Genomic DNA, 55,697 nt, shown 5'->3' with positions numbered 1-55,697 from the left:
GACGGATCCGAAGCTTCGGCGGTCAGCACGATGTCCGACGATGCAAGGCCGTATGCGGAAAACACGGCCGCGGTTGTTCCCAGGGGAATCAAGACTTCGCGCGAGCCGATATCCGCCGAATAGCTTGCCGCATGCACAGGGCCGGCCCCGCCAAACGAATAAATGACGAAGTCGCGGGGATCGTGCCCGCTATTGACGACGACCTTGCGCACAAGATCAGCAGTTTGGGCATTTTGTATCGTGTATATGGCCGCGGCGCCTTCCTCCACGGTAAGGCCCAAGGGCTCCGCGATCTTGGTACGGATCGCATCTTCCGCCAATTTCCTCGATAGCTTCTTGCGGCCTCCAAGAAAATTATCCGGGTTGATGATTCCAAGAACCAGATCGGCATCCGTCACCGTCGGCTCGACGCCCCCTTCTCCATAACATACAGGGCCTGGCCTGGCGCCCGCGCTGCGCGGCCCGACGCGAAGGTTCCCGCCGCCATCGATCCAGGCGATGGCGCCCCCGCCCGCCCCTATCGTCTGCACGTCCACCATCGGCGTATTGATCTGATGCTGGTTCAAGACCGTCGTAGTCGTCGTAATCGGCTTTCCGTCCTGGATCAGCCCGACCAGGAATGTCGTCCCCCCCATATCCGTCGAAATAATGTTTTCATGCCCCAGCGCTTGCGCAAGATGCAGGCACCCCACCACTCCGCCGGTCAGTACCGACCCCAGGGTGCTCACGGCGTGCTTGGGGGCATGAGCGGCTTGGACGCATCCGCCGGATCCCTGCATCACGAGAAGCGACCCTGCCAGGCCCCGTTTCCTGAGCTCGGCTTCCAATGGGTCGAGATAGGCGGCCAGCTTGGGGCCGACCTGCGTATTGACGATGGTGGTCGAGCTGCGCGTATATTCGCGTATGCGCGGGCTTATTTCATGAGATACGGCAACATACATGCCTGGCGCCATCTCGTTGACGATTTCACGGATACGGGTTTCATGGGCCGGATTGCGAAATGACCATAACAGCGAAACCGCAATGGCTTCCACACCCTGCTTCATCAACCTGTCCACAGCGCTGCGCACGCCATCTTCATCCAAAGGAACAACCACGGCGCCTTTGTAATCGACCCGCTCGTCAATCTCCTCGACCAACGACCGAGGCACCAGGGGCTCGGGCTTGTTCGTCCTGGATATGTTCTGGATTTTTTCTGGATCCAGCCCGACATACCGTCCCTCCAGATTCATCATCGCGATCGAATCAGCATGGCCGCGGGTGGTCAGGAACCCCACCTTCGCCACATCGCCCGTGACCACCGCATTCAACGTGGACGTCGTCCCGTGAATGATGTATTGGGTCCTGCCCAGCAACTCTGAAGTCTGGATCCCCAGCTCCTTCGCCAGCTCGTCGATGACGGCAAGAAATCCGCGTGAAAAATCAGGTGGCGTCGAAGGGCTCTTTGCAGCGGCGATCGTTCCATTCTCGCCCGCCACAAACCCATCCGTAAAAGTTCCGCCAGTATCGATGCCAATAACGTAACTCATGCTGTTTATCTCCTGTCCTCTATTTGAAATTCCGTCTTTCCTTCATGAAACCAAAGCATCAAGCCCAAGAATATGGTCGGCGGTCTTCTCTGCCATCATGATGATGGGAGCATTGATCGGCCCTCTGACAATTTTCGGTATCGCCGATCCGTCGACCACTCTCAACCCGTCCACGCCACGTACCCGCAATTGCTGATCCAGCACCCCCATCGGATCGCCCTCCACGGCCATCTTGCACGTCCCCGCCGGGTGATGCAGCGTAATGGCGGTTTTTCGAATGAACGCATCGATGTCCGAATCGCCGACGGCGGACGGCCCGGGCGCCAGCTCTTCCGCGATGAACGGAGCAAGCGGCGGCTGCTCGCCGATGCGGCGCATCGTGCGAACCATCTCGCGAACAGCAAGACGATCCGACTCCGTGGAAAGGAAATTCTGCTGAATCCGGGCAGGCTTCGCGGGATCCGAACCAGCAAGCCTGACCGTGCCCCGGCTTTCGGGAGCCAGGAATACGCCCTTGATGGCAAACGCATCGACGTAAGGCTCGAGAAACGGCTTAAGATAAGGCCCTGCCGTCATCGGCGCGGCCGCCAGCATCAACTGGGCATCCGGCAGCTCCAGCCCGGGACGGCTCCGCACCAGCCCCACGGACGCCGCAGGCACTTTCCCGGACAGCCCGGTGCCGAACAGCCAGGTCCGCAGAATATCGACTGCAATCCGATCCAGCCGCAACGCGCGGTACAAAGGCCCGGGCGAACTGCGGCGCCACTGGACGTCGCAAACGATATGGTCATGCAGGTTCTCGCCCACACCCGGCAAATCGACGAGAGGCTCGATGCCATGGGCGCGCAATGCATCCGCCTTGCCGATACCGGACAGCATCAATAACTGCGGCGAATTGATGACCCCGCCGCACACAATGACCTCCCGGCTGGCACGCGCCAGTTCCGTCCCGCCGCCGCTCGAGTATTCGACTCCCACGGCGCGGCCGCCCTCGAAAACCACTTTATGCGCTAGAGCTCCCGAGCATACCGTCACGTTTTTCCGGGCCACTGCCGGCCGCAAGTAGGCGGAAGCCGCACTCCAGCGGCGGCCGCGGCGGATAGTGGCCTGCATCGGCCCGAACCCATCCGCGCTGATCCCGTTGTAGTCATCGTTGTCCGGGTAGCCCGCAAGCTCGACGGCTTGCATGAATGCATCCAGCAATGGGTCTTCGTAGTTCAAGCGCGTCACGGCAAGAGGCCCCGAATCGCCGCGGAATTCATCCGCGCCGCCCTCCCACGACTCGCTGCGCTTGAAGTAAGGCAGAACTTTGCGGTATGACCAATCGTGCAGCCCAAGCTCCTGCGCCCACTGGTCGTAGTCCTCGCGCATGCCCCTCGCATAGGCCATGCCATTGATGGACGTGCAGCCGCCCAGAACACGCCCGCGCGCGCATTCGATGCGCCGGCCATCCAGCCCCGGCTCGGGCTCGGTAAAGTAGCCCCAATCGTAAAGCCGGTGCTTCAAAATCAGCCCCCAAGTCAGGGGTATCTTGATGACTGGCGAACTATCGGATCCGCCCGCCTCCAGCAATAGAATCCTCAAACCCGGATCCATGCCCAGTCGATATGCAAGCGTGCAGCCGGCCGACCCCGCACCAACGATTATGTAATCGTACTCAACCGTCCTGTTCCCATGGGCGCGCATCAATGTCATCCAAAACCTTGTGATTTCGTGGCGGCGCGGAAAGCCGACAAACTCAGCCGATCTTGCCGATACTCCTGCGTCAAGCACACTTTATGTTGACTAAAGATATACGTCCAATCGAAAATAAGTCACTAAGATATAGCCATATGGCTATATCATGATATTTTCAGGATGCTTGCAATGCGAGGCTTCGATACCCGTCTAAGTATTCAAAAACTCGAGGTTTTTTGCGCCGTGGCGGAGCTGCAGAGCATTACGCGCGCTTCGGACTATCTCTGCGTCACCCAGCCCGTCATCACCTCCCATATTCAAACCCTCGAAGACAAACTGGGAACCAAGTTGATACGCCGCGAAAGACGCGGCATCGTATTGACTCAGGCGGGGATCCGGGTCCACAAATGGGCCCGGGAAATGGTCACGCGAACACGCGAGCTCGAACGGGAATTAAGCGGTTCAGCCCCCAACGTGCCCGGCGTCGTAATCGCCTCGTCCATGAGCGTGGGCACTTACCAGCTGCCTGGCATCCTCTGCAACTTCCAGGCCAGCCATCCCGACGGCATGGTGAAACTGTCGATATCAAACCCGCAGGTCGCGCTCGAAGAAACGCGAACGGGCGCAAGCGACTTTGCCGTGGTGATTATTTCGCCCGACCAGAACCTCGACGGCCTGGTTCTGCATCCCCTATGGGACGAGCCCCTGCTTTTGGCCAGCGCAATCGACAGCCAATGGGTGGGAAATGAAGTGCAGCGAGACCAGATATCTCAATTGCCGTTCATCAGCACGAACAACAGTTCGGTAATGCAAAAACTCGAAGAAGGGCAACTGCGGGCCAACGGCGTAACCTCCCGGCGTGTCGTAATGGCGCTTGGACACCCAGAGGCTCAGAAAGAAGCCGTGCGCCGCGACGTGGGCGTCTGTTTCTTTTTCAAATCGTCAGTGATCAACAGCATTACCCGCGGCGAACTACGATCCGTGCATACCCCCGGCCTCGCAATGTCAATTCCGCTTTATCTGGTACACCGCAAAGACAAGGAATTCTCGCCATTCCAGCTCGAACTCACGCAGCATATCAAATCGGCCCGCCCCCCCGGGGTGATACCGTTCGGAGAGAGCAGGCCGCAAGCTTGAAATCGGCAGCGGGCGGGCAGATGCCCGTGTCGCGTTAAATCCCTTCCACGCCCGCGGCGTGCGCCTGTTCGTCGGCGTGGTAGGAAGATCGCACCATGGCGCCTACGGCGGCGTGGGTGAAGCCCATGGCGTAGGCTTCGCGTTCGAACATCTTGAAGGTGTCGGGGTGCGCATAGCGCAGCACCGGCAGGTGGTGTTCGGACGGCTGCAGATACTGGCCGATGGTAAGCATGTCGACATTGTGCGCGCGCAGGTCGCGCATGACTTGCAGGATTTCTTCGTCGGACTCGCCCAGGCCCAGCATAAGGCCCGACTTGGTGGGCACGTGCGGGTACAGCGCCTTGAATTCGGACAGCAGCTTTAGAGAATGGTTGTAGTCCGAACCGGGGCGCGCCTGCTTGTACAGGCGGGGCACGGTTTCCAGGTTGTGGTTCATGACGTCGGGAGGCCCGCCGTTGAGGATTTCCAGCGCGCGGTCGAGGCGGCCGCGGAAGTCGGGCACCAGCACTTCGATGCGCGTGGAGGGCGACAATTCGCGCACCTTGCGTATGCATTCGACGAAATGGCCGGCGCCGCCGTCGCGCAGGTCGTCGCGGTCGACCGAGGTAATGACCACATAGGAAAGCTTGAGCGCGGCAATGGTGCGCGCCAGGTTTTCGGGCTCGTTCACGTCCAGGGCGTCGGGGCGGCCGTGGCCCACGTCACAGAAGGGGCAGCGGCGCGTGCACTTGTCGCCCATGATCATGAACGTGGCCGTGCCCTTGCCGAAGCATTCCCCGATATTAGGACAAGAGGCTTCTTCGCACACGGTATGCAGTTTATGTTCGCGTAATATGCGCTTGATGTCGTGGAAGCGCGAGCCGGGCAAGGCCGCCTTTACACGGATCCAGTCGGGCTTTTTAAGGCGTTCGGCCTGGACCACCTTGATGGGAATGCGCGACGTCTTCGCCTCGGACTTTTGTTTTTGGGTGGGGTCATACCCCGGCTGGGCGGGAACGACGCGAGGACGAGGGGAAGGCTGGTCAACCGGAGTAGTCATATACATTCCTGCATGTAGGCTTTTGGCCCCATGCGTAAAAAGATAGGCGGCCACATGGGCCGTGGCATGAACACATGCCCGCACGGTAGCGCGAACCAAGCTATTTTAACGCGCCGGCAAAATCCCCGCAGGAAAACCCTTATACCGGAAGGATATTCCGCCACACTTTCTACGAGCGGCTTATCGCCGCGCTCAGCCGGCGCGCCAGCTCTTCGCCCACCCCTTCCACCGTGGCATCCACCCCGCAAACCGCCAGATCCACGGTGCGCAGGCCCTCGTAGCCGCAGGGGTTGATGCCCAGGTAAGGCGCAAGATCCATGGCCACGTTCAAGGCAATGCCGTGGTAGGCGCAGCCATTGCGCACCTTGATGCCCAGGGCGGCAATCTTGGCCAGTTCGCCACCCTGGTCGGCCATGGGCACGTACACCCCCGGCGCGCCCGGCTTGCGGCAGGCGCCGGCAAGGCCCAGGTCGGCCAGCAACCGTATGGTTACGTCTTCCAGCAGCGCCACGTATTCCTTCACGAACAGGCCGGCGCGGCGCAGGTCGACCAGGCAATACGCCACCACCTGGCCCGGGCCATGGTAGGTAACCTGCCCGCCGCGATTGCTGCGCACCACGGGAATCGCGCCGCTATTGAGAATGTGCTCGGGCTTGCCCGCCTGGCCCAGCGTGTACACGGGCTCGTGCTCGACCAGCCAGATGGCGTCGGGCGACTGGGCGTCGCGCCCCTCGGTGTAGTCCCGCATGGCCTGCCAGACTTCCAGATATGGCGCGGGACGCGGCCACCATTTATGCGCAATCATGACTCTTTGCCAAACAGGATGTACAGGCTTGAACCGTGCGAATCGAAGCAAGGAACGCGGGCTTGCGGCATGGCGCCATCACAGAACAATGGACACCATGGGATGGCCGTGCAGGGCACGGTACAGATTGTCCAGCTGCTCGCGCGACGTGGCCTTGACCGTAAAGGTCAGCCCCAGGTAGGTGCCGTTCTTGCTGGGCCGCATTTCAACCGTTGCGGCATCGAATTCGGGGTCGTACTGCAAAACGACTTCGACCAGAGTTTGCGCAAAGTCGGGATGCGCCTTGCCCATGACCTTGATGGGGAAAAAGCTGGGGTACTCGATAAGGGATTGATCGGGCGGAATTTCGGGCGGCATGGTCGGCATGAAACTACTCCACGGCTCGGTCGTAACCGGCACGCAACTTGGCATAAACGGCGCCGGGACGGCCTGCGCCCACGGGTTTGCCGTTATACCGGACTATCGGCAACACCTCTTTCGAGGCGGAAGTAAGCATCAGCTCGTCGGCTTCGTCGACTTCGCGCTCGGAAATCGGCCGGGCCTCGAACGGCACACCGGCCTCAAAGGCGAGCTGCTCCAGGAAAGCATAGCGCACACCTTCCAGGATAAGGTTGTCGCGCGGCGGGGCAAGCAGCGTGCCGTTCTTCACGACCCATATATTGCACGACGAACCTTCGGAAAGACAGCCATCGCGAAACTGCACGACTTCATCCACCCCGGCGTCCACGGCGGCCTGCTTGGCCAGCACATTGCCCAGCAGCGACGTGGTTTTGATTTCGCAGCGCAGCCAGCGGATGTCGGGCAGCGAGATCGCCGTCAGCCCCTGCTCGCGCTGCGCCGGCGTGGGACGCTTGAACGGCGACACCATGGCAAAAATGGTGGGCGCAACGCCCTTGGGAAAAGCATGGTCGCGCCTGGCCACGCCGCGCGTCACCTGTATGTACACCAGGCAATCGCCGTTTTTCGGCGCGTATCGGGCAATAAGATCGAACACCAGGACTTCCCATTGGGCAAGCGTCCAGCCGGCATCGATGCGCACGGACTCCAGGCTGCGCTGCAGCCGCGCCAAATGCCCGTCCATGCGAAACGGCTTGCCGCCATATACCGGCACGACATCGTAAATGCTGTCGCCAAAGATGAAGCCGCGATCCAGCACCGAGACTTTGGCATCGCCCAGGCGAACGAAATCGCCATTCAAATACACCATGCTGTCGTTGTCGACATCCGGAATCATTGCACCAACGCCTGTTCAAGCCGAAAGTAATAAGTTTAATCCCCGCGGGAAAAACTGTTTAATCCACCAGCCGTTCACGTTACGCCGAAAGCCCGAAGGCGCCCGCGCGCTGCCGGCATTACCCTTGTTCTGGGAACAGCCAGCACCTTGGCCGGCCTTATGGGGAGAAGCAGGCAGGCGATGAAACCATGCGAGACGGGTATGCCCTGCACCGGCATACCCTGGTGTGTGCTGGCTGCGTCCCGCCAGCGCAAACCAGGGCGGCGAGCGACGGGCGCTGACGACCAGCCGTTATTGGAACATCAGGCGAACCTTGTCGACCAGGCGCCCGAAAATGCCGGCCTGGGCAACGTCGTTGAGCACCAGCAAAGGCTCTTGCCTGAGCTGCTTGCCGTCCAGCGTGAACACCACCGTGCCCACCTTGGCGCCCTTGGTGAGGGGAGCGATAAGAGGCTGGGTATAACGCGCCTCGGGCTTGACGTCGGGACCCTTGCCGCGCGGCACTGTGAGCCACACCGTGGAAGGCTGGCCCAGCCCGACGGTATCGGCCTGGCCCTGCCACACGCGGGCCTGCACCAGCGGCTTGGCGCCATCGAGCACCTTGATGGTGTCGAAGTTCTGGAAGCTCCAGTTCAGCAGCTTGAGGCTGTTTTCGGCGCGAGCGGAATCGCTGGCCGCGCCGACCAGAACCGTGACCACCCGGCGGCCGTCGCGCAAAGCGGTGGCGACCAGGCAATAGCCCGCCTCGGACGTATGGCCGGTTTTCATGCCATCGACGGTGGGATCCGTCCACAACAAGCGGTTGCGGTTGTGCTGCTTGATTTTGTTGTAGGTGAATTCTTTCTGGCTGTAGTAATGGAAGTACTGCGGAAAGTCTTTGGCCAGGCGCATGGCCATGATGCCCAGGTCGTACACCGTGGTGTAGTGCTCGGGGTCGGGCAAACCCGTGGCATTGGCAAAATGCGTATGGGTAAGCCCCATCTTGGCCGCTTCCTGATTCATCAGCGCCGCAAACGCCGATTCGCTGCCGGCCACGGCTTCGGCCAGCGCCACCGTGGCGTCGTTGCCCGACTGCACGATCACGCCCTGAAGCAGGTCGTCGACCGACACTTGCGTGTTCACCTTGGCGAACATGCGCGAACCCTCGGTTTTCCAGGCCTTCTCGGAAATGTTCACCTTCTGGTCGAGCGACAGGCGCTTGTTCTCGATGGCCTGGAAAATGACGTAGGCCGACATGATCTTGGTAAGCGAGGCCGGCTCGATTTTTTCGTTGCCGTTTTGCGCCGTAATGACCTGCCCGCTGTTCGCGTCGATGCTGAGCCAGGCCTTGGCGGCCAGTTCAGGCGCGGGAATCGACGAAAGCTGACCGACCGTGGACAAGGTATCCACCGCAGCCGCGGCTGCCGGCGCGGATGCGGCGGCGCCGGCGGGAGCCGACGCCGCAACCGGAGCGGCGGCCTTTTGCTGGGCAAGCACCAGCGCCGGCGAGAAGGCCAGCACCAGGCTGATTGCCAGGCAACGCGACTGTTTCTTGAGGGGGAACGAGTGTGCGGTGTGTGTCGGCAGCATAGAAATCAATGGATCATCCAAAAAAGTGGGAAGTGGGAAAACCCCGACCATTATAGGCAGTGCGACGCGCACATTAAACCGCGCGCCCTGGGGTTTTGAGAGCCAATACGCAATTATTTGCTACGAAAATCCATAAATGATTACCAAATGGCCACATCGAGCCGACTATCTGACGATCGCCTGAAAGGCGCGCGACAAAAGGCGCTACGCGAGCCGGCCGCGCACGCAATTCAAATCCGCTTCAAGCGCCCAGGCGCCCGGCCACGGGCGGAACGGGATTGATCAATGAACACCCGCCCACAGCGCCGCCAGCCGTTCTTGCACCAGCCGCCTCAGCATGATGAGCTTGCCATGGAAGAAGTGCGACCCTTCGGGCACCACCACCACCGGCAGGCCGCGCGCGCGCGCGAAGTCCATGGCCTCGGCCAGTGGCACGACCTCGTCCGCCTCGCCATGAACGAGCAGCGTATCGTCGGGCACCACAACCTCGCGGAACCGGAACCGCTCTACCGCCGAGCCGACCAGAATCAGCAAATCGGGCAACGCCGCTTCCCCGGGAACAGCCCGCTCGTCCTGGCCTTGGCCCGGCGAAGCCGCAACCGTCGTGGCCGCCGCCGGGTCACCGCCCCGCAGCGCCCCCTTCTCCTCGGCCAAGATGGAGTACAGTTGCGCCGCCACCGAGGTGCCAAAGGAAAACCCCGCCAGCACCCATTTGCCGGCGGCGGCTTCGGGATGGCTTTGCACGAATTGGCGCACCAGCTCGCGCATGTCCGCCGTTTCGCCCACCGCCTTGTCGAACTCGCCGGCCGATTCCCCCACCCCGCGAAAGTTCGGCCGCACAGCCACCAGGCCGTCCTGCAAACAAGCCCGCGCTATCGTGGTCACGATCTTGTTGTCGCGCGCACCGCCATGCAAAGGATGGGGGTGCAGAACCAGCGCCCAGCCCCGGGGCTCGGACTCGGGCCATTCGACCACGCAATCAATGGCGCCGGCCAGGCCCGTGAATGAGGTTTTTCCCATGTTTACAACCATAATCCGATTAAAAAAAGCATAATATCCCTGTATGGAAAACAGGCAAGCAAAAATGCTTTTGCCGGCGCCTCCACGACACAACCATAAAAATAACATCCATGACCGCCACGCCCGACACCGCCGCCGCGCTACCCACACCGCAATCGCTTGTACAGCAACTGCAGGACGACCTGCCGCAATTCAAGCAAATCGAATGGTCCGAGCGCACGTCGTCCACCAACGCCAACCTGCTCGCAAAGGCGCGCACCAACGAATACCAGCTGGCCCGGCCGTGGCTGGTGGGCGCGCACCTGCAGGAAGAAGGCCGCGGCCGCGCCGGCCGCACCTGGCAAAACCGCGCCGGGGCCAACCTCATGTTCTCGTGCGCGTTCGATATCTTCGTGCCGCAGCTCCTGCTGCCCGCGCTGTCCCCCATGGCCGGCATTGCCGCCTGCGAGGCGCTGCGCGGCTTTCTCGACGCCGAGCAGCTCAACCACCTCACCATGAAATGGCCCAACGACATCTTGTGGAAGTCGGCCAAGCTGGCGGGCATTCTGGTGGAAACGACCCGCGCCGGCACCTCGCGCCTGAGCGCCGATCATCACGTCGCGATCATGGGCATCGGCATAAACCTCGACGATGCCCGCGCGCTAAGCCGGTCGCTGAACCGGCAGGTCGCCGACTGGAGCGAAATCGCCGCCTGCTGTCCCGACGCCGCCGGCACGCCTATCCATGCCCTGGTCAGCGCCGTGGCGCAAGCCTGGTACGACGCCATCAACACGCTCATGCGCCACGGCTTCGAGTCCTTCCCCGTCCGCCATGCCCATCTCGACGCCCTGGCAGGCCAACACGTCAACGTACTGGACAACGGCCGCATCATCAACGCCGGCATCGCCTGCGGCATCAACATGCATGGGCAGCTCATGGTGCGCACGCCCGACGGCGCCGTTCCCATCACCGTGGGCGAGGTTTCGGTGCGGACATGATCATTCTTATAGACGCCGGCAATACGCGTATCAAATTCGGCTGGGTCCAGCCGGACACCAGCCATCGCGAATCCAAGGCGCTGGCCCTGCCGCACGCGGAGCTCGAGCAGGTCGACGCCTGGCTGCGCCAGCTTCCCGCGGCCCCCTCCGGCGCCATCGGCGTCAACGTGGCCGGGGCCGCCATGGCCGGCCGCCTGCAGGCGCATATGGCCAAATACATTCCGGCCATCGACTGGGTCGGCAGCCAGGCCAGCGCGCTCGACGTGCACAACCACTACCGCCAGCCGGGGCAGCTCGGCCCCGATCGCTGGGTGGCCTTGCTGGGCCTGGCCCAGCGCATGCGAACCACGCATCCATCCGCGCCCGCCATGCTGGCCAGCTTCGGCACCGCCACCACCATCGACACCCTGGTTCCCCAGGATAGCCCGCTTTCCGGAAACACATACGCCGACACCGGCAACGCCTCGCCACGCCAAAACGACACGGCAGGCCCTGGCCAGCGCTACGCCTTTCGCGGCGGGCTGATCCTGCCCGGCCCGGCCCTGATGAATGCCTCCCTGGCTCAGGCCACGGCCCACTTGCCCGAAGCCCAGGGCCCCACCGCCGAGTTCCCCACCGACACGCACCAGGCCATCGTCACCGGCATCGCCGCCGCGCAGGCCGGCGCCGTCTTGCGCCAATGGCTGGCAACGCTGGAGTCATGCAGCGCCGCGCCCCGCCTTTATGCCTCGGGGGGCGGATGGCCCCTCGTCAAAGATGAAACCCAGCGACTGCTGAACGCCGCGCAAGCGCGGCTGGGCGTATCCGGCGATCCCATAGAATGGCTGGCCAACCCTGTTTTGGACGGGCTTGCCGGCCTGGCCCGATTTGCGCCAAACTGCGGCGATCAGCCGCAAAAAGAATAGCCCATGAAATTCCTGTTCATTCTTGTCGTCATCGCCAACCTGGCCGTCTTCGGACTGGGCATGGGTTTCTTCGGCAAAGCGCCCTACAGCCAGGGCCTGCAACCCAACCCTCCGCAGGAAATCAACCCGCAGGCCATACGGCTGGGCGCGCCGGGCAGCGCTACGCAGCCCGGCTAGAGTACGGCCGCCTCAGGCCGCGTGCCGGCGGCTGGGAACGCGCGGCAGTTCGATGGACATTCTGGGCATCCCGTTGTATTCGGTGTCGAACACCGCATGCCCGCCCATGGCGCCGCCCAGTTCGGCGACGTCGTTGCCGCTTTTCAGCACGTGGAGGCTGGCCAGGGACATGGCTGTATCCTCGTCCTTGCTCAAGATGGCGTCCAGCAACTCGTCGTGTTCGCCCCAGGCCTCGAGAAGATGCTTGGCATAGTCGGCCCTGCGCGTGCGATAGGGGTTGATGCGCTTGCGGACATGCAGGATCTGCTCGACCAGGAAACTGTTGCCGCACACGTAGTACAAAGCTTCGTGGAACGCCTTGTTGTATTCGATGAAAGCTTCCACGTCGCCGCATTGCGCCGCGGCCTTGCCGCCGGCATGCACCTTGCGCAGCATATTGATCTGCTCTTCGTTGATGCGGTGGATCACCAACTTGGCGGCCAGGCTTTCCATTTGCGCCAGCACCTCGAACAGCGATGCCAGTTCACGCGCCGACAGCGGCACCACAAAAATGCCGGAGCGCGGAATGATCCGGACGAACCCCAAAGTGGCCAGTTGCAGCAATGCTTCGCGCACGGGTGTGCGCGATACGGAAAAAAGCTCGCTCAATTGCGATTCGTCCAGCGACGCCCCTGGAGGCATCGTGCCATTCACAATGCGAGACTCGATTTCCGAGCGCACGCGGTCAGTAGCAGAAATAAACATTATGCTTAAGGTTAAAGACAATTCCACAATTTTAGACAATATTTATAAAAACAAACGACGAGTATTGACCAAAATTAACCGTTAATTACACGACTGACTCGGCAAACATCAAATGCGGGAAGCCTGGCTACTTCCTCTACAATAAGCGCATCGAACGACTCTGCCGCCAACGCGACGCACTGCATCCCAACTCATGAAACCCATACGTAAAGCTGTTTTCCCCGTTGCCGGCATGGGCACGCGTTTCCTGCCCGCCACCAAGGCCATGCCCAAAGAAATGCTGCCCATCGTCGACAAGCCGCTGATTCAATACGCGGTCGAAGAGGCCATTGCCGCAGGCATCACCGACCTTATTTTCGTGACGGGCCGGAACAAGCGCGCCATCGAAGACCATTTCGACAGCGCCCCCGAACTGGAAGCAGAGCTGGCCGCAAAAAACAAGACCCAGCTGCTGGAGATCGTGCGCAACGTCATCCCCTCGTACGTAAACTGCATCTACACACGCCAGCCCGCCCCGCTGGGGCTGGGCCATGCCGTGCTGTGCGCCGCTCCCATCGTGGGCAACGAACCCTTTGCCGTCCTGCTGGCCGACGACCTTATCGACGCCCCCACCGCCGCCACGCAACAGCTTGTCGAAACCGCCCACCAGCAAAACGGCAGCGTGCTGGCCATACAGAACGTGCAGCGCGAACACACTTCCAAATACGGCATAGTCTCGGGCGACAAGGTCAACGGCAAGACCACGCTGGTAAAGGGCATAGTCGAAAAACCCAGCCCCGACCAGGCACCCTCCACCCTGGCGGTCGTAGGCCGGTACGTGCTGGAACCCGAGATCTTCGAGCATTTGCGGCGCACCCAGGCGGGCGTGGGCGGCGAAATCCAGCTGACCGACGGCATCGCCAGCCTGCTGCAGGAGCGCAGTGTGTTCGGCCACCAGTACGAAGGCACCCGCTACGACTGCGGCAGCAAGGAAGGCTTTTTCCAGGCCACCATAGAACTGGGCCGCAAATACCACGGGCTGCAGTAGCCAAGCGGGGGCCGCCGCCGGGGCGACGGTCTGTGTAACGCCCGTTTCAGTGGATTTCGCGGCATTGGCAACCATTGCCAGGGTTCGCGCGCGGCACGATAATACTTAATGCCGCATGCCGCTGCAGCCCAAACCATTCGCTGACGTACACCTTTCGTTCTTCCCAGGGTAAAACGCCATGGAACAGTTATCGAACGCCACGCTGGGCCAGGTGCCCCAGAACATCGTCAAGCCGTCCTACGACCGCAGCGCCGTACCCACACGCATCGTCCATTTGGGCTCGGGCACCTACCACCGCAGCCATTCAGCCATCTACACCGACCAGGCCATGCAGGCCGGCGACGCCAACTGGGGCATCTTTGCCGCCAGCCTGCAAAACCGCGCCGCCAGCGACGCCCTGACGCCGCAAGACGGCCTTTACACCGTACTGGTCGACGACAACGAAACCCGCAGGGCGCGGGTCATCGGCAGCCTGAACCGGGTCGTCTGCATGGCCAACGCCCGGCAAGAGGTCGTCGACGCCCTCTGCTCGCCGCAAACCCAGGTCGTTACACTGACCCTTGCCGAAAAGGCCTACGCCTACGACGCCGGCCACGATTGCCTGGATGCTTCTCTGCCCCATATCCAGCTCGATCTCAACGCGCCGCAAAGCGCGCGCTCGCCGCTGGGCGTGCTGGCCTGGTCCATCTACCAGCGCAAGCTGCGCGGCCTGCCTCCCTTTACCCTGCTCAGCTGCGACCACCTGCCCGCCAACGGCAAAGTCCTGCAGCGCGTGCTTGAAAACTACATCGACCGCGTGCAGGACGACCTCAACGACCCAGATCTCCTTCAGCACTTCCTGGACCAATACGCCTGCCCATGCTCGCTGGTCGACCGCATGGCCCATGCCGCCACGGCCGCCGATATCGCCTCGGCCGAAACCCTGCTTGGCCTGCACGACGGCGCCCCCGTCGTCACCGAACCCTTCTCGCAATGGGTCATTCAAGACTGGTTCTCGGCCGACCGGCCCAAATGGGAAAGCGCCGGCGCCATCCTGGCGCCTCACGTCGCGCCGTTCGAACATGCCCAGTCCGTCATGCGCGACGCCGGGCAGTTCGCCCTGGCCCACCTGGGCGCCGTGGCCGGCTTCAAAACGCTGGCACAGGCCATGCGCGAACCCGAAATCGCCCGCTATATCGAGGGCCTGCTCGACGACGCCATCTTCGTCCTGCCCAAGCACACGGGCGACTGGGGCGCCTACAAGCAGGGCCTGCTCAAGCGCTTCGCCAACTCCGCCCTGGACATCTCCACGACCCAGACCGCCATCGACAGCTCTCCCGTCCTGGTGTCGGGCATACTCGAACCCATCAAGACACGCATGGCGCACGGCCAGAACATCGAACGCCACGCCACCGCCATCGCCGCCTGGATGCGTTATTTAACGGGCCGCAACGAGCGCGCCGAAGACCTGCACATCAGCGATCCGCAAGCCTCCGCGCTGTCGCAGGCCGTGCGCCTGGCGGGCGGACGCAGCGCCGGCGCCTTCGACCTGGCCGAAGCCCTGCTGGGCGTTCGCGCCATTTTCGGTGCCGAATTGCCCAACGATCTGGAGTTCACCCGGCGCGTCACCGCCGCGCTGCAAGACCTGCTTTCCGAGCGCACGGTGGGCGCCCTGAAGCTGTTGAACAACCCCGAACACCGGGCCATGTCGTCCTGACCGGCGTCGCATCGCCTGGTGCGCGGTTTCGCCCCACAGCACACCAGTTCGCAGCCAGGGCTTTGCACAAGGCGCCCGGCCGGAATCGCCGCGCATCGCGCACAATCCCCGTCCCGCTCCCGATTCTCTTTATAATCGCCGCATGACGACAAAGATACTTATAGTGCGCACCTCGTCCCTGGGCGACCTGGTACACATGCTGCCGGCCATTTCCGACATTGCCGCGCATGTGCCGCAAGCGCAGATCGACTGGATCGTCGAAGAGGCCTTCGCTGAAATTCCGGCGTGGCATCCGGCTGTGCACGAAGTCATTCCCGTGGCCCACCGGCGCTGGCGCAAGCAATGGTGGTCGGCCCGCAGCCGCGCCGAGCGCGCCGAGCTGCGCGCCAATCTCAAGGCGCGCCAGTACGACGTCGTGCTGGACATGCAGGCTTTGATGAAATCCATCTGGCTGGTGCGCCAGACCAAAGGGCTGCGCCATGGCCTGGACATCCGGTCGGCGCGCGAACCCCTGGCCTCGTTCTTCTACAACGTGAAGCACCGGGTCAAGTTCTGGCAACCCGCGGTGACCCGCCAGCGCGAACTGGCCGCCGCCGCCTTCGGCTACACCTACCAGGGCGAGCCCGATTTCGGCCTGCAGAGCTTTACCCGGAACACGGCCATCGAACCCTATGCCGTCATCATGCCCTCTGCCAGCCGCGACGACAAACTCTGGCCCGCCAGCGACTGGCAGGCTGTGTTCGACAGTCTGGAAAAGCACGGCCTGACGCTCAAGCTGCTATCGGGCAACGCCAACGAAACCATGCGGGCCCAGGCGCTGGCCTCCGGCCGCCCCCTTGCCGAAGTGCTGCCGCGCATGAGCCTGACCGACACCGCCCGCGTACTGGCCAGCGCCAGCATCATGGTGGGCCTGGACAGCGGGCTGACCCATTTGTCGGCGGGCCTGGGCCGCCCGACCATCGGCATCTACAAAGCCTCGACCCCCGTGCGCACCCCCTTGCAAGGGCCCGGCTACACGGCCAGCCTGGGCGAGCGCGACCGCGCCCCGTCGGCCCAAACGGTACTAAGCGCCATCGAACAGGCACTGCCCCGCAAAAACCGAGAGTCCGTTTTTTGAACCGCTTTCTCTACAACCTCTCCATTCGCGCCTTGTCGCCGGGCCTGATCGTCTGGATGAGCCTGCGCGCGCGCCGCGCCGGCGGCCACTGGGAGGTCTTGTCGGGGCCGCGCTTCGGCTATTATCCGCAGCCTTCCCGGCTACGCAACCCCATATGGGTGCACGCGGTCAGCCTGGGCGAAACCCGCGCCGCCCAGCCGCTGGTGCAGGCCTTGCTCGACCAGGGTGACCAGGTGCTGCTTACCCACATGACAGCCACCGGCCGCGCCGAGGGCGCGCGCATATTCTCCGACGCCATTGCCCGGGGCCAACTGGCCCAGCAATGGATGCCCTACGACTTCACCGGCAGCGTGCGGCGTTTCCTGGAACACTACCAGCCCAGCATCGCCGTGCTCATCGAACGCGAGATCTGGCCCAACATCATTGCCGCGGCGCGCCGCATGAATATCCCCATCATGCTGGCCAGCGCGCGGTTTTCCGACAACTCGCTGCGCCAAAGCCTGCGCGCCGGCCGCGTCATGCGCGAGGCCTACGAAAGCCTGCAGGCGGTGTACGCGCAATCGTGGCTGGATGCCCAAAGGCTGGAACAGGCCGGCGCCCCCGCCGTGCGCGTGTCGGGCAATTTCAAGTTCGACGTATCCATTCCCATGGACCAGGTCGAACGCGGCCGCGCCTTCGCCGCCGCCCTGCACCGCAAGGTCGTTGCCATCGCCAGCACGCGCGAAGGCGAGGACGAGCTCTTCATCCAGGCGATTTCCAAGCACCTGAAACGCGCCAGCGCGCAAAGCAACGAGCTCGACCCGGAAATCCTGTTCCTGCTGATCCCCCGCCATCCGCAGCGTTTCGACGAAGTGGCCGGCCTGCTGGCCAAATCGGGCCTGCCTTTCGCGCGCCGCTCGGAACTGGCCGCCGACCACTGCGGCACAACATCGTCCAGCGTGCGCGTGTGCAACCATGTTGCCGTGCTGCTGGGCGACAGCCTGGGCGAAATGCCCCGCTACTACGCCACCAGCCAGGTCGCCATCGTAGCCGGCAGCTTCCTGCCGCTGGGCGGGCAAAACCTTATAGAAGCCTGCGCCATCGGCACACCGGTAGTGGTGGGCCCGCACACCAAGAACTTCGAGCAGGCCGTGGCCGACGCCATCGATGAAGGCGCCGCCCTGCGCTCGCCCACCCCCGACGCCGCCCTGCAACTGGCGCTGCAACTGCTGAACGACCCGCCGCGCCTGAATAAAATGAGCCAGGCCGGCACGCACTGGGTGCAAAAACACACAGGCGCCGTCGCCCGCGTAGTAGCCGGCCTGAACGAACTGAAAAGCCTCAAGCGCTAGGCGCAATCAATCTTCTAGAACACCCACTGCGCGTTCACGCGCACGCCGTGGTCGCGCGAGCCGACGGCGAACTGGCCCGCGTAGCCCAGCGACAGACTGGCGCGCCTGGAAATCCGGCCTGTCACAGCCAGATCCAGCGACCAGGCCTTGCGTGCAATGGGCAGGCCATGCGAAGTAAATTCGCGGCCCGCGCCGTGGCTGAAACGTTGGTCAGCCGCCACCCGCCCGGCGCCGCTGGCGTAGTGCCACGCCAATTGCGCTTGCAGACGCCACTGGCCCTTGCCTGTATTCACGGACTGCTCCAGGCGCAGCCCCAGGGTGGAAAACAATACCGAATGCCGAGCCGGAGACACCGACAAGGCAGCCGCACCGCCGCTCTCGTCGAACCCCTGCGCGCGCGTGCGCAAGTAAGCCAAGCGCACGAACGGCTCCAGTATCAACGGATCAGGGTGATCGCGCGGACCCGAAGCGGCCGCGCTTACTCGAGGCTCCGGCACCAACGAATCGGGGCGACCACCCAGGTCGCCCCGATCGAGTATCGCCATGTTTTCCTCACGCGCGGAAGGCGGGTGCTGCACCTTGGACAACCACATGGGCCAGCCCGCTTCGGCAAAGACCTGCACGCTACCCGCCCGGTACCGGCTACTCAACGAGTCGCTGAAATTTCCAAACGCCACCTGACGCCGGCTTTTAACGGCATGCCAAGTATGCGCCACACCCACCGCCAACCGCAGCGGCTTCCACCCCCCCGACGCCGCAAATCCCAAATGCGTGCTTTGCACCGTGGCCGAAGCGCGCCCGCCGTCCAACGGCATATCTCCGAAAAACGCGGCGCCGCGTTCAACGCCGCCGCTTCCGGCGCGATCCAGCCGCGCGTGCTGGACACCCAAGTAGCCGCCCAGGCGCCACCCAGAACCCATATCCCGGTTGCCCCCCAGCACTACGCCGTGCAGCGAACGACTGTCGCCCGGCACGCCCTCTACGCCATCGCGCGTTGCCGAAGAATAAAACCCGCGGCTCCAGAGCCCGGTTTCGTACGCATTGCCAAGGGCTGCTTCTCGTACAAAACGGCTGTCGTCCATCAGCCCGGACAGCACCGAGGCCGACCAGCTTCCCGACAACTGCCGCAAAGCATCGCGCGCCGCCGGCCTGTCCAGCACCAGCAGTTCGTCGTACAAGACCGGTTCCGGCCCGCCCTCCGAACCCGGCTCCTCGCCTTCGATGACCTCGGCCACCTCGGTTTCGTCCGGCGTTTCGGCCACGTCGTCCAAAGGCGTTTCGTTGCGCAGCAAGGTCAGCGTAACGGCATCTTCCGCGTAGGAAAGCTGCGGAGTCAAAAAGGCAAAATCCACCGGCGCCAAAACGGCATCGAAGCGCGTGCCGTCCAGCCCGCCTTCGGCCTTGAGCAAGGTATAGCTGGTGCTGGCCCGCCATAGGCCGGCTTGCGCCAACGCCATCACGTCGCCAGCCAGCATCGCCTTGCCGCTCGCCCATACCGCATCGCCCGCGCCGTCCGGCGCCACCTCCACTTCAAAGCGCGAACCCGGCTCGAAGCGCAAATCACCGCCCACCCTCAACGTGCCGATGCTGTTGCCCGGCGCCAGCGTGCCGCCCGCCATGATTTCGGCGCCGCTTACCATGCCGCCCCCTTCCAGCCGCGCACCCGCGCCCACCGACACCGCGCCGCCAAACATATCATTGACAGCCAACGTGCCCTGCTCTACCAGGGCCCCGCCCGTATACCCCAAGGCGTCGCCCGTGATGTTCAGGCGCCCCGCCCCCTGCTTCACAAACGGCGCATCCCCCTGCAGCAGGCCTGCATGAACCGCCTGACCATCCGCCACCGACCAGCGTAGTTTGTCGGCGTGTTCCGGCGCCGCCACCGGCCCATACGAACCCGGCGACGCCCAATCCTCCACCCGCAGCGCCGCAATGTGCAGCGGCGACGCCATCACCACCCCCGGCGCATACTCCAGCTTGCTGCCCGTAGCCGCCTGCAGCGAAGCCCATCCCCAGGCGCTGTCACTGCGCGCCTGCAAAGTCCCCTGCAACAAAAACGTCGCTCCCGAATACGTGTTCGCGCCCGACAGTGCCAGGGTTCCCGCACCCAGCTTCATCAAGCCCTGCGTCGAACCCGGCATATTGCTGATAACGCCGCCAAAATACGCCTTTGCCTCTTCATGCGTGTTGACCACAGCGGCACTGCCGCCGATGGAGTAATCGGCATGCGACTCGAATTGCGCATCGGCAATATGCATGACCCCAGAAAACACAAAAGGCGCTTCGGGTTCCCCCGATAGCGCCTTGCCAACAACCATGCCGTTCACATTGTCGGGCGGCGGCTCCGCCAGCCCCTCGAACAACGACCCATGCCGCCGTAAATCGATCAAGTATGGCAGCGCCTGCGCCTCCGCCATCGCGACAAACCCACAATTCAACACGCAGGCAGCCGCAAACGCCCGAACCGCCTGCCGTATTCCTTCCCAGACTGGATCTGCGGGAATTTCCTCCCACGCTGCCCCACCTTCCCCGGTCGCAGCCCCTCCACGGGCAGGCCTCAAGGCCCAGGCCGACAAAACAGCCCAATCCCGAAGACTCCGGTACCGCCCCCGGCCACTATTTCCCACCCACGACAACTTCTCCAGCCACGGCGACATCGACAATTGATCAATCATTGTTGTTTCCTCCGATGGATAAATAAGTCACGTTTGTGACAGTCGGATTATGAAACAAAATGAATAATTTTGATATATATTCAATAACTAACGCAATGCGGGCTTGTGCATACACACGCACAACACTAAACAAACGTCGCGCTGGAAACACCAAAGCGCTTGCTTAACGCACGAACCTGACGAATATTGAGTTCACGCTTCCCGGCAAGAATTTCAGAAACAACTCCTTGGCTGCCGACTTCAGGAAGATCGGTTTGCCTCAAGCCGTGTTGCCGCATCAGAAACTTCAAAGCTTGAATACCATTAGTCTCGGGCAACGCGTGGTGCTCGGCCTCGTAGTTTTCGATCAAATCGCCAACAATATCGACCAAGCCCATGGCCGGATGGCTTTCGTCGCCCTGTGTTTCCTCCAGCAAGGCCTCAAGAACCCCCACCAAATGCGCATAGTGCGCCTCATCTCTGATGGGCGTTATATCGGTAGCTTTACGGAAATGCTCCCAGGCAGGAAGCAAGCGCTTCATGTCAACATGCGCATTCATGTTTTCCAGGCCCCTTTCTCATAATCCCGGTGGGTAAGAACTGCCTTGACGTAAACAATCTGCTTTTCAAAGCGGATGTAAGCGATCAGACGATACTTATTACCGCCTATATTGAATACCACCAGCTCACCCACTTTATCCACGGTATTAAAAGCCGCCGTCAGAGCTGCCCAATTAGCGAATGAGTTCTTTTCGATTATCCGGCGCCAGCCCTGCAGAACAGTCGCCGCGCCGGGCTGTTTTGCGCTGAAGGCCCTTAAGGCACGATTGCTGATCACTCTCATTTCAAATTTTATCTCAAAATGAGATTGAGTGTGCAACGGCATTGCCGCATTCCTATTGGCTCAGCCAACAGGACGAGCCCGGCGCAGCAAATATCGCATCGATTCGCACTCATTTCGAGATCCAAAGCCAAAGGGATACCAATATAGACAATGGAGCAGCGACTTAACCGCTGAATGAGTGCAAAAAGTCTTGCGGAAAAATACCCAGGTTATTTCAGATCAAACAACCCCGGCTGCGCCGGCGGGTAGGTGATGCACAACCCATCCACACGCGCGAACGGGGTCAGGGTATGCGGTTTGGGCTCTTGCGGCCCGATAATGTCGCGCACGGCGACGCCCCGCAACAGCAGCGCATCGCCGATCAACGAACGATGGCAGCGCCAGGGAACAGCTTCGGCGCACATCAACGCGCAGCACTCTTTGGCCGCAAGCGCCGCAACCTGATCCACGTTCCCGGAAAACTCGGCCGACTGCATGTAGTCGGCATAGCCCCGGAACGAAAGATTATGCCAACCTCCATTCGGCGAGTCCGGCAAAGCATGCCGCAAACCGCCCAGCCCGGGAAAATGCGTATAGGCAATTCCCGCCTCGGCCAGCGTGTCTGGGAGCGTCTCCTTGTTGAACTGAGGATTATGACGCGAACGCGGCACCGTGCGCACGTCCAGCACGCGCCCAACGCCATTGCGCCGAAGAAGATCGATAAACACATCCGCCGGCCGGTTCGAATGCCCTATCGTGAAAATAAAGGGAGCCAAGCGGCACAGCCTATTCCTGAAACACCTCTTCCAGCGTTTCAGCATCCAGAATATTCAGCGACCAGGTTTCCAGCTGCGCAGACGTGGCGGCTTTCAGACGCTGCTCAGCCTCGTCAGGCAGAGGGCCGAACTTGCGGGCAAGCAGCCGCTTCAGCAGGACAAGCTCGCCTTCTTGTCGACCTTCTCTTAGACCTTCTTTTAAACCTTCGCGCCGTCCTTCCTGGCGCCCTTCCTGCAGTCCCTCCTGTACCCCTTCCATTTTCCACTGATGTGTCCACGATCGTGATTGGTCTGCCAACATATCGGTAATCTCCAGTAAATCGTCCACGGGCGGCACCTGCACCTGCGGCAACGCGCGAGGCAGCAACACGTGGCGCGTCCAGCTTACGAACGCACGGCGCAATTCGCGGTATTGCGATCCTTCAGTACAGTTATACACGGTTTGAATGAGTTTTTGTACATCCTCCAGGCCCCGGTTGTGCTCCAGGCGGAACAGCAGCGCCGCCAAGTTATCGCCGGGCAAGCCGCCTTGTTCCACCAGTTGCCCTTCATCCACCAATAAATACCGCAACGTAGGCTGGTAGGCCTGCAACCCCGGCGGCGCTGGCTCAATGAGATCGGCCACATCGATGGCGGCGCTCCAGCGCGGCACACCGCTGTACAGCACCAGCGGCAGCACCGCCGGCAAGGCCGTGGGCAACAGGCCCGGCTCGCGCCGCAACAGCGTTTCGTACAGCAGGCCTCGGTAGGTCAGCATGCGCAGCGCCATGGCATGGTCGTTGTTCGACTGGTGTTCCAGCATCAACAGCAAAAACAACGCCTGCCCGTCCCGGCGCGGAATGCGCCAGACGCAATCGCCCTGGCGCTGGCGCAGCTTGTCGGAAATGTAATCGGTAGGCAGCGCTTGAAGGCCGTCCCAATCCAGGGCCTCCAGCCAAGGGCCGCTCACAATGCCCTGGAACAAGCCTCGTACCAGGTGCGGGTTGTGGAACAACAGGCGGTAGCTGGCGTCGTGCTTGTTCATGCCGGATCCTACGCGTAATGAATGCAAGCACTATAAGAAAGAACCGACCAGGCTACCCCACCCAGTGAATGCAAATATCACTGCGCAAAACTACGGCATCGGCGACAAAGAAAGTGGGCTGACCCGTGAAACAGCTACGCATGCTCAGGCTCCAGCAGAAAATCGACATGGACGGCATCGTAGGGAAACTCGATTTGGCCGGTTGGCGTTTTATTCAGCACGCCTCCATTCAGCAAAATATGGACGTCGCCGTGCACGGCCTTTACGTCCCGGTCAACCCGCCGCGCGATCTCGCGGATGGACATTGGCCCTGCTCCAGTCATGGCACGCACAATCTCCCAGCGGCGCTGGTTCAGGGTTTCCCACATCGAATCGACAGAAGCAAAGGTAATAAAAGCGCCTTGCGGCTTGCCACGCACGGCCTCTTTAAGCCGCGCCTTGACGGAGTCAACCGATTCGACGCCAATCGTCACAGTATTCACAACTTGCGGCTCCAGTTTTCCACATCGCACCAAAAATCATCAAGCAACTTATCCATATCAATAAAATGATACGGTACTTCGCTATTGCCGATATGCTTATGATCACCTTTACCGGCCTCATTGTCGTAGCGCAAAACACATACGCCTTCCACAACGAATGCCAAGCGATACTTTAATGAGTGGTTGCTACCCGGCAAACTTGCAGGAACCTCCCATATAACAATATCGACCAGCCCAGTCGCCGATAAATTATGGCGCTGCCTAAGAAGCTGCTTAGCCTTTGTCAAGGATTATGTGTCCGTTGAAAATTGTTGTCAATATGACAACAACTATAGGACATCCCGTAGCTCCGCTACCCTTCCCAGTGAATGCAAATATCACTGCGCAAAACTACGGCATCATTGAGGAACCAAGTGACCTGCCAGCGATTAACGATTAACGATTAACGATTAACGATTAACGATTTTCGCCCATTGGTCGACGATTTCCTGGCGCTTCGCCGCGAAATACTCCCAATCCAGCGATTGCAGCTCCTGCGCGGGCGGCACGATCGCGGCCACTTCGGCAGGAACGGCGGCCTTGGTGTTCACCGGGCGGCCGCCGCCGAACTTGGCGAATGCCTCCTGGGCCTTTACGCCGAACATATGATTCAGAAAAGCCTCGGGGGCATCGCCTCCGGTCGAGTTCACGACACGCGTCACACTCATGGGCAACGAGTAGGCCCCTTCCTTCGGCAGGCAAAAGCGCAAATCCTTGAGGTCGGGATCACGCTGCATGGCCAGCACGTTGCCGCTGAAATACGGCGTGGCCCAGATCGCTCCGGTTTTAAGCCAACCCACGGCAATACTTTCCTGATCCCAAAGCCCAGGGCCGCTGCTTCGAATTTGATGCATCAGCTCCATTCCGCCGGCCGGGTCACGTAAACTGCCCCCCTTGAGCTTGGCCATCGCGTCCAGGGTATACACCGAGGAGTTATAGGTAATATTCGGCGCCGACACATGGCCTTTCAAATCGCTACGCAGCAAATCACCCCAGCCGGTAAGCGGCTCTTTGATGTACTTGCTGTTGTAGGCAATTCCCCAGGAACCGTAGGTCACTGGCGCAGCCAGATCGCCGACAGGGCGCGGCACGTGGGGATCGAAAGAGGCCAGATTGGGAATTCTGGTAACGTCGAGCTTGGTCACCAGGCCGGAACGCGCAATCAGCGGAAGCAGCACGTCGGTGAATACGCCCACGTGCAGATTGGGCCGATTGCGATTGGCCTGCATCTGCGTGAACCTGGCGTTATCGAACGACTCGATAATCTTGACAGAGCTGGCGTACTGGTAGGTATCCAGGTAGCCGTGCCGGAAGTTCGACCCAAGCAACCCCGGGTACCACCCCACGGCGATGCGCTCCATTTCAGCGGCACGGGCGGAAAGCAGAGGCAGCCCGGCGGTGGCCAGCAAGCTACCAGCGGCCAATATTCTGCGGCGATTCAAGTCGATGGTCATGTTGTGCTCCATTATGGTTATAAGACGAGCGGCCAGCGCAAGAACAAAAAGTTCAAGCGCCCGCGCTGCCCAGGTGCTTGAGCCAGCCCAAGCGGTCGATAATGACGGCGATCAGCAACCCGAATACCACCAATATTGTGGATACAGCGGCCACGACAGGGTCGTTGACATCGTAGAGATACTTGTAGATGGCGACCGGCAGCACGATCTGCTCGGACTGCGTCACAAACAGGCTGACCGTGAATTGATCCATCGAGATGATGAACGCAAAAATGGCTCCCGATACAATTCCCGGCACCAGTGAAGGCAAGATCACGTGACGCAAGGTGTAATGCGGCTGCGCCCCCAGCATTTCGGAAGCATCCAGCAACGATTGCGGCAAACCCAGCACACTGGTCAGCAGCGCCCGAAACATGAACGGGTACACCAGCAGCACATGCGAGATCAGCAAGCCGGTAAAGGTATCCATCAGGTAAATGCGGTTGAAGGCGTACAACAGCGCAATCCCGATGATGAGCGCGGGCACGATAAGCGGCGACAACAGCGCAAACTCCAGCACGTCGCGCAACAAACCACGGCGCAGCCGACGAAACGCCATGGCCGAGGGAATCGCGAATGCCGTGGCAATCGCCGTGGCCAGCACGGCCAGCACGACACTGCGCAGGGCCGGCACACCGAACTGCCCCGATGCCCATGCCGCTTTGTACCACTGCAACGAAAAGCCGTGAGGAGGAAAACTGAAATACGATTTATCGCTGAAGCTGAACAGGACGACGATAACCAGCGGCAGCAACAAAAACAGGTACACCAGCACAGCACTGGCATTGGTCATGAAACGAGAAGCGGAGCGGGTACTCATGGCGGATTACCTGCCTGACAGACGTTTTTGAATAAAGTACACGACCAGCACCGTCACCATCAGGATCAGCGATAGAGCCGTCGCCCGGGGCAGGTTGAACAGCACCAAGGCATCTGTATATACACTGACGGAAATGTATTTGATGGCCGTGCCGCCCAGAATCAGGGGCGTGACGAACGCCCCCAACATCAGGCTGAACACCAGCACGCTGCCAGCAATCAGGCCAGGCATGGCCAACGGCAGGGTAATCGTGAAAAACTTGCGCAGCTCCGTCGCGCCAAGAATATCCCCCGCCTCCAGCAAACGCCGGTCGATCCCCATTAGCGACGTTGCCAACGACAAAATCATGAAAGGCAGGAATACTTGCGTGCCGCCGATGATCATGCCCAGGTAATTCCCAGTCAGCGCCAGCGGTTCGTCAATGAACCCCGACGCCATCAGGATATCGTTGATCAGGCCCTTGCGCCCAAGAATCAGCAGCCACCCGTATGTGCGAACCACCGTATTCACCAGCAGCGGCGCCGCCACAAGAAAATACAGCACGCCGCGCCATCTGGGCGAAGCGTTCGTGATCACAACCGCCACGGGGAACCCCAGCACCGCGCACAGAACCGTAACCGCCGCCGCGCTCATGAACGTATTGGCGAACAAGGTCAGATTGGCCGGCTCGGTAAACAGCCCGATGTAATTGGCCAAGGTAAAGCCCGGCAAAATCTGGCCGAAGCTGGAATGCCGAAAACTGATCACCACCATGTCCACCAGCGGCAGGACCATTACCCCCACCACTAGCAGAATTCCGGGCAGGACAAGAACCAGCCAAAGAGGCAAAGCCCGGTTTCCCTTCATGCTGCCGACGGTTGCTGCGGCCATAAGCGCTACCCCTTCGCCACCAGAGCGCAACGATCCACCCGTACGCGCACGGGCTGGCCAAGCATCGTTGCCGCGTGAACAACCCCGAGCGAACGAACTTTAATCTCCTGCCCGCCCGACAGGGCAATACGATACAAAGTGGTGCCGGTTTGCTGGGCGACTTCGGCGATGACGCCCGGCAGCGTCGACGCATCGGCGTCTGTCGTCAGGCTGGCGCCCTCAGGGCGCACGGCCACCCGCGCGGCTCCCCCGGCATGGTCGAGTTCACACTTGATCATGCCGTCACCCAACATCAAGCAACACACGGCCGGATCGTACTCACCCTCAATAAACGACACATCGCCGACAAAATCCGCCACGAACTCGCTGGCCGGCTCCAAGTAGATTTGCTCCGGCGTATCGAGCTGCTCGATTTTGCCCGCCCTCATGACCGCGATACGATCCGACATATAAAGCGCTTCTTCCTGGTCATGGGTCACGAACAGGAAGGTCGAGCCTGTTGAACGATGGATATGCTTCAATTCGGTCTGCAACTGTCGGCGCAGCTTCAGATCGAGCGCGCCAAGCGGCTCGTCGAGCATCAGCACCGAAGGGCGCGTGGCCAGCGCACGCGCCAGAGCCACACGCTGCTGCTGGCCACCCGACAACTGGCCAGGCTTGTGCCGTCGCACGTGGGGAAGCTGAATCAATTCCAGCATCTCCTGCACGCGCGCGTTGATCGTGGCGCGGTCCACCTTTTGCGCGCGCAGCCCATAGCCGACGTTCTCCTCGATGGTCATGTGGGGAAAAAGAGAATACTGCTGGAACACCATGCCCAGCCGACGCTGACGCGGAGGAAGATGCGTAACATCCTTGCCGTCGATGACAATGGAGCCCGAATCCGCTGTTTCCAAGCCCGCGATCATGCGCATCAGCGTCGTTTTACCGCAGCCGCTGGCCCCCAGCAAAGTCAGAAACTCGCCCTCGCGAATATCCAGGTCGATATGATCGGCCGCCAGGGTCGCCCCATAGCGCTTGTACAACTGGCGGACGGAAACTTTGGCTTTGCTCATAGCGCCCTCACTGGCTTCCACCGGTGGGCTCCACCAAAGTTTCATCCGTATGGTAGGACGGCTTCTCGTAATAGTGCCGGCCATCATACATTTCGATAAGCAGGCAACGGGTGTGGGCAAGGGTAGGCCCATGCGGACTATCCTTCGGGTTCATATAAAAGTCACCCGGGCGCAGCAGCAGGCCCGTTGTTGAATACTCATACTCGCCCTCGATACAGTACATGAACTGGTTGGAGGCATGGGTATGCCGCACGGGGATGCCGCCCCCTTTCTCAAACTCGAGCAAAGCAATGCTGGCGCCGGTCTCGGGATGCACCCAGTACAGGTACTGGCGCAGCCCTATGTCGGGAAAGTCTAGCCAGCGCTCGGGATCCAGGTCTTTGGTAGTGACAAGCACCTCGCCAACCGGCGAGTTGATATGAATACGGTGGTCTTTAGTCATGGCGCGAACAAGAATTCATCAAGGCTCCGAGTGCACAGATGAATGGCTATTTGAAAACGTGGATAGATGGTCAGTCATGGCGCGAATCGCGGCCTCGGCATCGCGCGCGGCGATGGCGTCGAGAATGCTTTGATGCTGAGTAATGACCTGGCCATACTCTTGGTGGCCGGATAACGGCAAGTACCACAACAGCATCGAACGATGATGGATGTTCTCCACCAGCTCGCCCAAAACCGGATTGCGGGCAAAACGCGCAAGCGACTGGTGAAACAAATGATCGAGCATCACCAGCCCCTCGCGATCGGAGGCTTTCAATAATGCGGGCCCTTGCGCCATTCGCTCATTGAGTTCCGCAATCTCGGCATCGCTGGCGCGCGCGCTGGCCAGGCGAACCACCGTCGTCTCCAGCGGGATGCGCGCTTCGATCAAATGCTCGATATCCTCGGGCGACCAGACCCGCACCAACGCCCCCTTGCGCGGGCGGATCTCCACTAGGCCATCGGACTGTAAGCGATGCAAAGCCTGATGGATAGGCGCACGGCTGAATCCAATGCTTTTGACCAGCCCCAACTCGTTGAGCCAGGTGCCCGGCGGCAGCTCCATGCTCAGGATTTTCCATTTCAGGACGCGATAAGCATCGTCGGTCAGCAAGCCTGCATCCTTCCCGGGGTGAGACGCCTGATGTGTCAAGGAATCGGACGAGCGTGAAATCGAAGACATGGCGAACAAGCCGGAATAGCGACATGAAAAATATAGGGCAAATAATGTAATAGATCAAGTGATAGATCACAATAGAGTGAAAACCACCCTACTGGTCATCCAATGCAAAGATGGCAAACCTCCGTTACCGAGAATCCCGCGCCAACTGCCTGACGCCGTCTATCAGAGACTGTCCCAGCGGATCGATTGGCCTGTCCTTCAGCGCTACCACACCTATGGGCGCCCTGACCGCCGGCAGCGCCAGATCCAACTGCGCCAGCATGGGTCTCAACGGATTGAACGACCAGACCGACCAAGTAGAAAAACCCACATAATTGCCTGCGCCGATCAAACCATGCATGACTGCGGCGGACAGTGTTTCCATCGTCGGCCGCGGCATCGGAATGCTTCCTTGACCCAGCGCACGCTGAATATGGTCGTGAAAAAAGGAGCCAGCCGGCGGAAGCACCCAGGCCTCATCCTTCAAGTCGGAAAATTTCAGCTGTGCGCGACCAGCAAGGGAATGATTCCGGTTGGCGATAATGCATAACGTATCTTCGTACAGTGTCTCGAAAGTAAATGCGGAATCTTGTGTGTCGCGAGGTATTCGTGACATAAAAAGATCGATCCGCCTGGCTTTCAGGGCGGTTGCCAATACCTGCTCCGACGCCTCAAGAACAGAAACCTCGATCCCTGGGTACTGATCATGCAACTGCTTCAAGGCGACTGGCAATATCCCGCTGGCCGGCAAGGGCACCGTCCCCACGTGAAGCACTTTTTGCGCACCGGTGGACACCGCCGTTATCTCATCAACGGCAAGCTTGATTTCGCCGAAAATGGCTCTTGACCGAAGAATGAAATTGATGCCGTGCGGAGTCGGCTGCACCCCCTGTGGAGTACGGTCGAACAACCTGACGGCCAGGGCCTCTTCCAGGCTGGCGATTGCGTTGGTAATTGCGGGTTGGGACACATGTATTGCGCGCGCCGCGCCATGAAAGCTGCCACAGTCCGCCACAGCCAACAGTATCCTCAACTCGCGCAATTTAAGCCGCCTGGGCAACTGATCGTACAAATCATCGGTCATGGAAGACGCCTCAAGCAGGTAATAACCGCCTGATTATCGCATGACGGAAAATCTTAGTACCCATCGAGACGACCGCTCACCTAGAATGCTCGAAAGAGAGCTCCCCACCCGCGCAGCAAACATGGTCGAGAGCGCAAACAACCATCTCGATAATAATCAGTCAATAAATAACGACTAACATCAGGAGACAAACCATGATGAACGGCACAACAGCCAAAGCCCGTACCCCTGAAAGACTCCCGGGTCAAACAGGGGCGAAACACGCTCGCTCCATACTGCAACGCACTGTCGGCAAATTCGCGGGAATGGCTGTCTTGGCATGCGCAGCATCGTTTGCCTGCGCCACGGCGGCCCAGGCTCAGGCCCAAGACGCTCTGGAAAAAACGGAGATCAATATCGGCGTTGGCCCAGGATGGGGCGCTGGCGGCCACGCCATCATTGCCGCACACAACGGGTATTTCAAGGAAGAAGGTTTTACAAAGGTAAACCTGAAAACTTTCCCTGCCGGGATGATGCAGCTTGAAGCCATGGTTTCAGGCGCCGTGGACGTCAGCAACCCCACCCAGGCCCCGGTGTTGACCCTGCGCAGCAACGGCCTGCCTGTGGTGGTACTGGCCAGCCTGGCTATCGTGGATCGCACCATGGGCGTCGTGGTGCGGAGCTCGGCAGGCATTACCACTCCCAAACAACTAGAGGGAAAGAAGATCGGGCTGCTCAAAGGCTCGGGCGCCGAACAAATGCTGCAACTGCTTTGCACTCGATACAACGTGGATTGCGCCAAGATACAGATCACCAACCTTCCTCCTCCAGCTCAAATGGCCAGTCTGTCGAACGGAGCCATCGACGGCATGGTCACGTGGCAGCCCTGGATCCACCAAGCCCAGCAAAAGGAAAAGGTCGACCTTATACACACAGGCACAACCAGCAACTTCAGCGGCAACAGGGGCGAAGCGCAACGAATCGACTATACCCGTACCGTCCTGGCCTCGACCGCAGACTTCGTGAAGTCCAATCCAAATACTGTCAAGGCCTTGCTGCGCGCCTATATCAAGGCGCAGGCATTCATCTCCGACCCCAAGAACTACGATCAAGTCGTCGATATCTATTCGAAATTCTTTCAAGAAGACCCCAAGGTCGATCATGCCATCCTGAAAGACAATACCAACAGCCTGGCGCTCGACAAAGGGTATCTGGACGACATGGATGCGGTACTGGGCTTTCTCTCCCGCACGGGCAGGCTGCGGCGCCCTGTGGACGTCATGAAGCTGACGGATGGCGCACCGCTCGCCCAAATCGACAAAAACCTGGTCGATCTAGGCGCCAAATAAATACCTGCGCCGGAATCAGCAATAACAACAGCGGCGCCGGCACCACGCCAACAACCACCGTTCCGCGCAAGAGGATGAAAGCAATGAGCAACGGGATCCAGATCAAGCAGGTTTCCAAAACCTATCGATCCACCGACGGCCGCAACGTACCGGCCCTGCAAGACGTCGATCTAGCCATCAAGCCCAATGAGTTCGTTTGCCTGCTGGGCAGAAGCGGCTGCGGCAAGACCACTCTTTTGAACATGATCGCCGGCTTTCTCACCCCCTCGTCCGGCGAGATCTGGGTGGGTGATGAAAAAGTAACGAGTCCCGGCAAAGGCAAAGGGGTGGTCTTCCAGCAATTCGGCCTTTTCCCCTGGTTGACGGCACGCAAGAACATTCTGTTCGCCTGCAAGCAGCGCGGGCTATCTCCCAGCGAGTCATCCAGGCAGGCTGACGAACTCATCGAGCTCGTACGCCTGAAGGGATTCGAAGACAAATACCCCTACGAACTTTCGGGCGGCATGCAGCAGCGGGTTGCCATTGCACGCACCCTTGCCTTGAATCCCAAGATACTCCTCATGGACGAGCCGTTCGGCGCGCTGGACGAGCTGACCCGCCTGGATATGCAGCGGGAAATCCTGCAGATATGGGAAGCACAGAAAAAGACCGTTGTGTTCGTGACGCATAGCGTGACCGAGGCGCTGATGCTTGCCGACCGCGTCATCGTGCTCAAGCCCAATCCCGGGCGGCTTGGATCGGAATACATCATAGACCTCCCCCGTCCTCGGGAGCGCACCAACCTGCAATGCCTTGCTCTAGAAAACGAGATCCAGAATGCGCTTTCCTGATATTGCTTCAAGCAATCGCCTGCTTGGCATGGGTACCATGGCTGCCGCTCTCGCCGCCTGGCAAATTCTTTCCAAGGCCGGGCTGATTTCGCCATTTTTGTTTCCTCCTCCCAGCGATCTGCTATTGGCCCTGTACGACATTGCCACCAATGGCTTCCCCGACGGCATCGTAATCTCCATCCATATCGCCGTGACCCTGAAGCGGATAGCCCTTGGGTTTCTCGGGGCGGTATTGGTGGGCGTTCCACTAGGACTGGCAACGGGCTACTACCGCAGCATGGACAGGCTTGCCTACCCCATTGTCACGTTTGGACGGTCGATCGCCGCCATCAGCGTACTACCTTTGTTCATTGCCTGGTTCGGCATTGGCGAGTTGTCGAAAATAATGCTCATTGGCTTCGGCGCCTTCTGGATCATCGTCACCTACACCATCAGCAGCGTCAAGCTTATCGACCCCCTGCTCATCCGGGCGGCCATGTCCATGGATATGGAAACCCGGGACATTTTCCGGCAAGTGATTCTTCCCGCCGCGCTCCCGCGCATTTTCACGGGCCTGCGGGTAGCGCTTATCGCCTGTTTCACAATCATCGTAGCAGCGGAAATGATAGCCACCGTTCACGGGCTGGGTTCGCTGATCATGGAGGCACGCAACTCCTTCCGCACGGACATCACCATGGTCGGCATGCTTGTCATCGGTTTCCTCGGCCTGGCGGCCTCCAAGGCGCTGGACCTGCTGGAACAAAAGCTGCTGCCATGGAATCACCGGAGCGAATCATGACGAAAAGCCATTCGAGATTCGACCCTCGCCCCCTCGCCTACCTGCTGGCCACCATCGTCCTCATCTTCGCCGCATGGAAACTGGCACTAATCAGCAAGCTGGTATCAGAAACCGTTCTGCCCGCGCCGGCCATCGTCTTTCAATTGGCATGGCAAGAACTAAGCACCGGCAAGCTGCTTGAATACATTCAGATCAGCGGACAACGTCTTGTAGCGGGATTCTTCTTCGGCTCGCTCCTGGGCGTACTGATAGGCGCCCTCCTGGGAAGTTACCGCATCCTGCGCCTTATGTTCCTGCCTTTATGCGAAACACTGCGGCCCATTCCACCGCTTGCCTGGATTCCCCTGGCCTTGATCTGGTTCGGCATCGGTGAGGAGTCGAAAATCTTCCTCATTGCCCTGACTTCGTTCTTTCCGGTGTTCATAACCACGTTGAAGGGCGTTCAACAAATCGACTTCAACCTGCTGCGTGCCGCACGCTCGCTCGACATGAATCACCGCCAAATGTTCTTCCTGGTGACCCTGCCTGCAGCGCTACCCGACATCGTTACCGGCCTGCGCCTGGGTTGGTCGATAGGCCTGGTCGCCCTGGTCGGCGCCGAAATGATAGCCAGCACCTCGGGGCTCGGATTCCTGATCATGAATGGCATGAACAACGGTCGCTTCGATGAAGTCATCCTGGGAATACTGGTCATCGGCGCCATCAGCATCGTCACGGATCTGGCATTCATTCAGTTCAGCAAGACAAAGCTGCTGCGCTGGCATAACGGATTGGAAAAAAACGGAAATTAAATCACCATGAAGCAAAGTACTGCAACAGAAAATCGGGGTAATCACCGCCCACCCAATGTCATCCTGATCATGACGGACCAGATGCGCGCCGACCATCTCGGCTGCTATGGCCAAACGCGCATCAACACGCCGCACATCGACGCCCTGGCCCAACACGGCACCCGCTTCGACCGATGCTACGTTGCCAGCCCGGTATGCATGCCCAACAGAGCATCCATATTCACAGGGCGCCGCCCTTCCGTTCACCGTGTACGCATGAATGGCATTCCGTTGTCGCTGCAGGAAAACACCTTCGTCGAACTACTGCGGCTCAGGGGCTATAGAACGGCCCTGATAGGAAAAAGCCATTTGCAGAACATGTATGAAATGCCGCCCATGGTCAATCCACCCAAAGCGGCAGCGGGTTTGTGGATGCCCCCCGCCTCCGCCTCGGAAGCCGTACGCTACCGTCCTGGAGACGACTATGGCCAGGAACTGGCCAGCCGTTGGAACATGGATCATCCGTTACAAGTGCAGACCCCTTTCTATGGATTCGAGCACGTTCAGTTCTGCACGGAACACGGCGATCTCGTAGGCGGCCACTACCGCCATTGGCTGCAAGGCCAAGGCTACGATCCCGCCACACTCTCGGGCCCTCAAAACAGCTTGGCTCACACGTATTCCTGTCCCCAGGCCTGGCGCACCCGCATGCCGGAAGAGCTTTACCCGACCCGCTACATCGAAAACGAATCCATCCATTACCTGAAAGAGCATGCCGCCCGGCACCCCAACCAACCTTTTTTCCTGACTATCTCGTTTCCCGATCCCCATCATCCATTTACACCACCCGGACGATATTGGGACATGTACAAACCGGACGACCAAGTCGTCCCCGAATCATTTCATTGCCCCGACGACGTGCTGCCGCAGGTGCAATGGGCGCGCAACGAAAGAAGAAAACGACGCCCCTCGGATCAAAGCTTCGGCGCCTTCAATGTGCTCGAGCACGAAGCCAAGGAAGCCATCGCCCTGACCTTCGGCATGATCACCATGATCGATGATGCCATCGGCAATGTGCTGGCCACACTGCGCGAAACGGGGCAGGTCGACGACACGGTCATTATCTTTACCAGCGATCACGGAGACTTCCTGGGCGATCATTCCCTGCTGTTGAAGGGCCCGCTGCACCTGCAGGGATTACTGCGAGTGCCCTTGATCTGGCGCGACCCCCAGGCTCGGAAGAACCAGCTTCAAAGCCCGCACCTCTGCTCCAGCATCGATATCTCGGCCACCATACTCGAACGCTGCGGCATTCATCCGTACAACGGCCTGCAAGGGCGTAGCCTGATTCCCGACATCGACGCCGATCAAACGCCCAATCCGCCAAGCTCGGTGTTGGTCGAAGACGACGCGCAGGCCCCGCACCTGGGATTCTCCGTCGCACCCCGCATCCGAACCCTGATCACGGCGCGATATCGTCTAAGCATATACGGACGCACCGGACACAGCGAACTCTTCGACCTGCTGGAAGACCCTCACGAACTGGCGAACCAATGGAACAACCCCAGCTTTGCGGACATCAAAAGTCAACTGATCGAAGAGCTGGCCATGGCTGAAATGGACGCCGCGGATTTAAGCCCGTGGCCTAGATATGCGGCATGAACACGCTGGCAACGTAATGTTTCTCCGCTTGAAACCCGGCTCCGCCGGAATTATGGTGGGAGCTTGCGCACGCAATATGCCTCGTCGTCGTTGTATGCGCTTTCACTCCCACAACACCTAAAGGAGACTGCAATGCCATATCAGATTCAATCTCTCGATCCCAGAAAGACGGCCATGATCGTCGTGGATATGCAGAACGATTTCGTTGCCGCCGGCGCTCCCATGGACACGCCCGCCGCCCGCGCCATGGTGCCGAACCTGGCACGCGCACTGGATTTCTGCCGCAAGGAAGGGATCCGCATTGTCTACACGACCCATGCGCACCGACGCGACGGATCCGACGCCGGACTGTTCGACGACCTATGGCCGCCCATCGCCAGCAAGCAGGGCCTGGTCGACGAAACCGCTGGTATTGAAATCTACCCCGACCTGGCCCCGGCCCCCGGCGAGCACATCATCAAAAAGCACCGATACAGCGCGTTCTTCGGCACCGACCTGGACATCATCTTGCGCGAATGGGGCATAGAATCGGTCATCGTTACCGGCACGACCACCGAAAACTGCTGCCACGCCACAGCGCGTGACGCCATGTTCCGCAACTACCGCGTCGCGTTTCTTTCCGATGCCACCGGCACCTTCGACTACCCCGATGTCGGCTACGGCGCGATGTCGGCAGCCGAGGTTCACAAGGCAACATTGGCCATTCTTTCCGTCTCCACGGCGCATGTCATGACCGTGGACGAAATGATGGAAAAAGTGAAGATGGCGGAGCCCGTGACGGCATGAATGGCAGGGGCTGCAACGCCGCAAAGCAGCCCAGGACTGCTTTAAGGGGGATCTAGCCGCTCTTTCCGGGCGCATGGGCAACCCGCCCTTGCGCCGCCTCATCGCCGCCAATCAATAAGTCAGAGTCAGGCCGGCTGCACGATCAATCTTTCGTCCACGAATTTCCCGTCCTCGAGTACCACCTTTCCGTCGAGTTCCACGGTGCACTCGACCATCGGCATATCGATATGTCCCGCCGTATCGCGCTTGCCGCCCATGTCGGAATTCGGGCCGGTGGAGAACAGGAAATTTCCGGCAAACACGCGGCCGGAGGCGTTGATCCGGTTCTGCTGGTTTCCGTGCAGCAGTATCTGGTCCCAGTGCGCGCCGGGATGCAGTCCGAATCCTAGATGTGACACCGCATAAGGATCGATATCGTCCGCCGAGCGCTTGTTGCGGTCGAGCCAGTACTTGAAGGCCTTGGCGTCCATCCCGCCGCTGACTTCCCGGATGAAGCCGTCGCGCACGACCAGGCGTATTTCGCTTTCAACGACGCGAACGTAGGGCAGCACCCACAGGTCGCCGGGCTGAATGACCACCACGCCGTTCGCCGTTCCTTCATCCGGAAAATTGGTGATGTGGCCGGCGCCCCAGTGGTCGAAGCGGCCCGGCTCTTCGGCAAAACCGTACTGCACCTTGACCGGGAACTCTCCGCGCTTCCATTGAAGATCGGTGCCGGCCCGGTTGGTCAGCCGGATGGTGCGCGCCGCCCCCCACAATTCGGCGGCCGTCAGTACCGCGTTCTTCAGTCCCGGCGGCGACTGCAGGCGGCGCAGCTCGTCTGGATGATCAACAATGGAAAGCACCCGGGTCCCGGCCGCCCTGACCTCACGCACCCATTTGGAGAAATTGGGAAAATGAAGCGCGCACAGCAGGTCGCAAGCCTTGAGCGCGTCGAGCAGCCCGTTGGCTGACCCTATCGCATCGACGCCTATCCGGGTTCTATCGGGATTCTTGCTGATTCCGATTTCGTAGGCGTTCGCCCCCAGGTCGTTGGCCGCGGCGAACCCCGCGGCCACGTACTCCCTGGGAGAACTGGCGTCGGTCAGCAGAATGACGGTTTCGCCTTGCCTGAGGTTGCAAAGCTCAAATTCTTTACGGAATAGACTAAATAATTGAATCGTATTCGAGATTTCCATGATTCTTCCGCTTTACGTGAGGGCGCTGGGCCCGGTTATTCATGTCCGGCGGTCAAGAACGACAACACCGCGCTGTTGAATTCCGAAGGATTGGTCTGGGAACAGGCGTGGCCGCCATACCCAATAAACACCAGCTTGGCGCCCGGAATCAGGGCGGCCAGCTCGCGCGAATAATAGGGCGGGGTCAGGAAGTCGTCCTGGGCGCAAATCACCAGCGACTCAGAGGCAATGCGGTGCACCCGGCCAAGCTGATCGTGATTCAGAACCGCTTCGATGCGCGACGCCATGATCTCGGCATTGAAGTCGGACTCGACCAGCGCCCTGTCGGCCGCCTCGAGAAGCGATGCGTTGTTCCTGATCCAGTCGCTGGGGTAGAGAAAAATCGGCGTACTGCGCCGATACGCCGCCACCCCGTCGCTGCGCAGCAACGCCAGCCGCATCCCCATCGCCAGCTTGGTGAAGTGGTCGGCATTGCCCCGCGTGCCGTAGAAAACCGCGCGCCGGAACCGCTTCGGATGATCCACCAGCGCGGCCTGCATGAGCATGCCTCCCGTCGAGTGACCCACGGCATCGGCTTCGGCGATGCCCAGGCTATCCATGAGATCGATGAGATCCTGGGCCAAAAGCTCAACGGAATACTTCATGACGGATTTCGTGCTGCGCCCTGTGCCGCGATGGTCGTAGACGATCACGCGGTAGTGCTTGGCAAACTCCGCGATCTGAGGAGCCCAATAGGCGCCCACGCCCCCCATGCCCGTACTGAATATCAAGGGGAAGCCCTCTCCGTGGCTCTCGTAGTACAGTTGCCCGCCGGCGATATCAGCGAACGGCATCATGCCTCCCCGCCCCGTCCGCCGAGGCATCGCCCTTCGCGGACACAAGGTAAGCCGTGCTGGCTATTTCGATCAGGAATTCAGGCTTCACCAGCTCGGTAATGATGCAGTAGCGCGCCGGAGGCGCCTCGCCGAAGTACTCCGCGTATACCTCGTTCATGGCGGCGTAGTCGGCCCGGTTCTTCAGAAATATCTGGTTGTAGGCGACGTCCTCCAGATCCGCTCCCTCCGCGTTGAGCACCTTGCGTATGGCATCGAGCACGCAGCGCGTCTGCGCGCGAACATCGCCCGGGCCTACGGTCTGCCCGGTGGAATCCAGCGCCAAAGTGCCGGATACGTAAATCGCATCGCCCGCCCTGGTGCCTGGCACATACGGCGCCAGCGGCTTTGCCGATCCAGGTGGAATAATCGGTGTCCAAATCATTTTTCCCTCTTCGTCTGGTTGATAGAAAGACCGAAGCGAATCCTATACGCCCACAAACCGCTCGAGTCCGATTGTTTTCTCGCATACGACGGCTATCAGCAATGCGATGCCGACCAGCATGGCCGACAACGCAGCCAGCGTCGGATCGACGTTCCACTCAAAATACTGGTACATCGCAATGGGCAGAGTCACGGTATGGGCGTCGATCAGGAAGATCGCCACCCCGAAGTCGTCGAACGACACCACGAAGCTGAAAAGTGTGCTGGCGAACAGCGCGGGACGCAGCAAGGGCAGCGTGACGCGCCAGAACACCCTGACAGGATCCGCGCCCAGGCTTTGCGCCGCTTCGTCAAGCCGAAGGTCATATCTGGCAAGCCCATTCAGAACGAAACGCGCCGTAAAGGGAAACGCCAGAATCACGTGCGCAATGACGATATTCCAGAACCCGACGTTCATCCCGGCCTTGCTGAAAGTATTCAAAAGCGCCAAGCCGGTAACAACCAGGGGAACCAGAATGGGCAACGAGAGCAGGGTTTCCGCGACTCTTGGCGGAATGAACCGGAAGCGCCATTGCGCATAGCCCGCGCAGGTTCCGATAAGCAGCGACGCAGGCGTGACGATCAAGGCGATCTTCAGGCTCGCGCGCAGTCCGTCCATGAGCTCGGTCACGGAAAATACGTTGGCGAACCAGTGAAACGTGATCCCGTTGGTCAGCGAAGGACTGATGCCGCTCGGATTGATCGACACCAGCACAATGACCAGAAGCGGCAGCAGAAACAAGGTCAACGCGAAAATGCGCGCCATCCATATCGCGGCCCTGGCCAATGCAAACGCCAATCTGTCCCAAGCGAAAACCATGCTAGCCTCCCGACCGGAATTCGAAGCGGCGCGCCCAGTAAAGAATGAGGGCGGTGACGGCCAGCGACAGAACCGCCAACGTGGCGGCGGTGCCCCGATCCAGAACTTGGACGGCCTCGCTGTAGATGGCGTTGGCCACCATGTTCACGCTGCCGCCGCCCAATATCAGCGGGCTGGAAAAGGCCACGCTGGCCAGCACGAAGCCCAATGACATGGCGCTGACGATGCCCGGCGTCAGCAACGGCAGCGTGACGCGAAAGAAAACCTTGAATTCATTGGCTCCGAGGCTGGCGGCCGCCTCTTCGAGCGTGCCGTCCATGCGCCGGAAACTGCCTATCAACATGAAGATCATGAAAGGCAGGACAAACGCCGTCGTGCCGATGATGACTCCAGGCTCATGGCGCAAAAGCGGCAGGAATCCATCTTGCGGCACCCACCCGATCCAGCGCAGAAACTGATTGACCAGGCCGGTGTTGGCCAGAATGATGGTCAACGCGTAAAGGCGAACGATCATACTGGTCAGGAACGGCACCGTCACGCACATGATCAGAGCCGCCCGCACCCAGTTGCGCTTGGTCCTGACCACCCAGAAGGCAATGGGCAAGGCCAGCAGCAATCCGATCAATACCGTAATGAAACCAATCCGCAACGTCGCGACAAGCTGATCCAGGTAGAGCGGCTCCGTCAGAACCCGCACGTAATGCGCCAGCGTATACCCATGGCCTCCGCCAGCCGCCTGGAAGCTCGCAGCCAGCAGCCCCGCAAGGGAAATGCAGAAGAACGCCGTCAGAATCAGCGCGGGCCATATCAACAGGCTGCGCTGAATGGATTTACTCGCTTGCTGAGGCCAGGAAGAAATCATGCCGGCCTCACTGGAACCACCGCGTCGGCCGGCCACTGCAGCCAGACTCTTTGCCCGGCCATGGCTTGCGCACCGCCTTCGTTGGCCGGCTGAGCGACAATGAACGAATAGCCCGGCACGGCCACCTTCACCATCTGGTGATTGCCAAGGTAACTCACATGGCTGATACGGCCTTCCACCGAATTGGTTTTTTCCGAGCCGCCATCCGCCTGGATGCGAATCCGTTCGGGACGGATCATGGCGAAGATTTCGGCCGGCAATCCGTTGGCGGCCAGCTCCACGTCCCCGCCCCACTCCGCCCGCGCCACGCACCGCTCTCCAGTGCATGCGCCGATGCTGGCCCGGAAGATATTCGACTGCCCGACGAAACTCGCCACGAAGGTGTCGCGCGGTTGGCTGTAGATTTCAGAAGGCGCGCCGATTTGCCGGATCTCGCCGCTGGACATGACGACGATGCGGTCGGACATCGACAACGCCTCTTCTTGATTGTGCGTAACGTAGATGGCGGTCACGCCCGCATCGCGCAGCAAGGCTCGCAGCTCTCCCTGCATGGAAGTGCGCAGTTGCGCGTCGAGATTCGACATGGGCTCGTCCAGCAGCAGAAGATCCGGCCGAATCGCCAAAGCCCTGGCGATTGCGATGCGCTGCTGCTGCCCTCCGGAAAGCTCGTGAATACGGCGCTTCCCCAGGTTTTCGAGCTGCACGTAGCGCAATACGTCGGCGATGCGGCTGCGCATCTCCGTTTCGGGAAGCTTGCGCATCTCCAGCCCGAAGGCAATGTTCTGCTCGACGTTGAGATGCGGAAAGAGCGCATAGTTCTGGAAGACCAGGCCGATGTTGCGCTTGTGAGGAGGCACGCCCGACAGCGAAACGCCTCGAAGGCTGATCGTACCGCCGGACGGCTGCAAAAAGCCCGCAATGGCTCGCAGCAGCGACGTCTTTCCGCTGCCGCTTGGCCCCAGCAGCGTCACGAACTCGCCCTCACGCACATCGAAGGACGACGGCCGCAACGCCACCACATTGCCGTAGGCGATCTCCACCGACCGTAGCGACAGCAGCGTATCTGGACTGGACATAATCATGCCTGACAAACGGTTCACAGGGTCAGCGCTTGGTCATGGGCAGGATTTCCTTGTCCCATTCCTCGATCCATTCGGCGCGATTCTTCGTCTGCGCCTTTTCGTCGAAGAACACCAGCCGCTTGAGGTCTTCGCGCGTTCCTCCGACGATGCTGACCACTTTGGCGTCGATGGGCACATCGGGGTTGGTGGGCATGACATAAAGCGCATTCACAATACGCTCAAGCCGCTGCGGCGCAAGCACATAGCGCAGGAACTTTTTCGCGTCCTCGGAGTTGGGCGCGTTCTTCACAAGCCCAAGCACGTCCAGGATGCCCACCGCCCCCTCTTTGGGCACAACGTACCGCGCCTTCAGCCCCTTCTCGATAGGCCCCGACACCGCGCCGCTTACCACGGTCTGCGCCCATACCTCGCCCTGCGTAATAAGCTGGATCTGCTGCGCATCGCCATCCGCCACGAGCAAAAGGTTCTTGCCCAGCGTCTTGACTTTCGCCAAGCCCGGCGCCACATTGCTTTCCGTGCCGCCCGCCAGCTTGTTCATCATAAGAAGGAAGGCGCCGCCGGCATGCCTGGGGGAAGAAACCCCGACCTTGTTCTTGAGACGAGGGTCCCATAGATCGTTCCACGAAGTGATTTCGAAAGGAACCAGATCCGTGCGGTAAAGAATGCCGTAGCTCAGCAGGAAAAAGGGCAGAAACGGCAACTGCTTGCCTTCCACGTAACGGACGCCACGGTCCTTCTCCAGATTGACCTCGGGAAACTCCTTGGGATCCAAGGCTTGAAACAGCCCATCCTGGTACCCTTGGGTTGCCACGTCCGAGCCCAACGTAACGATGTCGATCTGAGGCTTCTGCTTCTGCGCAACCAGCTTCTGATAGTTGGACAGCGAATTGCCATAGATCAAATTTACCTTGATGCCGGTTTCCTTCTCGAACGGCTCGGCCAGAACCTTTTTAAACGTCTCGCCGTAGATTCCGCCCCAGGTGGCCATGGTGATTTCGGCCGCAAGAACCGAGCCCATGCCCATGACGCTTAGCGAAACCACGCCAACTATGCGACTCAACGATGTGTTCCATTTCATGATGTATCCTCTCTTAAGATTAAGAATCCGGGTATACAACTGTGGTACTACGCTGCAATCGTCGCGGCCAACGCCATTGAAAAGACCGAAAGCGGCCTCAATGCCGGCCTCGTCCGCAATTTATCGAATGAAACCCTCGGGGCGGATCATGCCGCGCCGCCCCCTTTTCCGCTATCTGGCGCCCGATAGCCAAGCTGCCCGGAAATCCGCCGCGTCACATCGGTCAACGCCGTCGCCTGCCGGCCAGCGCCATCCAGCTCGAAAGCGGGATCCTGGCTGATGATGGCCAAAGCCGCCACCATCTTTCCGTCCGCCCCGAACACGGGCGCGGCCAGAACCTTTATTTGAAGCGGCCCGAGCCCTTCCCGCGTTGCCAGCAGATCGCGGCGGGTGGCCAGGCCGGAACGGCGTATTTTTTCCAGCTCCATCTTCAGTTCGGCATCGCCAGGCACAACGGCGCCGCGCTCCTGGCGTTCCTTGGCGACAAGATCTTCCCACCGGTCGAACGGAAGATGCGCCAGAAAACAGCGGCCCGCCGCCGTGGCCGTTACGCTTACCAGCGAACCGATCTTCACCTCGTACGGAAAGTTCCGATACCGCTCGACACTGTGTATGGCTATCGGCCCACGGTCGCCCCAGGTCAGAAGCGTGACCGGCTCATTCAAGCCTTCGCCAAGCTCTTCCATCAAAGGCTGGGCCACTTTCATCAAATCGAAGCGGCGCAAAGCCGCCATGCCAAGGGGCACCAAAGCCGGCCCGAGGTCGTAAAGCCCCGTCGCGACGTTTTGATTCACCATGCCCAGGTCGCGCAGATTGACAAGATAGGACCGGAGCACATTCGCCGGCATGCCCAGGTGGCGGGAAAGCACCGACAAGCGGCACGGCGCGCCGATGGCAGCCAAAGCGTTCAAGATTTCAAACACTTTGCCGACCGCCTTGATGCGCCCTTTGGTGTTTTCTTCGGACAATGACTCAGCCAGTTTCATGATCGATGGACCTCGATTCCTATTTTTATTCAGCATTGATGAATACATTCAGAATATAAGAAAAGTCTATGCGGCAAGCCGCAAAGCGTCAATACGGGGTTTTCCATGACGATCAGCACCGACGGCTTCTTTCGAACCCAAGAATCTCCAGATCCAAAACAAAAGCCCCGGCTTCGAACCGGGGCAGATGAAAGCGGCTTATCCCGCCTTCCATGGAGACATGAAATGGCTTTCCTCTACCGCCACAACTGATACAAATCACGGGCGAAGGCTATTCGGTGCTGGACATGGTGCGCGCCTTCGAAGCCGCCAGCGGCCGGCCCGTGGCATATGGAAATCGTGCAACACACCGCGGAATCATTCGACTAGTTCGAACGATTTAGCCGAGGAAGACCTCTTCCAAAGTTTCAGCATCCAGAATATTCAGCGACCAGGTTTCCAATTGCGCCGTGGTTGCACCCCGTACGCGCTTCTCAATAGGCTCGGGAAGTACGCCAAACTTGCGCGTCAACAAGCGCAGCAACACAGCCACCTCGCCCTCCTGTATCCCTTCCATTTTCCACTGATGTGTCCACGATCGTGATTGATCTGCCAACATATCGGTAATCTCCAGTAAATCGTCCACGGGCGGCACCTGCACCTGCGGCAAGGCCCGCGGCAGCAGCACGTGGCGCGTCCAGCTTACGAATGCGCGGCGCAGTTCGCGGTATTGCGGCCCTTCGGTACAGTTATACACGGTTTGAATGAGGTTTTGTACATCCTCCAGGCCCCGGTTGTGCTCCAGGCGAAACAGCAGCGCCGCCAAGTTATCGCCGGGCAAGCCGCCTTGTTCCACCAGTTGCCCTTCATCCAGCAATAAATACCGCAACGTAGGCTGATACGCCTGCAACCCCGGCGGCGCGGGTTCAATGAGATCGCCCACGTCCAACGCAGCGCTCCAGCGCGGCACGCCGCTGTACAGCACCAGCGGCAGCACGGCCGGCAAGGCCGTGGGCGACAAGCCCGGCTCGCGCCGCAACAGCGTTTCGTACAGCAAGCCCCGGTAGGTCAGCATGCGCAGCGCCATGGCATGGTCGTTGTTCGACTGATGCTCCAGCATCAACAGCAAAAACAACGCCTGCCCGTCCCGGCGCGGAATGCGCCAGACGCAATCGCCCTGGCGCTGGCGCAGCTTGTCGGAGATGTAATCGGTGGGCAGCGCCTGCAGGCCTTCCCAATCCAGAGTGCTAAGCCACGGGCCGCGCACAATGCCCTGGAACAAGCCCCGTACCAGATGCGGGTTGTGAAACAACAGGCGGTAGCTGGCGTCGTGCTTGTTCATGCCGGATCCTACGCGTAATGAATGCAAGCACTATAAGAAGAAAGAACCAGCCCCGCCACCCCACCCAGTGAATGCAAATATCACTGCGCAAAACTACGGCATCGGCGACAAAGAAAGTGGGCTGACCCGCAAAACAGCTTTCCTCTACCGCCACAACTGGTACAAATATTTGCGGCGAAACTTTTCCCAGGCATGCAGGAACCCTTGAATGGCGGAAGGCCAGCGGCCTTCCAGGGTAGAATCGAACAGGCCACGCTTGGTGCCCTGCTCGACCACGGTGGGCTCCAGCCACAGCATTTGGATGCCCAGCTCCGTGTCCATGATGTCGAACGCGTTGTCGATGGCGTTGCGCATTTTGTTGCGGGCGATCCAGTCCAGGCGCTGTTGCGCCGCTTCGGCGTTGATGATGTATGAATCGGTAAAGCGCCCTTTGCGCGCGGGGTATAGGTGCTGCCCTTTTTTGCGCTGGCTGCGCGGCGTGTACCAGTTGCCGCCGCAGCCAATGAACGCCACGGCGGGGGTGTTGGCGTAATCGCGTTTCAGCTCGCGCAGCGCGTTCTCGACGCCCTGCTTGAAGTCGCGGTGCAAAATGGCGTCGTCTTCCAGCACCAGGCAATACCGCCAGCCCCGTGCCACGACTCTTTGCATAATGGCAACGTGCTTCAGTCCACAGGACTTATGGCCATTGGTAAGCTGGGGGTTGGGCAGGTAATACCGGTCATCGAGCTCGGGCGTGATTTCGTTGGCGTCGTGTTCCAGCACCAGCTCGCCCACCAACCCAAAACGCCGCAGCTCACCTTCGATATGCGCGCGCCTTTCGGTAAACGTCTTGACGTTTACAATGCAAATGCCATCCAAACCCCAGGCCCCGGTTTGAATGGGGACTTCCTTATAATTCATCACAACGTTCCGCGTAATTGTTATGTTCGGCCTAAGCGATTCGGCACATAAATATTAAGCAAGAATCACCCAGCATACCAAGCGTCGACATTGTAACTTGATGAAATCCACTCTCCCATTCATGAATACCTCCATCCTGGTTACCGGCGGCGCCGGCTTTATCGGCAGCCATGCCACAGTAGTGCTGCAGCAAGCCGGCTACCAGGTCGTCATTCTGGACAACCTGTGCAACAGCGCGCGCTCGGTACTCGACCGCATCGAGCGCATTACCGGTACACCACCCACGTTTATCCAGGGCGATATCCGCGACGCCCAAACGCTGGACGGCGTATTCGCCAGCCATAGCATAAGCGCCGTCATGCACTTTGCGGGGCTGAAGGCGGTGGGCGAATCCACCCAAGTCCCCCTAAGCTATTACGACAACAACATCAACGGCAGCGTGCAACTGCTAAGCGCCATGCAGCGCGCCGACGTGCGCACATTCATATTTTCATCTTCCGCCACGGTCTACGGCGAGCCTTCCATCCTGCCCATACCGGAACACCATTCGCGCAGCGCCACCAACCCCTATGGCCACACCAAGCTGGTGGTCGAAGACATTCTGGAAAACCTGTACAACAGCGAGCCAGGCTGGCGCATTGCGCGCCTGCGCTATTTCAACCCGGTGGGCGCGCACCCCAGCGGCCTGATCGGCGAAGCCCCGCAAGGCGTGCCCAATAATCTTATGCCCTATGTGGCGCAGGTGGCCACCGGCCAGCGCGAAAAACTGCACGTATTCGGCAACGACTACGACACCCCCGACGGCACGGGCGTGCGCGACTACATTCACGTTATGGACCTGGCCGAAGGCCACCTGGCCGCGCTACGCTACTGCGAAGCCGCCCAGCAAGACATGCTGACGGTAAACCTGGGCACCGGCGAAGGCTATTCGGTGCTGGACATGGTGCGCGCTTTCGAAGCCGCCAGCGGCCGGCCCGTGGCCTACGAAATAACCGGCCGCCGCGCCGGCGACATTGCCTCGTGCTGGGCCGACACCACGTTTGCGGAACAAAAGCTGGGCTGGAAAGCCGGCAAGGGCATAAAGGAAATGTGCGAAGACGCCTGGCGCTGGGAAATGCGGCAATCAGTCAAAGACTAGCCCGCCAATGGCCATGCGCCAAACGGCACCTGGACATGCCAGCCAGCCGATCCCATCCCCGTGCCGTGGTATATGGAAATCGTGCAGCACACCGTGGAATCGTTCAACTAGCTCAAAACAAGCATTATTCAAACGGGTTAAAAACCTCTACACCAAAGTGCATGAAGTCGCCCACGTTGCGGGTGACTACGGTAAGCATGTGCTGCTTCGCGGTTGCAGCGATCATGGCATCTTCGTACAAGGTGTCGGAACGGCCATGCATAAGCCGTGCCCAAAGCCGGAAAGTTTCAGCTTCCATAGGCAACACGTTATACGTACCCGCAACCAAATCGGCCCACCGCGTGATCTCGTCCGCTTTGGCGGGATCCTGGTCACGGGTCAACTCGATGCCCGCTTGAATCTCTCCCAAGGTCACGGCCGACAAATATAAATCGTTTTCATCCACCGTCTGCAGCCAGGCAACCACGGCACCATGTGGCCGGGGCCGACGCAGCTCCGAGATAACGTTGGTATCCAGCAGATACATGACACTACCTAACGAATCGGCTCAACACGCCGCCGCCGGATCGCTCTACGCGGTGGCGCCAGGTATTCGGTGCGCGCTTCATCCGAGAGCAGCAACTGTTTAAGCGATGGTCGAGCCGCCGCCTGCAGCCGCCGCCATTCAGCAACCGGCACCAATACCGCCTCTTCATTGCCACGGCGCGTAACCATTTGCGGCCCATCGGCAAGGCAAGCATCAAGAAACTCACTGAAACGCGCTTTCGCGTCTTGTACAGGCCAGGTTTTCATTTTTACCCCAATAACCAGTCATCTGACTAGTTTAATATCAATCAAGACGAATAGCCAAGCTGACATTAGAAATCCGTACGTGACATCGCTCTCAGGCAGCAGCAGTATCGCAATGGGTATTGTGCCTCGTGCCGTTACGGCATACAATGATCATGCTACTACGATCAACCCAATGAAATAACCCAACAAGCAACGTTCACAGGCTTGCGCACCGCACTACAGAAACGCCAACCCCATATAAACCCGCCTTAAATATGCTGACATGATTATTGGTTTTTGCCATAAAGGGCTGAAATTGTTCTATGAAACGGGGTCAAAAAGCGGTATTCAGGCTGCACACGCAAAAAAACTCACCATGATCCTCGCGCTATTGGACGCAGCCCAAACACCGGTCGAGCTGAATCTGCCTAAATTGCAATTGCATCAACTGCAAGGCAATTTGAACGGCCATTGGTCTGTATCGGTAAACGGTAATTGGCGCGTGACATTTCGTTTTGCCGGGGCGAATGTCGAACTCGTGGATTACCAAGACTACCATTGAAGGAACACCTCATGATTCATCATCACCCCCATCCAGGCGAAATGCTGCGCGAAATGGTTTTTGAGCCCTTGGAGCTGTCTGTTAGCGATGCTGCGGAAAGGCTAAGCATGTCCCGGCCCGCGCTCTCACGGGTATTAAACGGCCATGCTGGAATTAGCCCCGACCTGGCAATCAGGCTGGAAGCCGCCGGCGTAAGCACCGCGCGCTTCTGGATGAATCTGCAAACGAACTACGACCTATGGCGTGCCATGCAGCACAAGCAGCCCCCAGTACGCATGATTCAAGAAGCGGCTTAACGTGCCCCCCTACCCCCAATGCTTCCCATTCATACTGAACCCGCGCCTTAGCCTCATAGGCAACCGCTGGTAGTTCTTGCCCAGCTTGTACCCAACAATCTTCAGAAAATCATGCACCCAGGCTCTGGGCAGCCACAGCGGCGCTTTCGTCAATAAATAACGCGCCTCGGAGACCAGGAACCGCTTGCCCTCTCCCCCGGCGCCGCCGAACTCCCGGCCTATCCAGGCCTCGTCGCGCTGGAAAACGCCTATGTCGAAGTAGCGTTTGAACTCTTCCAACGGCGTGTAGTTGTGGGAATGGCGCACCGTGGCCTCGGCCACGTAGGCCACTTTGTAGCCGGCGGACACCGCCTTCGCGGCAAAGTACATGTCTTCGCTGAGTATGGTTTTTTCCGGGAATCCGCCCAGCTCCGCAAACACCGACAAACGGTAGGCGGCAAACGCATTCGAGGTGAACACCGCCTTCAGCCCCATGGCAGCTTTATCGTCCAACCCGCTTATATAGCTTCGAACACCATAATTAAACAAGCGCGCATGCGTGGCAATGGGGTTGGCGTTTTCATGCGGCAACTGCCTGCCATAGGCCACGGCCACACTGGGGTCGGCAAAGGCTTCCACCAGGCGGGCCAGCGAATCCGGCCCCTGCATAATGGCGTCTTGCGTCAAGAACACCACCACATCGCAGCCGGTGCAATGTTCCAACGCCGCCATATTGCGGGTGCCGCCGTGGTCGAAGCTGCGCGAGTCGATTACCATCACCTGGAACCCGGCGTCCCGCGCCACTTGCGCGGATGAATCGCGCGAAGAGGAATCCACCACCAAAACGCCAATCTCCAGCCCGCTGGCCTCTACGGCGCCGGCCAACGCCTGCGCCGCAACCCGCCACACGCCGCCGCCGTTATACGTGGGAACCACAACCTCGATGCGCAAATTTTCCATCCCCGGCATTCAACGATACCCCCCGCCTTACGGCTGGGAATTGAAGAAACCCTTAAACACGGTTTGCAGAACAATCTTCAGGTCCAGCCCCAAAGACCAGTTATTGATGTACCAAAGGTCGTACTCCACCCGCTTTTCCATTTTTTCCAGCGTGTCGGTTTCGCCGCGATAGCCGTTCACCTGCGCCCAGCCGGTAATACCCGGCTTGACCTTGTGGCGCTGCATGTACGATTCGACCACCTCTTTGTAGTATTCATTGTGCGCCAGGGCATGCGGGCGCGGCCCCACCAGCGACATCCGGCCTTGAAGCACATTGAAGAACTGCGGCAGTTCGTCCAGGCTGGTGCGGCGCAAGAACGCCCCCAGGCGCGTGACGCGCGGGTCGCCGTGGCTGGCCTGGGTAACCTGGCCCGAGGCCTCTTCGTGCACCTCCATGGACCGGAACTTATACACCTTGAACTGCCGGCCATTGATGCCCGTGCGATACTGCTTGAAAATCACCGGCCCGCGCGACGTGCATTTAATGGCCACCGCCACCACCAGGCAAACCGGCAGCACCAGCACCGAAAGCAAGCCCCCCACTACCAGGTCCTCGGCCCGCTTCACCAGCCGCGCCGGCCCCTCCATGGGGCTGCGGCTAAGGTCCAGCGTATACAAGCCCGCCACTTCGCCCACCCGGTGGTTCAGCAGGGGCAAATCGCCCAGATCCGGGAAGTAGCGAATATCCACCGTCTGCAGCCGCAGCGCATGCAAGATGGACTTGATGAACCGCCCCTCTTCCAGCGGCAGGCACAGCCACAACTCGTGCGCCCCGCTTTGCGCCACGGCCTGCCCAACCTGCGCCAGCCATTCCTCGCTGCGCCCAAAAGGAAGGGTCTGCACCACCTTGTAGCCATGCTCGGGCAGCAGCGCACGCCTGGCCCGCAAATTGGCCGCCGAATCGCCCGACTCGACAACCAGCACCCGCTTCAGGTTGCGCCCGCGCACCCGCGTGTAGCGCAGGAACAAGAAAATACACAGCCGAAACACCGACCCCAGTAACAACGCCAGCACCACCGTTAGCACCAGCCAGATGCGCGAATAGCTTTCGGCCACCTGCAGCAGCACCGCCAACACGGCAATAACCGCCACGGCCAGCAGCCAGCCCAGGTAGATACGCCCCAACTGCCTGAAGAAATGCCGCCCACGCCACGACAAATAGCTGCCCACCAGCACCTGGCAGCCCACCGCCACCAGGGCGACAACCATGCTGGCCACCAAGTAGTAGTCCAACATATACCAGTCGTTGAAACGCAGGTAATACGCAAGATAGCTGCCGGCCACAACCAGCAGGAAATCCACCACGCCCGCGCCAAAGGCTATGGGATAGCGTTCGGCCAGCGTGGGGTAGGGGGCTACAGGCTTCATGCAAACGTCATCGCAGAATGTGTTGCGTGAATTGTATCCTTTCGGGTAGGTGCTATCATCGCCCCAACCCCACTTTACCCCAGCGCCTTGAACAGCCCGGCCCCTACCATCACCGCCAAAACCGCCCCCCTGGTTGCCATATTGCTGGCCACCTACCAGGGCGAACGCTACCTGCCGGAACAACTGGATTCCTTTGCGCGCCAAACCTATGGCAACTGGCGGGCCTGGGCCTCGGACGATGGATCCACCGACCAGACCCTGCCCATTCTGCACCACTACCAGGCCCAATGGGCGCCGGGCCAGTTGACCATACTGCAAGGCCCCGCGCAGGGCTCGAGCCGCAACTTTGTTTCACTGACCCATAATCCCGACATCCAGGCCGATTACTACGCCTATTCCGACCAGGACGATATCTGGGAAGACGACAAACTGGAACGCGCCCTGGCCTGGCTGAAAACCCAGAGCGCCGACAAACCCGCGCTGTATTGCACCCGCACCCGCCTGGTGGACGCCAACAACCAGGAAATAGGGCTCTCGCCCAACTTTACGCGTCCGCCCGGCTTTGCCAACGCCTTGATGCAAAACATTACCGGCGGCAACACCATGGTGTTCAACCACGCCGCCCGCCGCCTGCTATGCCTGGCCGGCCAGGACACCGAGATCGTGATTCACGACTGGTGGGCCTACCTGGTTGTAACCGCCTGCGGCGGCGCCGTGCATTTCGACCCAAAACCCGGCCTGCGCTACCGCCAGCACGATGGCAACCTAATCGGCATGACCGCCGGCGGCCCTTCCCTGGCCAGCCGCATTGCCAAACTGTTCGGCACCACCCTTAAGCGCAACAACGACATCCACCTGCATGCCCTGCAAAAGCTGACCCCGCACATGCCCCCGGAAAACCGCCGGACCATGGCGCAGTTCGCCGCGGCGCGGCAACAATGGCTACTACCGCGCATCATTGGGTTCAGAAAAGCCGGGCTGTACCGGATGACCCCCAGTGGCAACCTGGGCATGTTCCTGGCGTTGCTGTTGAACCGCCTGTAGTTTTAAACCACTACTACGCCCTAATCTATATTTATAACAAGTAGTTATTCGACACACCTATGCACGGGCCAACGTTGTAACATGGCTACAATAAATAGCTGCTTATTGCTGCATTGCACCAAAATGGGGCGTCGGCGTATGCGTCAAAGGGGTATTCCCTCTACAATGGCATCGCCTACAGCAATAGCAACAAAAGGCCCCTCCGCAGGCTTCCTTTCTTAACCCGCTTAACCCAACCTTATGGCTATATTCGTGACCGGCAGCGCCGGCCTCATCGTCTTGGACTTCGCCCCGAAGAGGCTTGCCAGTGCGCAAACCGCCCCCCGCCGAACCTGGGTTGAGCCACACCATACGCAACGCCCGGCATGAAAATACTGCTATTAGGAAAAGACGGCCAACTAGGGTGGGAACTGCAGCGCAGCCTGGCCCCACTGGGTGAGCTAATAGCCCTGGGCCCCGACACGCCGGGCGGCGACTATACCCGCCTGGACGACGTAGAGCGCGCCGTGCGCAGCATTGCGCCAAACATAATCGTAAACGCCGGCGCCCACACCGCCGTGGACAAAGCCGAAAGCGAGCCCGACCTGGCCCGCCTGCTAAATACCCAAGCCCCGGCCATGCTGGCGGCAGAGGCCAAGCGCCTGGGCGCCTGGCTGGTGCACTATTCCACCGACTACGTATTCGACGGCAGCGGCAGCACCCCCTGGGTGGAAACCGATGCCACCAGCCCATTGAACGTGTATGGCCAAACCAAAGCCGAAAGCGAAGCCGCCATACAAGAATCCGGCTGCCAACACCTGACCTTTCGCACCAGTTGGGTGTACGCCGCGCGCGGCGGCAACTTTGCCAAGACCATGCTGCGCCTGGGGCAAGAACGAGACACACTTACTGTAATAGACGACCAAATCGGCGCCCCCACTGGGGCCGACCTGCTGGCCGACGTTACCGCCCACGCCCTGCGCGTAGCGCAATACCGGCCAGAAGTAGCCGGCCTGTACCACTTGGTGGCCGGCGGCGAAACATCGTGGCATGGCTATGCCCGCTTCGTGCTGGACCTGGCCCGCGAACACGGCATGCCACTAAAGGTGGCGGCAGATGCCATAAAACCCGTGCCCACTAGCGCCTTCCCCACCCCGGCCGAACGGCCCAGAAACTCGCGGCTTAACACCCGTAAATTACAATCCACATTCGGCCTTACCCTGCCCCCTTGGCAAACAGGCGTGGCCCGCATGCTGGCGGAAATACTAGAGAAATAAACCATGACACAACGCAAAGGCATAATCCTGGCCGGGGGATCCGGCACACGCCTGCACCCCGCCACACTGGCCGTTAGCAAGCAACTGCTGCCGGTATACGACAAGCCCATGGTGTACTACCCGCTGTCCACGCTAATGCTGGCCGGCATACGCGACATTCTTGTTATTTCCACCCCGCAAGACACGCCACGCTTTGAACAGTTATTGGGCGACGGCAGCCAATGGGGCCTTAACCTGCAATACGCCGTGCAGCCCAGCCCAGACGGCCTGGCGCAAGCCTTTATTATTGGCGCAGACTTCGTCGGCAACAACCCTTCGGCCCTGGTACTAGGCGACAATATTTTCTACGGCCACGACTTCCACAAGCTGCTGGGCAATGCCATGCTGCGCCAGAATGGCGCCAGCGTATTCGCCTACCACGTGCACGACCCAGAACGCTACGGAGTGGCCGAATTCAATGAAGAAGGCAAAGTGCTTTCGCTGGAAGAAAAACCCGCCAAGCCCAAATCCAACTATGCGGTAACCGGCCTGTATTTCTACGACAACCAGGTCATAGACCTGGCAAAAGACCTGAAACCCTCGCCCCGTGGCGAGCTGGAAATTACCGACTTGAATCGCCTGTACCTGGAACAGGGCAAATTGAATGTAGAGATCATGGGCCGCGGCTACGCCTGGCTGGATACCGGCACGCACGAATCTTTGCTAGAGGCCGGCCAATTCATTGCCACCCTGGAAAACCGCCAGGGCCTTAAAGTGGCCTGTCCGGAAGAGATTGCTTTCCGCCAGAAGTGGATCGATGCGGAGCAGGTAAAAAAACTGGCCAAACCCTTGAGCAAGAACGGCTACGGCAAGTACCTAATGCAAATCGTCAAAGAGCCCAAATAAATGAAAGCCACTCGGTTAGCCATTCCAGACGTGATTCTTTTTGAACCCAAAGTCTTCGGGGACGATCGCGGCTTTTTCTTTGAAAGCTTCAACCACGCCCAATTTGAAGAAGCCATTGGCCGAAAAGTAAGCTTTGCGCAAGACAACCATTCCAAGTCAGCCAAAAATGTGCTGCGTGGATTGCATTACCAGATTCAGCAGCCGCAAGGAAAGCTGGTACGAGTAGTTGCCGGCGAAGTATTCGATGTAGCGGTGGATATTCGCAAAAACTCCCCCACCTTCGGCAAATGGGTTGGCGAAATACTGACTGCCGAAAACAAAAAGCAACTTTGGGTGCCGGAGGGCTTCGCCCACGGCTTTGTTGTGCTGTCGGACACGGCCGAATTCCTGTACAAAACCACTGACTATTACGCCCCACAGCACGAACGCTGCATTATTTGGAATGACACATCATTGAACATCCAGTGGCCAATCCAGGGCGAACCCGTGCTTTCGGCAAAGGACGCCCAGGGCACTTCGTTGACACGCGCCGAGGTTTTCTAATTCATGCAGCAGTTTTCGATTTCCCCAAAAGCACTGATTGCCAGCCTGGTGCACAACCGCGGCCTGATCCTCGCCATGACCAAGCGAGAAGTAATAGGGCGCTATCGCGGCTCGGTAATGGGCATACTGTGGTCATTCTTCAACCCACTATTCATGCTGGCGGTATATACCTTTGTTTTCAGCATAATATTCCGAGCACGTTGGAATACCGGCAGCGACTCCAAAACCGAGTTTGCGCTAATCCTGTTTGCGGGCCTAATCGTATTCAACGTGTTCGCCGAGTGCGCAAACAGGGCCCCCACCACAATTCTTGCCAACGTAAACTATGTAAAAAAGGTGGTGTTCCCGTTGGAAATATTGCCTTGGATTACGCTTGGCTCGGTACTGTTTCACGCGGCGATCAGCACCTTGGTGTGGTTGATTGGATACCTAGCTTTTTTTGGCGTACCGCATAGCACAGTACTGCTTCTTCCTATTGCCATTATCCCATTACTGCTATTTACCATGGGTATCAGCTGGGCACTGGCATCGCTTGGGGTTTACCTGCGCGACGTATCCCAAGTCGTTGTTATCGTTACCACCGTGCTCATGTTCTTATCGCCGATTTTCTACCCAATTACAGCCATTCCGGAGCGGATTCGCCCCATACTAATGTTGAACCCCTTGGCCCCTTCCATAGAACAAGCCAGAGATTTGCTGTTCTTTGGAAAGATGCCAAACCTACTGCTTTGGTCCGTTAGTCTAATCGTCGCCAGCATTGTTGCCTGGCTAGGGTTTGCCTGGTTTCAGAAAACACGCAAGGGGTTTGCCGATGTCCTCTGATATCGGAAACTTTGAGCGATGTGCGCCGTCAGGGGCTCGAGAAGCGCTAAGAACATCAGGCAGTGGGGCGCCGCCAGCATGTTGCAATGATGCAAGGCAGACTATCGCTGAACGAC

The 55,697-nt window shown here is 59.8% G+C and carries 59 protein-coding genes (1 of these 59 running past the window's edge); 22 read left to right on the top strand and 37 right to left on the bottom strand.

Features of this window, described 5'->3' with window-relative positions:
* Together VNT00_RS08630 and VNT00_RS08625 are read right to left on the bottom strand one after the other, a co-directional pair.
* Positions 1-1,529 carry the 5' portion of a hydantoinase/oxoprolinase family protein gene (locus tag VNT00_RS08630; protein WP_325586473.1) on the bottom strand. It extends 571 nt beyond the left edge of the window, so 1,529 of the gene's 2,100 nt are visible here — the first part of the coding sequence; the start codon lies at positions 1,527-1,529; the stop codon falls past the left edge of the window.
* Between the two features lie 42 nt (positions 1,530-1,571).
* On the bottom strand, positions 1,572-3,215 hold the full coding sequence (locus VNT00_RS08625; protein WP_325586471.1) for a GMC family oxidoreductase: 1,644 nt from the start codon (positions 3,213-3,215) through the stop codon (positions 1,572-1,574).
* Positions 3,216-3,395: 180 nt separating this feature from the next.
* Here VNT00_RS08625 and VNT00_RS08620 point away from each other — a divergent pair, with 180 nt between their 5' ends.
* Positions 3,396-4,343: a LysR family transcriptional regulator gene (locus VNT00_RS08620; protein ID WP_325586469.1), complete on the top strand. Its 948-nt coding sequence runs from the start codon at positions 3,396-3,398 to the stop codon at positions 4,341-4,343.
* Between the two features lie 34 nt (positions 4,344-4,377).
* On the opposite strand, the gene lipA is transcribed toward VNT00_RS08620, so the two are convergent.
* The 6 genes from lipA to VNT00_RS08590 form a co-directional block, all read right to left on the bottom strand.
* Positions 4,378-5,382, bottom strand: a complete 1,005-nt coding sequence (gene lipA / locus VNT00_RS08615; protein WP_325586467.1) for a lipoyl synthase — start codon at positions 5,380-5,382, stop codon at positions 4,378-4,380.
* 169 nt (positions 5,383-5,551) lie between these two features.
* Positions 5,552-6,187 (bottom strand): lipoyl(octanoyl) transferase LipB, encoded by a 636-nt coding sequence (lipB, locus tag VNT00_RS08610; protein WP_325586465.1) that lies wholly within the window; start codon positions 6,185-6,187, stop codon positions 5,552-5,554.
* Between the two features lie 78 nt (positions 6,188-6,265).
* The gene (locus tag VNT00_RS08605) at positions 6,266-6,553 is read right to left on the bottom strand and encodes a DUF493 family protein (protein ID WP_325586463.1); all 288 of its coding nucleotides are present in this window, start codon (positions 6,551-6,553) and stop codon (positions 6,266-6,268) included.
* A 4-nt stretch (positions 6,554-6,557) separates the two neighbouring features.
* Positions 6,558-7,421 carry a D-amino acid aminotransferase gene (locus VNT00_RS08600; RefSeq protein WP_325586461.1) on the bottom strand — a complete coding sequence of 288 codons (864 nt, stop codon included), beginning with the start codon at positions 7,419-7,421 and terminating at the stop codon, positions 6,558-6,560.
* 291 nt (positions 7,422-7,712) lie between these two features.
* Positions 7,713-8,990, bottom strand: coding sequence for a D-alanyl-D-alanine carboxypeptidase family protein (locus VNT00_RS08595; protein WP_325586459.1), 1,278 nt, complete (start codon positions 8,988-8,990; stop codon positions 7,713-7,715).
* 282 nt (positions 8,991-9,272) lie between these two features.
* Entirely contained in the window at positions 9,273-10,022 is a 750-nt protein-coding gene (locus tag VNT00_RS08590; RefSeq protein ID WP_414650910.1) for an alpha/beta hydrolase, read from the bottom strand.
* A gap of 98 nt (positions 10,023-10,120) precedes the next feature.
* Here VNT00_RS08590 and VNT00_RS08585 point away from each other — a divergent pair, with 98 nt between their 5' ends.
* From VNT00_RS08585 to VNT00_RS08575, 3 genes are read left to right on the top strand one after another with little or no spacing between them, the layout of a single operon-like run.
* Positions 10,121-10,987, top strand: coding sequence for a biotin--[acetyl-CoA-carboxylase] ligase (locus VNT00_RS08585; RefSeq protein ID WP_325586455.1), 867 nt, complete (start codon positions 10,121-10,123; stop codon positions 10,985-10,987).
* Positions 10,984-11,892: a type III pantothenate kinase gene (locus VNT00_RS08580; RefSeq protein WP_325586453.1), complete on the top strand. Its 909-nt coding sequence runs from the start codon at positions 10,984-10,986 to the stop codon at positions 11,890-11,892. Before VNT00_RS08585 ends, VNT00_RS08580 begins: the two co-directional genes overlap by 4 nt.
* Before the next feature lie 3 nt (positions 11,893-11,895).
* On the top strand, positions 11,896-12,069 hold the full coding sequence (locus VNT00_RS08575; RefSeq protein ID WP_325586451.1) for a hypothetical protein: 174 nt from the start codon (positions 11,896-11,898) through the stop codon (positions 12,067-12,069).
* Positions 12,070-12,081: 12 nt separating this feature from the next.
* Here the strand turns inward: VNT00_RS08575 and VNT00_RS08570 are convergent, their stop codons facing one another.
* The gene (locus VNT00_RS08570; protein WP_325586449.1) at positions 12,082-12,813 is read right to left on the bottom strand and encodes a GntR family transcriptional regulator; all 732 of its coding nucleotides are present in this window, start codon (positions 12,811-12,813) and stop codon (positions 12,082-12,084) included.
* 193 nt (positions 12,814-13,006) lie between these two features.
* On the opposite strand from VNT00_RS08570, the gene galU reads away from it, so the two are divergent.
* The 4 genes from galU (at position 13,007) to VNT00_RS08550 (ending at position 17,984) form a co-directional block, all read left to right on the top strand.
* On the top strand, positions 13,007-13,840 hold the full coding sequence (gene galU / locus VNT00_RS08565; RefSeq protein WP_325586447.1) for a UTP--glucose-1-phosphate uridylyltransferase GalU: 834 nt from the start codon (positions 13,007-13,009) through the stop codon (positions 13,838-13,840).
* 178 nt (positions 13,841-14,018) lie between these two features.
* Positions 14,019-15,536, top strand: a complete 1,518-nt coding sequence (locus tag VNT00_RS08560; protein ID WP_325586445.1) for a mannitol dehydrogenase family protein — start codon at positions 14,019-14,021, stop codon at positions 15,534-15,536.
* Between the two features lie 142 nt (positions 15,537-15,678).
* A complete protein-coding gene (gene waaC / locus VNT00_RS08555; protein ID WP_325586444.1) occupies positions 15,679-16,653 on the top strand; it encodes a lipopolysaccharide heptosyltransferase I in 975 nt (324 codons plus the stop codon).
* Complete coding sequence (locus VNT00_RS08550; protein WP_325586443.1) at positions 16,650-17,984, top strand: 3-deoxy-D-manno-octulosonic acid transferase; 1,335 nt, start codon at positions 16,650-16,652, stop codon at positions 17,982-17,984. The genes waaC and VNT00_RS08550 overlap by 4 nt, the downstream gene beginning before the upstream one ends.
* 14 nt (positions 17,985-17,998) lie before the next feature.
* Here VNT00_RS08550 and VNT00_RS08545 read toward each other — a convergent pair whose 3' ends face one another.
* From VNT00_RS08545 to VNT00_RS08480, 14 genes are all read right to left on the bottom strand, one after another.
* Complete coding sequence (locus VNT00_RS08545; RefSeq protein WP_325586442.1) at positions 17,999-20,374, bottom strand: autotransporter outer membrane beta-barrel domain-containing protein; 2,376 nt, start codon at positions 20,372-20,374, stop codon at positions 17,999-18,001.
* Between the two features lie 410 nt (positions 20,375-20,784).
* Positions 20,785-21,198, bottom strand: coding sequence for a helix-turn-helix domain-containing protein (locus VNT00_RS08540; protein ID WP_325586440.1), 414 nt, complete (start codon positions 21,196-21,198; stop codon positions 20,785-20,787).
* Positions 21,195-21,524 (bottom strand): type II toxin-antitoxin system HigB family toxin, encoded by a 330-nt coding sequence (locus tag VNT00_RS08535; RefSeq protein ID WP_325586438.1) that lies wholly within the window; start codon positions 21,522-21,524, stop codon positions 21,195-21,197. The genes VNT00_RS08540 and VNT00_RS08535 overlap by 4 nt, the downstream gene beginning before the upstream one ends.
* Positions 21,525-21,691: 167 nt before the next feature.
* Positions 21,692-22,237 (bottom strand): DUF488 domain-containing protein, encoded by a 546-nt coding sequence (locus VNT00_RS08530; RefSeq protein ID WP_325586436.1) that lies wholly within the window; start codon positions 22,235-22,237, stop codon positions 21,692-21,694.
* 10 nt (positions 22,238-22,247) lie between these two features.
* A complete protein-coding gene (locus VNT00_RS08525; RefSeq protein ID WP_325586434.1) occupies positions 22,248-23,261 on the bottom strand; it encodes an Rpn family recombination-promoting nuclease/putative transposase in 1,014 nt (337 codons plus the stop codon).
* Between the two features lie 134 nt (positions 23,262-23,395).
* Positions 23,396-23,743 carry an HVO_A0114 family putative DNA-binding protein gene (locus VNT00_RS08520; RefSeq protein ID WP_325586432.1) on the bottom strand — a complete coding sequence of 116 codons (348 nt, stop codon included), beginning with the start codon at positions 23,741-23,743 and terminating at the stop codon, positions 23,396-23,398.
* The gene (locus tag VNT00_RS08515) at positions 23,740-24,030 is read right to left on the bottom strand and encodes a toxin-antitoxin system TumE family protein (protein ID WP_325586430.1); all 291 of its coding nucleotides are present in this window, start codon (positions 24,028-24,030) and stop codon (positions 23,740-23,742) included. The genes VNT00_RS08520 and VNT00_RS08515 overlap by 4 nt, the downstream gene beginning before the upstream one ends.
* A gap of 162 nt (positions 24,031-24,192) precedes the next feature.
* Positions 24,193-25,236: an ABC transporter substrate-binding protein gene (locus VNT00_RS08510; RefSeq protein ID WP_325586428.1), complete on the bottom strand. Its 1,044-nt coding sequence runs from the start codon at positions 25,234-25,236 to the stop codon at positions 24,193-24,195.
* 52 nt (positions 25,237-25,288) lie between these two features.
* Positions 25,289-26,095 carry an ABC transporter permease gene (locus tag VNT00_RS08505; RefSeq protein ID WP_325586426.1) on the bottom strand — a complete coding sequence of 269 codons (807 nt, stop codon included), beginning with the start codon at positions 26,093-26,095 and terminating at the stop codon, positions 25,289-25,291.
* Between the two features lie 6 nt (positions 26,096-26,101).
* Positions 26,102-26,965, bottom strand: a complete 864-nt coding sequence (locus VNT00_RS08500; protein ID WP_325586424.1) for an ABC transporter permease — start codon at positions 26,963-26,965, stop codon at positions 26,102-26,104.
* A 5-nt stretch (positions 26,966-26,970) separates the two neighbouring features.
* A complete protein-coding gene (locus tag VNT00_RS08495; RefSeq protein WP_325586422.1) occupies positions 26,971-28,017 on the bottom strand; it encodes an ABC transporter ATP-binding protein in 1,047 nt (348 codons plus the stop codon).
* A 7-nt stretch (positions 28,018-28,024) separates the two neighbouring features.
* A complete protein-coding gene (locus VNT00_RS08490; RefSeq protein WP_325586420.1) occupies positions 28,025-28,459 on the bottom strand; it encodes a cupin domain-containing protein in 435 nt (144 codons plus the stop codon).
* Between the two features lie 18 nt (positions 28,460-28,477).
* Positions 28,478-29,110, bottom strand: a complete 633-nt coding sequence (locus VNT00_RS08485) for a GntR family transcriptional regulator (RefSeq protein WP_325586418.1) — start codon at positions 29,108-29,110, stop codon at positions 28,478-28,480.
* 193 nt (positions 29,111-29,303) lie between these two features.
* Positions 29,304-30,242: a LysR family transcriptional regulator gene (locus VNT00_RS08480; RefSeq protein WP_325586416.1), complete on the bottom strand. Its 939-nt coding sequence runs from the start codon at positions 30,240-30,242 to the stop codon at positions 29,304-29,306.
* A 194-nt stretch (positions 30,243-30,436) separates the two neighbouring features.
* On the opposite strand from VNT00_RS08480, the gene VNT00_RS08475 reads away from it, so the two are divergent.
* From VNT00_RS08475 to VNT00_RS08450, 6 genes are all read left to right on the top strand, one after another.
* Positions 30,437-31,570 (top strand): ABC transporter substrate-binding protein, encoded by a 1,134-nt coding sequence (locus VNT00_RS08475; RefSeq protein ID WP_325586414.1) that lies wholly within the window; start codon positions 30,437-30,439, stop codon positions 31,568-31,570.
* 83 nt (positions 31,571-31,653) lie between these two features.
* Entirely contained in the window at positions 31,654-32,400 is a 747-nt protein-coding gene (locus tag VNT00_RS08470; protein ID WP_325586412.1) for an ABC transporter ATP-binding protein, read from the top strand.
* A 37-nt stretch (positions 32,401-32,437) separates the two neighbouring features.
* Complete coding sequence (locus VNT00_RS08465) at positions 32,438-33,178, top strand: ABC transporter permease (RefSeq protein ID WP_325586410.1); 741 nt, start codon at positions 32,438-32,440, stop codon at positions 33,176-33,178.
* The gene (locus tag VNT00_RS08460) at positions 33,175-33,969 is read left to right on the top strand and encodes an ABC transporter permease (RefSeq protein ID WP_325586408.1); all 795 of its coding nucleotides are present in this window, start codon (positions 33,175-33,177) and stop codon (positions 33,967-33,969) included. The genes VNT00_RS08465 and VNT00_RS08460 overlap by 4 nt, the downstream gene beginning before the upstream one ends.
* Before the next feature lie 6 nt (positions 33,970-33,975).
* Positions 33,976-35,610 carry a sulfatase family protein gene (locus VNT00_RS08455; RefSeq protein WP_325586406.1) on the top strand — a complete coding sequence of 545 codons (1,635 nt, stop codon included), beginning with the start codon at positions 33,976-33,978 and terminating at the stop codon, positions 35,608-35,610.
* Between the two features lie 132 nt (positions 35,611-35,742).
* Positions 35,743-36,396: an isochorismatase family cysteine hydrolase gene (locus VNT00_RS08450; RefSeq protein ID WP_325586404.1), complete on the top strand. Its 654-nt coding sequence runs from the start codon at positions 35,743-35,745 to the stop codon at positions 36,394-36,396.
* Between the two features lie 125 nt (positions 36,397-36,521).
* Here the strand turns inward: VNT00_RS08450 and VNT00_RS08445 are convergent, their stop codons facing one another.
* The 10 genes from VNT00_RS08445 to VNT00_RS08400 all read right to left on the bottom strand — a co-directional run bounded on the left by VNT00_RS08445 (position 36,522) and on the right by VNT00_RS08400 (position 45,918).
* Positions 36,522-37,574 (bottom strand): 2,5-dihydroxypyridine 5,6-dioxygenase NicX family protein, encoded by a 1,053-nt coding sequence (locus VNT00_RS08445; RefSeq protein WP_325586402.1) that lies wholly within the window; start codon positions 37,572-37,574, stop codon positions 36,522-36,524.
* Between the two features lie 35 nt (positions 37,575-37,609).
* The gene (locus VNT00_RS08440) at positions 37,610-38,410 is read right to left on the bottom strand and encodes an alpha/beta fold hydrolase (protein WP_325586400.1); all 801 of its coding nucleotides are present in this window, start codon (positions 38,408-38,410) and stop codon (positions 37,610-37,612) included.
* Entirely contained in the window at positions 38,394-38,831 is a 438-nt protein-coding gene (locus VNT00_RS08435; RefSeq protein ID WP_325586398.1) for a Rid family hydrolase, read from the bottom strand. Before VNT00_RS08435 ends, VNT00_RS08440 begins: the two co-directional genes overlap by 17 nt.
* 42 nt (positions 38,832-38,873) lie before the next feature.
* Entirely contained in the window at positions 38,874-39,689 is an 816-nt protein-coding gene (locus VNT00_RS08430) for an ABC transporter permease (protein ID WP_325586396.1), read from the bottom strand.
* Between the two features lies 1 nt (position 39,690).
* Entirely contained in the window at positions 39,691-40,551 is an 861-nt protein-coding gene (locus tag VNT00_RS08425; RefSeq protein ID WP_325586394.1) for an ABC transporter permease, read from the bottom strand.
* A complete protein-coding gene (locus VNT00_RS08420; protein ID WP_325586392.1) occupies positions 40,548-41,627 on the bottom strand; it encodes an ABC transporter ATP-binding protein in 1,080 nt (359 codons plus the stop codon). Before VNT00_RS08420 ends, VNT00_RS08425 begins: the two co-directional genes overlap by 4 nt.
* 28 nt (positions 41,628-41,655) lie before the next feature.
* A complete protein-coding gene (locus VNT00_RS08415) occupies positions 41,656-42,711 on the bottom strand; it encodes an ABC transporter substrate-binding protein (RefSeq protein WP_325586390.1) in 1,056 nt (351 codons plus the stop codon).
* Positions 42,712-42,857: 146 nt separating this feature from the next.
* Complete coding sequence (locus VNT00_RS08410) at positions 42,858-43,697, bottom strand: IclR family transcriptional regulator (protein WP_325586388.1); 840 nt, start codon at positions 43,695-43,697, stop codon at positions 42,858-42,860.
* 379 nt (positions 43,698-44,076) lie between these two features.
* Complete coding sequence (locus tag VNT00_RS08405) at positions 44,077-45,018, bottom strand: Rpn family recombination-promoting nuclease/putative transposase (RefSeq protein ID WP_325586387.1); 942 nt, start codon at positions 45,016-45,018, stop codon at positions 44,077-44,079.
* Positions 45,019-45,162: 144 nt separating this feature from the next.
* Positions 45,163-45,918, bottom strand: a complete 756-nt coding sequence (locus VNT00_RS08400) for a glycosyltransferase family 25 protein (RefSeq protein ID WP_325586386.1) — start codon at positions 45,916-45,918, stop codon at positions 45,163-45,165.
* Positions 45,919-46,039: 121 nt separating this feature from the next.
* Here VNT00_RS08400 and galE point away from each other — a divergent pair, with 121 nt between their 5' ends.
* Positions 46,040-47,056 (top strand): UDP-glucose 4-epimerase GalE, encoded by a 1,017-nt coding sequence (gene galE / locus VNT00_RS08395; RefSeq protein ID WP_325586384.1) that lies wholly within the window; start codon positions 46,040-46,042, stop codon positions 47,054-47,056.
* A 124-nt stretch (positions 47,057-47,180) separates the two neighbouring features.
* On the opposite strand, the gene VNT00_RS08390 is transcribed toward galE, so the two are convergent.
* Positions 47,181-47,582, bottom strand: a complete 402-nt coding sequence (locus VNT00_RS08390; protein ID WP_325586382.1) for a type II toxin-antitoxin system VapC family toxin — start codon at positions 47,580-47,582, stop codon at positions 47,181-47,183.
* An 8-nt stretch (positions 47,583-47,590) separates the two neighbouring features.
* Positions 47,591-47,848, bottom strand: coding sequence for a type II toxin-antitoxin system Phd/YefM family antitoxin (locus tag VNT00_RS08385; protein WP_325586380.1), 258 nt, complete (start codon positions 47,846-47,848; stop codon positions 47,591-47,593).
* Positions 47,849-48,110: 262 nt separating this feature from the next.
* Here VNT00_RS08385 and VNT00_RS08380 point away from each other — a divergent pair, with 262 nt between their 5' ends.
* Entirely contained in the window at positions 48,111-48,389 is a 279-nt protein-coding gene (locus tag VNT00_RS08380; RefSeq protein WP_325586378.1) for a type II toxin-antitoxin system RelE/ParE family toxin, read from the top strand.
* 11 nt (positions 48,390-48,400) lie between these two features.
* Positions 48,401-48,685 carry a HigA family addiction module antitoxin gene (locus VNT00_RS08375; RefSeq protein WP_325586376.1) on the top strand — a complete coding sequence of 95 codons (285 nt, stop codon included), beginning with the start codon at positions 48,401-48,403 and terminating at the stop codon, positions 48,683-48,685.
* Positions 48,686-48,694: 9 nt separating this feature from the next.
* On the opposite strand, the gene VNT00_RS08370 is transcribed toward VNT00_RS08375, so the two are convergent.
* Both VNT00_RS08370 and VNT00_RS08365 read right to left on the bottom strand, forming a co-directional pair.
* The gene (locus VNT00_RS08370) at positions 48,695-49,624 is read right to left on the bottom strand and encodes a glycosyltransferase family 2 protein (RefSeq protein ID WP_325586374.1); all 930 of its coding nucleotides are present in this window, start codon (positions 49,622-49,624) and stop codon (positions 48,695-48,697) included.
* A 27-nt stretch (positions 49,625-49,651) separates the two neighbouring features.
* A complete protein-coding gene (locus tag VNT00_RS08365; RefSeq protein WP_325586372.1) occupies positions 49,652-51,031 on the bottom strand; it encodes an undecaprenyl-phosphate glucose phosphotransferase in 1,380 nt (459 codons plus the stop codon).
* A gap of 87 nt (positions 51,032-51,118) precedes the next feature.
* Between VNT00_RS08365 and VNT00_RS08360 the strand changes: the two genes are divergently transcribed.
* The 5 genes from VNT00_RS08360 to VNT00_RS08340 all read left to right on the top strand — a co-directional run bounded on the left by VNT00_RS08360 (position 51,119) and on the right by VNT00_RS08340 (position 55,581).
* Positions 51,119-52,075, top strand: coding sequence for a glycosyltransferase family 2 protein (locus VNT00_RS08360; protein WP_325586370.1), 957 nt, complete (start codon positions 51,119-51,121; stop codon positions 52,073-52,075).
* Positions 52,076-52,440: 365 nt separating this feature from the next.
* Positions 52,441-53,331 carry a dTDP-4-dehydrorhamnose reductase gene (rfbD, locus tag VNT00_RS08355; protein WP_325586368.1) on the top strand — a complete coding sequence of 297 codons (891 nt, stop codon included), beginning with the start codon at positions 52,441-52,443 and terminating at the stop codon, positions 53,329-53,331.
* Between the two features lie 3 nt (positions 53,332-53,334).
* Complete coding sequence (gene rfbA / locus VNT00_RS08350) at positions 53,335-54,216, top strand: glucose-1-phosphate thymidylyltransferase RfbA (RefSeq protein ID WP_325586366.1); 882 nt, start codon at positions 53,335-53,337, stop codon at positions 54,214-54,216.
* Positions 54,217-54,759 (top strand): dTDP-4-dehydrorhamnose 3,5-epimerase, encoded by a 543-nt coding sequence (gene rfbC, locus VNT00_RS08345; RefSeq protein WP_325586365.1) that lies wholly within the window; start codon positions 54,217-54,219, stop codon positions 54,757-54,759.
* 3 nt (positions 54,760-54,762) lie between these two features.
* Positions 54,763-55,581 (top strand): ABC transporter permease, encoded by an 819-nt coding sequence (locus VNT00_RS08340; RefSeq protein ID WP_325586363.1) that lies wholly within the window; start codon positions 54,763-54,765, stop codon positions 55,579-55,581.
* Positions 55,582-55,697 lie beyond the last annotated feature (116 nt).

This window comes from Eoetvoesiella sp. (assembly GCF_035555955.1).
In the GTDB taxonomy this organism is placed as follows: domain Bacteria; phylum Pseudomonadota; class Gammaproteobacteria; order Burkholderiales; family Burkholderiaceae_B; genus Eoetvoesia.
The sequence above is the reverse complement of the archived record's forward strand: the minus strand, read 5'-3'. Positions and strand labels throughout refer to the sequence as shown.

Excerpts from the sequence above, each read along its gene's own strand:
- VNT00_RS08625 (WP_325586471.1), bottom strand. The coding sequence starts at position 3,215 with ATGCGCGCCCATGGGAACAGGACGGTTGAGTACGATTACATAATCGTT.
- VNT00_RS08620 (WP_325586469.1), top strand. The coding sequence starts at position 3,396 with ATGCGAGGCTTCGATACCCGTCTAAGTATTCAAAAACTCGAGGTTTTT.
- lipA (WP_325586467.1), bottom strand. The coding sequence starts at position 5,382 with ATGACTACTCCGGTTGACCAGCCTTCCCCTCGTCCTCGCGTCGTTCCC.
- lipB (WP_325586465.1), bottom strand. The coding sequence starts at position 6,187 with ATGATTGCGCATAAATGGTGGCCGCGTCCCGCGCCATATCTGGAAGTC.
- VNT00_RS08605 (WP_325586463.1), bottom strand. The coding sequence starts at position 6,553 with ATGCCGACCATGCCGCCCGAAATTCCGCCCGATCAATCCCTTATCGAG.
- VNT00_RS08600 (WP_325586461.1), bottom strand. The coding sequence starts at position 7,421 with ATGATTCCGGATGTCGACAACGACAGCATGGTGTATTTGAATGGCGAT.
- VNT00_RS08595 (WP_325586459.1), bottom strand. The coding sequence starts at position 8,990 with ATGCTGCCGACACACACCGCACACTCGTTCCCCCTCAAGAAACAGTCG.
- VNT00_RS08590 (WP_414650910.1), bottom strand. The coding sequence starts at position 10,022 with ATGGTTGTAAACATGGGAAAAACCTCATTCACGGGCCTGGCCGGCGCC.
- VNT00_RS08585 (WP_325586455.1), top strand. The coding sequence starts at position 10,121 with ATGACCGCCACGCCCGACACCGCCGCCGCGCTACCCACACCGCAATCG.
- VNT00_RS08580 (WP_325586453.1), top strand. The coding sequence starts at position 10,984 with ATGATCATTCTTATAGACGCCGGCAATACGCGTATCAAATTCGGCTGG.
- VNT00_RS08575 (WP_325586451.1), top strand. The coding sequence starts at position 11,896 with ATGAAATTCCTGTTCATTCTTGTCGTCATCGCCAACCTGGCCGTCTTC.
- VNT00_RS08570 (WP_325586449.1), bottom strand. The coding sequence starts at position 12,813 with ATGTTTATTTCTGCTACTGACCGCGTGCGCTCGGAAATCGAGTCTCGC.
- galU (WP_325586447.1), top strand. The coding sequence starts at position 13,007 with ATGAAACCCATACGTAAAGCTGTTTTCCCCGTTGCCGGCATGGGCACG.
- VNT00_RS08560 (WP_325586445.1), top strand. The coding sequence starts at position 14,019 with ATGGAACAGTTATCGAACGCCACGCTGGGCCAGGTGCCCCAGAACATC.
- waaC (WP_325586444.1), top strand. The coding sequence starts at position 15,679 with ATGACGACAAAGATACTTATAGTGCGCACCTCGTCCCTGGGCGACCTG.
- VNT00_RS08540 (WP_325586440.1), bottom strand. The coding sequence starts at position 21,198 with ATGAATGCGCATGTTGACATGAAGCGCTTGCTTCCTGCCTGGGAGCAT.
- VNT00_RS08535 (WP_325586438.1), bottom strand. The coding sequence starts at position 21,524 with ATGCCGTTGCACACTCAATCTCATTTTGAGATAAAATTTGAAATGAGA.
- VNT00_RS08525 (WP_325586434.1), bottom strand. The coding sequence starts at position 23,261 with ATGAACAAGCACGACGCCAGCTACCGCCTGTTGTTCCACAACCCGCAC.
- VNT00_RS08510 (WP_325586428.1), bottom strand. The coding sequence starts at position 25,236 with ATGACCATCGACTTGAATCGCCGCAGAATATTGGCCGCTGGTAGCTTG.
- VNT00_RS08505 (WP_325586426.1), bottom strand. The coding sequence starts at position 26,095 with ATGAGTACCCGCTCCGCTTCTCGTTTCATGACCAATGCCAGTGCTGTG.
- VNT00_RS08500 (WP_325586424.1), bottom strand. The coding sequence starts at position 26,965 with ATGGCCGCAGCAACCGTCGGCAGCATGAAGGGAAACCGGGCTTTGCCT.
- VNT00_RS08495 (WP_325586422.1), bottom strand. The coding sequence starts at position 28,017 with ATGAGCAAAGCCAAAGTTTCCGTCCGCCAGTTGTACAAGCGCTATGGG.
- VNT00_RS08490 (WP_325586420.1), bottom strand. The coding sequence starts at position 28,459 with ATGACTAAAGACCACCGTATTCATATCAACTCGCCGGTTGGCGAGGTG.
- VNT00_RS08480 (WP_325586416.1), bottom strand. The coding sequence starts at position 30,242 with ATGACCGATGATTTGTACGATCAGTTGCCCAGGCGGCTTAAATTGCGC.
- VNT00_RS08475 (WP_325586414.1), top strand. The coding sequence starts at position 30,437 with ATGATGAACGGCACAACAGCCAAAGCCCGTACCCCTGAAAGACTCCCG.
- VNT00_RS08470 (WP_325586412.1), top strand. The coding sequence starts at position 31,654 with ATGAGCAACGGGATCCAGATCAAGCAGGTTTCCAAAACCTATCGATCC.
- VNT00_RS08465 (WP_325586410.1), top strand. The coding sequence starts at position 32,438 with ATGGCTGCCGCTCTCGCCGCCTGGCAAATTCTTTCCAAGGCCGGGCTG.
- VNT00_RS08460 (WP_325586408.1), top strand. The coding sequence starts at position 33,175 with ATGACGAAAAGCCATTCGAGATTCGACCCTCGCCCCCTCGCCTACCTG.
- VNT00_RS08455 (WP_325586406.1), top strand. The coding sequence starts at position 33,976 with ATGAAGCAAAGTACTGCAACAGAAAATCGGGGTAATCACCGCCCACCC.
- VNT00_RS08450 (WP_325586404.1), top strand. The coding sequence starts at position 35,743 with ATGCCATATCAGATTCAATCTCTCGATCCCAGAAAGACGGCCATGATC.
- VNT00_RS08445 (WP_325586402.1), bottom strand. The coding sequence starts at position 37,574 with ATGGAAATCTCGAATACGATTCAATTATTTAGTCTATTCCGTAAAGAA.
- VNT00_RS08440 (WP_325586400.1), bottom strand. The coding sequence starts at position 38,410 with ATGATGCCGTTCGCTGATATCGCCGGCGGGCAACTGTACTACGAGAGC.
- VNT00_RS08435 (WP_325586398.1), bottom strand. The coding sequence starts at position 38,831 with ATGATTTGGACACCGATTATTCCACCTGGATCGGCAAAGCCGCTGGCG.
- VNT00_RS08430 (WP_325586396.1), bottom strand. The coding sequence starts at position 39,689 with ATGGTTTTCGCTTGGGACAGATTGGCGTTTGCATTGGCCAGGGCCGCG.
- VNT00_RS08425 (WP_325586394.1), bottom strand. The coding sequence starts at position 40,551 with ATGATTTCTTCCTGGCCTCAGCAAGCGAGTAAATCCATTCAGCGCAGC.
- VNT00_RS08420 (WP_325586392.1), bottom strand. The coding sequence starts at position 41,627 with ATGTCCAGTCCAGATACGCTGCTGTCGCTACGGTCGGTGGAGATCGCC.
- VNT00_RS08415 (WP_325586390.1), bottom strand. The coding sequence starts at position 42,711 with ATGAAATGGAACACATCGTTGAGTCGCATAGTTGGCGTGGTTTCGCTA.
- VNT00_RS08410 (WP_325586388.1), bottom strand. The coding sequence starts at position 43,697 with ATGAAACTGGCTGAGTCATTGTCCGAAGAAAACACCAAAGGGCGCATC.
- VNT00_RS08405 (WP_325586387.1), bottom strand. The coding sequence starts at position 45,018 with ATGAACAAGCACGACGCCAGCTACCGCCTGTTGTTTCACAACCCGCAT.
- VNT00_RS08400 (WP_325586386.1), bottom strand. The coding sequence starts at position 45,918 with ATGAATTATAAGGAAGTCCCCATTCAAACCGGGGCCTGGGGTTTGGAT.
- galE (WP_325586384.1), top strand. The coding sequence starts at position 46,040 with ATGAATACCTCCATCCTGGTTACCGGCGGCGCCGGCTTTATCGGCAGC.
- VNT00_RS08390 (WP_325586382.1), bottom strand. The coding sequence starts at position 47,582 with ATGTATCTGCTGGATACCAACGTTATCTCGGAGCTGCGTCGGCCCCGG.
- VNT00_RS08385 (WP_325586380.1), bottom strand. The coding sequence starts at position 47,848 with ATGAAAACCTGGCCTGTACAAGACGCGAAAGCGCGTTTCAGTGAGTTT.
- VNT00_RS08380 (WP_325586378.1), top strand. The coding sequence starts at position 48,111 with ATGATTATTGGTTTTTGCCATAAAGGGCTGAAATTGTTCTATGAAACG.
- VNT00_RS08375 (WP_325586376.1), top strand. The coding sequence starts at position 48,401 with ATGATTCATCATCACCCCCATCCAGGCGAAATGCTGCGCGAAATGGTT.
- VNT00_RS08370 (WP_325586374.1), bottom strand. The coding sequence starts at position 49,624 with ATGGAAAATTTGCGCATCGAGGTTGTGGTTCCCACGTATAACGGCGGC.
- VNT00_RS08365 (WP_325586372.1), bottom strand. The coding sequence starts at position 51,031 with ATGAAGCCTGTAGCCCCCTACCCCACGCTGGCCGAACGCTATCCCATA.
- rfbD (WP_325586368.1), top strand. The coding sequence starts at position 52,441 with ATGAAAATACTGCTATTAGGAAAAGACGGCCAACTAGGGTGGGAACTG.
- rfbA (WP_325586366.1), top strand. The coding sequence starts at position 53,335 with ATGACACAACGCAAAGGCATAATCCTGGCCGGGGGATCCGGCACACGC.
- rfbC (WP_325586365.1), top strand. The coding sequence starts at position 54,217 with ATGAAAGCCACTCGGTTAGCCATTCCAGACGTGATTCTTTTTGAACCC.
- VNT00_RS08340 (WP_325586363.1), top strand. The coding sequence starts at position 54,763 with ATGCAGCAGTTTTCGATTTCCCCAAAAGCACTGATTGCCAGCCTGGTG.